Raw genomic sequence first — 56,315 nt, 5'->3', positions numbered from 1 at the left:
CGACGAGTTCCGGCGCGACCGCCCAGTGCAGGAACGTCAGGTCTTCCCAGCGCTGCCGCAGGATCCCGCGCCGGAACGCCTGCTCGGGCGCGGCGTCGACCGGCTCGATGTGCACGTACCCCATCCTGCCCCGCCGGGGCGGGCGACGTCACCCCGGCAGCGTCCGGTCTGCCGCCTTGGGCGTCGCCGGCGACGCGCGCCGACGCGCGGCCGGTCAACGACGAGCGGCGGCCTCCTCGCCCTCGCGCCCCCTGGGGAGGACCGGATCGGGCGTGCTCCAGGACCGCCACAGGCGGCTGTACCCGCCCCCGGCCGCCAGCAACTGCTCGTGCGTGCCGTGCTCGACGACGCGCCCGTGCTCCAGGACGACGACGCGGTCCGCGGTGGCCGCCTGGCTGAGGCGGTGGGCGACGATCAGCGTGGTACGGCCCTCGGTGGCCGCCGTGGCGGCGCGGTCGAGGTCGCGCGCGCCCGCGCTGCCGGCCTCCGCGGTGGCCTCGTCGAGGACCGCGACGGCGGGGTCGGCGAGGACGAGGCGAGCCAGGGCGAGCTGCTGGGCCTGGGCGGCGGTGACGTGCCGACCGCCCTCCCCCACGCACGTGTCGAGACCGTCGGGCAGGGTACGGAGCCAGTCGGCGACGCCCACGAGGTCGAGCGCGGCGGTGATCTCGGCGTCGGTGGCGTCCGGGTCGGCGAGGCGCAGGTCGTCGCCGAGCGTCCCGGCGAAGACGTGCACCTCCTGGCTGATCAGCGCGATCTCGCGTCGGACGCGGTGCTCGTCCAGGTGGGTCAGCGGCACGCCGCGCAAGCGGACCGAGCCGCTGGTGGGCGCGATGATTCCGGCGGCGACACCGGCGAGCGTGCTCTTGCCCGCGCCACTCGCGCCGACGAGGGCGACGCGTTCCCCCGGTGCGAGACGGAGGGCGACGTCCCGCAGCACGACGGGTCCGTCGTCGTAGCAGTGCCGGTCGACGACCACCTCCAGCGCCGCGGGTTCGAGCGCGCCCGTCCCGGGCCGTTCCGCACGGGCGGGCCCGGAGCCGTCGGGCGCGGCGGTGTCGGGCAGTGTGGTGACGCCGACGAGCCGGGCGAGGCTCGCCCCGGCCTGGAGCACGGAGTCGGACTGGAGCAGCAGCAGGCCGATCGGGTTGAAGAGGCGGTGGAAGTAGAGGGCGGCGGTGGTCGCCGCCCCCACGGTCGCCAGGTCGTCGCGGACCAGCAGGAAACCGGCGAGCAGTACGGCGGCGAGCCCCACGAACTCGGACCGGTTGATCCGCAGCCCGAACCGGGTGTGCAGGCCGAAGATCTCCAACGACAGGTCGCGGGCCGTGGCGGAGCGATCGGCGATCCGATCGACGTGTGCGTCCTCCATCCGGTACGCGCGCACGGTCGCGGCGCCGCGCAGCGCCCCCGCCATGGCCTGTGCCCGCTCGCCGGTCGCCACCCGCTCGCGCGCGTAGTACGGGACGGACCGCTTCAGGTACCAGTAGAGCGCCAACGCGTAGGCGGGGGCGGCGGCCAGCCCGGCGAGGCCGAGCCGCCAGTCGAGGGCGAAGAGCCCCGCCGCGGTCAGCACGATGGACAGCAGCGCGCCGAGGAAGGCGGGTCCGCTGGTGGCGATCACGTTCGTCACCACGGCCACGTCGTCGCCGGCGCGGGCCACCAGGTCCCCGGTGCCGGCGCGCTCCAGCGTGGCCGACGGCAGGTGCAGGGCGCGGTCGAGGACCCGCTCCCGCAGCCGCGCCAGCACGGTCTCGCCGAGGCGTGCGGTGAGCGCGGCGCCGATCGCGGTGAGGAGGCCGGCGAGCACCGCGGCGCCCGCGATCACCCCTGCCCAGGCCACGATGCGGGGCGTGTCGGCACCGGCGATGACGTCGTCGACGAGGCGGCCGAGCACCCAGGGGGCGACCAGCCCGGCCGCCGCCGCGGCGACCAGCAACGTGCCGGCGGCGGCGCTGAGCCCGGGCAGCCGGGCGAACTCGACCCGGAGGGCGGCCCAGGTCTGCCGCGCGGTGGCCGTGGGCAGCAGCCGCCTGGTCCGCAGGCCGGGCGTGCTCGACTCGTCGGTCATCGCAGGACCTCCTCCCGGTAGCGGGCGTCGCTGGCGAGCAGGTGCTCGTGCGGGCCCTCGGCGACGACCCGCCCGCGGTCGATCACGACGACCCGGTGCGTGCTGCGCAGCAGGACCGGGCTGTTGGTGATCAGCACCGTGCCGCGGGCCGCCGCCGCGCGGGCCGAGGTCAGCCCCTCGGCGAGCAGTGCCTCGGTCACCGCGTCGACCGCCGTGGTGGGGTTGTGCAGCACCAGCACCGGCGGGTCGGCGACGAGCGCCCTGGCCAGCCCGATCCGCTGCCGTTGCCCGCCGGAGAGGTTGGCGCCCCGCTCGGTGAGCAGCCGGTCGAGGCCGTGCGGGTGGGCGGCGAGCACGTCCTCGGCCGCCGCGGCGCGTACGGCGGCGCGCAGGACCGCCTCGTCGGCGTCGGCGCCAGCGGCGAGGTTGGCGCGCAGCGTCCCCTCGAACAACGCCACGTCGTGCTGCTCGACCAGGAGAATGCCGCGTACGGCGTCGACGTGCAGGTCCTCGGCGGGCACGCCGTCGACGTACAGCGTGCCCCGGTAGTCCTCCCGGGGCACCCGGCCGGACAGCAGCGTCACCAGCGCCTCGGCCTCGCTCGGCTCGTGGGCGAGCACACCCAGGACCTCACCGGCGCCGACCCGCAGGCACAGCCCGTCGAGTCCGGCGTACCCGACCGCGTCGAGGGTGAGCCGCGCCGGGTCCGGGGCGGGTGGCCCGGCGGTACCCGGCCGGGTGAGCGGCTCGGCGCCGAGCACCCGGGCGACCCGCCCGGCGCTGGCGCGGGCCATGGCGAACAGCTGCACGGACCAGCCCAGCGTCTGCACGGGCTCGGCGACGAACTGGGCCAGCCCGACGACGGCGACGAGTTCGCCGACGGTGAGCCGGCCCTGGATCGCGAGCCAGCCGGCGACCCCGGCGACCGCCGCGAGGAAGAGGCCGTTGACGGTGGTGGTGAGCCCGAGGTGCAGGCCCTTGGTGGTGGCGGCGCGCAGGGTGACGTCGAGGGCGTGGCGGCTGGCGGCCGCGTAGCGGCGGGCGGCGTGGTCCTGCGCGCCGATGCCGCGCAGCACGCGCAGGCCGGTGACGAGGTCGACGGCGAGCGAGGTCGTGGCGGCGAGGGCCTCCTGCTGCGCGGCGCTGCGCCGGCTGAGCAGCGGCGCCATCCGTTGTAGGGCGACGACCACCAGCGGCACGCCGACGAGCACGCCCAGCCCGAGGGGGACGTCGACGACGAGCAGCGCGACGGCGGAGACCGCGATGGCGGTGAGCGCGGCGGCGCAGAGCCCCGCGACCCGTACGACGAGCGCGGTCAACTCGGCGTCGGAGGCGGTGACGGACAGCAGCTCACCGTCGCGCATGCCGGAGCGGTTGCCGCGCGGGTCGAGGGCGCTGCGGGCGATCTCGACGCGCAGGAGGTGGGCCTCCTGCTCCAGGGCGGCGTAGCCGAGGCGGGCGCCGGTGCGGTAGGCGAAGGCGAGGACGGTGAACAGGACGGCGAGACCGGCGAGGGAGAGCAGCAGCGCCCGTACGTCCCCGGTGGCGACCGCCCGGTCGATGATCACGCCGATCGCGACCGGGACGAGGGCCTCGGTGGCCTGGTGGGTGCAGAGCAGTGCGGTGCCGGCCACCACGCGGCCGCGCTGGCGGCGCAGGGCGCGGCGCAGGACCGTCCCGCCGCTGATCTTCTCGGCTGCCATGTGCGTCAGGCCCCGACGGGCGCGACGGGGACGCCCGGCCGGCCGGCGGACGGGGCGCCGCAGCCGGCCGGCACGGTGACGTCGGCCCAGGTGGTGACGTCGGCCCAGGTGGGGTTCAGGGTCCGCACCCCGGGGTCGCACGCGACCCGGAGAAACGACGATGTGTGCACGAGCTGCGCCCTCCCAGCGATCGAGGGCCAGGTTAGCCTCACCTAATGGCTCCGGTGAACGGGGGCTCGGCGACCGTCAGGCGCGCCGGGGCCCGGGCTGGTCGTCACGTGGTGGCGGCCGATCGGCAGCATCAGCGGCTTCTGCGACGTCGGATCGACGATCACCTGGCTTTCGAGGCCGAACACCGCGCGGACGCACTCCTGCGTCAGGACCCGCGCCGGCTCTCCTGCGGCGTGCAGCCTGCCGGCGGCCAGCGCGATGAGGTGGTCCGCGTACCGGGCGGCGAGGTTGAGGTCGTGCAGCACCATGACGATGGTCGTGCCGCGCGTCAGGTTGAGGTCCGTGAGCAGGTCGAGGACCTCGACCTGGTGGCTGACGTCGAGGAACGTCGTCGGTTCGTCGAGCAGCAACAGGTCCGTCTGCTGGGCCAGGGCCATCGCGATCCAGACCCGTTGCCGCTGGCCGCCGGAGAGCTCGTCGACCGGGCGGTCGGCGAGGTCCGCCGTCTGCGTCGCGTCCAGGGCCGCCGCCACGGCGGCGTCGTCCTCCCGGCTCCAGCGCGAGAACACGCGCTGGTGCGGGTTGCGGCCACGACCGACGAGGTCGGCCACGGTGATCCCCTCGGGCGCCGTCGGCGACTGGGGAAGCAGGCCGAGGGTACGGGCCAGTTGCCTGGCCGGCAGCCGGTGCACCTGCTCACCGTCGAGCAGGACGTGGCCGGCGCGGGGCGCCAGCAGGCGCGACATCGACCGCAGCAGGGTCGACTTGCCGCACGCGTTCGCGCCGACGATCGCCGTGATCTTCCCGGGCGGCACGAGGAGGTCGAGCGAGTCGATGACGACGCGGTCGGCGTAGCCGAGCGTCAGGCTCTCGACCGCGAGCGTGTGGGTGGTGGTCACAGCGTGCCTCCCGCGCGGTTCGTACGGATGAGCAGGTAGATGAGGTAGGGGGCGCCGAGCACGCCGGTGACGACGCCCACGGGGAAGCGTGTGTCGAAGGCGAACTGACCGGCGAAGTCCGCGACGAGCACCAGCAGGGCGCCGACGAGGGCGGAGGGCAGCAGCAGCGAGCCGGCCGGGCCGACGATCCGGGCGGCGATCGGCCCGGAGAGGAAGGCGACGAATGCGATCGGCCCGGTCGCCGCCGTGGCGAAGGCGATGAGACCGACGGCCGCGACGATGACCAGGATCCGGGTGCGCTCCAGGCGTACGCCGAGCGCCGCCGCGGTGTCGTCGCCCAACTGCATCATGGAGAGGTTGCGGGCCTGACCCAGCAGCACCGGTGCCAGGACGGCCACAGCGACCGCCACCGGGACGGTCTCCGCCCAGGTGGCGCCGTTGAGGCTGCCGGTCAGCCAGCGCATCGCCTCCTGCAGGTCCCATTCGGCGGCCTGGGTCAGGACGTACGCGGTGATGCTGTCGAGCATCGCGGCGATGCCGATGCCGATCAGGACGAGGCGGGTTCCCGCGACGCCGTCCCTGAACGACAGCGTGTAGACGACCAGCGCCACCGCCAAGCCGACGACGATCGCGAAGGCGGACACCCCCGCCTCCCCGAGGTGCAGCGTCACGATCGCGAAGGCGGCCGCGGCGCTCGCTCCGGAACTGATGCCGATGATGTCGGGGCTGGCCAGCGGGTTGCGCAGCATCGTCTGGAAGGTGACGCCGCCGAGCCCGAAGCAGGCCCCGGCCAGGATCGCGAGGACCGCCCGGGGCAGGCGGAGCGTGCCCACCGTGAAGGAGGCCCCGGGGACGTCCTCGCCGGCGATCACCGCCAGCACGTCCGCCGGCGGGTAGAAGGTGCGCCCCACCATCAGCGAGACGGCGAACGCGGCGACGACGAGGGCAGCCAGCACGACGAGCACGCCGCGTCGCCGGAGCGTACGGCGGACCCGGCCGTGGGTGACCGCCTCGAGAGTCGTGGTGCTCACAGCTCGCGCACTTTCTGCCGGCGGACGATGTAGATGAAGAAGGGGGCGCCGATCAGCGCCGTCACGATGCCCACGTCGATCTCCGCCGGGCGCGCCACCACCCGGCCGACGACGTCCGCGGCGGTCAGCAACGACGCGCCGAGGAGCGCGGAGTACGGCAGCAGCCACCGGTGGTCGAGCCCGACCAGCAGGCGGCACACGTGCGGGACGACCAGGCCGACGAACCCGATGGGTCCGGCGACCGCCGTGGCGGCGCCGCAGAGCAGCACGGCACCGATCGCCGCGACGGCCCGCACGACGGCCACCCGTTCGCCGAGTCCCGCCGCGAGTTCGTCGCCGAGCGCGAGCGAGTTCAGGGCCCGGGCCGACAGGAGGCAGATCGCGAAACCCACGGCGAGGAACGGCAGTGCCTGCCGGATGCTGTCGTAGGTCGCACCGCCGACCCCGCCGATCTGCCACGAACGGAAGCCGCCGGCCACGTCGTTGCGGGGCAGCACGAAGGCGCTGATCAGCGACGCGAGCGCGGCGGACGTGGCGGCACCGGCGAGGGCGAGCTTGAGTGGCGTCGGGCCACCGCGCCCCAGGGAGCCGACGGCGTACACGAAGACGGCCGCGAGGCCGGCGCCGAGGATCGCCGCCCAGAGGTAGCCGGTCGCCGAGGAGAGGCCGAAGGTGACCATCGCGGTGACCACGGCGAGCGACGCCCCCATGTTCACGCCCAGGATGCCGGGGTCGGCCAGCGGGTTGCGGGTCACGCCCTGCATGACCGCCCCGGACAGGCCGAGGGCCGCGCCGACGACCACGGCGAGCAGGGTCCGCGGGATCCGCTTGGTGACGGCGGCCTGCTCCATGGTGCCGTCCGCGCCCTGCAACGCGGCGAGGATGTCGGACCATCCGACGGTGCGGGAGCCCAGCGCGACCGACGCCACCATGACCGCCAGCAGCACCGCGGCCGCGACGAGGAACCACAGCAGCCGTACCCGGGCCGGACGCCGCACCACGGCGACGTCCGGCAGGGCGCGCGAGTCGAGCGTGGTCATGACACCTTGTCGGCGGCCTTGGCGAGCATCGCGACGTAGTCGTTCAGCACGAACGGGATGGCCAGCGGGGTCGGGTTCGCCGCGGTGCCCAGCGGCGTGCTGCCGGAGAGCATCACGACCGAGCCGCGCTTGATGGCGGGGATCTTCGACAGCAGCGGGTCGGCCTGCGCGGCGGCGAGCAGCTTCTCGTCTCCGTAGGCGACGATGACGTCCACGTCGTCGAAGACCTGGATCTGCTCGGCACTCTGGTCGAGCGTGAACTTGTCGGTGCCGGCGGAGAGCCCGGCGATGCTTGCCGGCGCCTTCATCCCGAGGTCCGCGAAGAACTGGGCCCGGGTGTCGTGCGTCGTGTAGAAGCCGATCTTACTGAGGTCGGTCGGGTCGACGTGCGTCATGAACATCGCCGACTTCCCTGCCAGTTGCGGGTGCTTCCCGGCGGCGTCGGCCATCTGCTTCTCGATGTCGGCGATCAGCGCGTCGCCCTCCTTGGTCAGGCCGAGGGCCTGGCTCTCCAGCTTGATCGTGTCGCGCCACGCCGTGGCCCAGGGCGCCTTCGGGTACGCGACCACCGGGGCGATCTTGCTCAGGGTGTCGTAGTCCTGCTGGGTCAGACCCGAGTACGCGGCGAGGATGACGTCGGGCTTGGTGTCCGCGACCGCCTCGAAGTTGATGCCGTCGTTCTCGTCGAAGAGCACCGGGGCTGTCCCGCCCAGCGACTTGAGCTTTTCGGCGACCCACGGCAGGACGCCGTCGTTGTCGTCGTCGCCGAAGTTGGCCTTCGCCATTCCCACGGGAACGATGCCGAGGGCCAGCGGAACCTCGTGGTTCGCCCAGGCCACTGTCGCGACCCGCTTCGGCTTCTCCTTGATCGTCGTCGTGCCGAGCGCGTGCGTGATCGTGACGGGGAACGCCGCGGAGCTGCCGTCGGTCGAGGCGTCGTCGGCCTTCGACGAACCGCCGCACGCGGTGAGCGCCAACGTGGCGGCCAGGGCGACGACCCCGGTGAGGAAGCGGTTTGAGCGCATGAAAGTACACCTCAATGCTGGTAAGGGGAGGCTAACCTAACACACGCTCCAAGGCTGTCCTGATCTACGGCGGGGTCGCCATGAAGGGCCCCCGCATGCCGTTCCACCTGCGGTTACGGAGGCGGCACAGTCCGCGCCGCGCCGCGCCGCGCGACCGACCGGGGGCGGGATTTCGGCCAACCCAGGACAGGCTAACCTAACTTCAGAGTCAGGAGATGGCTCGCGATCCACGAAGGAGCGACGTCATGACCGTCGGCACCATTGCGGTCGAAGCCGGGGTGATCAGGCGCCCGATGCTCGCCGAGGTCGTCGCCAACCGGCCGCTCACACCTCACCTGCGGCGCATCACCCTGACCGGCGCCGAGCTCGATCGCTTCGGCTACGACGGGCCCGACCAGCTGGCACGGATCTTCCTCGCCCCCGCACCCGGCGCCGAACTGCACCTGCCGGGCTCGCCGCAGTGGTGGCCCGCCCTGCAGGCCATGCCGGCGGAGCAGCGACCGGTGGTCCGCAACTACACCGTCCGGCGCCTGGACGCCGGGCGGCGCGAGCTGGACATCGACTTCGTGCTGCACGGCGACGGCGGGCCGGCCTCCGCCTGGGCGCGCAGAGCCGCGCCCGGCGACCGGATCGGCGTGCTCAGTGACGGCGCCGCGTACGCCCCGCCCGCCGACACCGACTGGCAGCTGCTCGTCGGCGACGAGACGGCCATGCCGGCGATCACCGCGGCTGTCGAGGCGCTGCCGCCGGACGCGCGGGCGATCGCGCTGATCGAGGTGGGTTCCGCGGAACACGAGATCGGGGTGCGCACGCCGGCCGGGGTCACGCTGACCTGGCTGCACCGGGGCGGCACACCGGCGGGCGGCAGCGACGTGGTGATCCGCACGCTGCGGGACCTGGCGTTCCCGGCCGGCACGCCGTACGCCTTCGTCGCGGGCGAGTCCGCCATGGTCACGACCGTCCGTCGGCACCTGTGCACCGAACGCGGCATCGCCAAGGAGCGCGTCTACTTCGGCGGCTACTGGAAGCTCGCCCCGCACTGAGCGCCCGCCGGCCGGTGTGCCCGCCGGGGCACCCGGAGCCGCCGCGCGCGGGGCAGCCTCCTGCGTACGCGCCCGGGGCCCGCCCCACGGTCAGGGCGGGCCGGGGTCCGCTGGCCGCGACCGGGTTGACGCGTCGGTGCGGTGGTGCTCGCGCCGCGCGGGTCGCAGCAGGCCGCGGGCGACCAGTTCGACGGTGAGGACGACGGCGACGGCCTCGACCGCGAGGAGCCCGACGAGCACGACCAGCTGCGTCACCCCGGCGGCCAGGGGGCTCGCTCCACCGAGCAGCACCCCGACGAACGCGCCCGGCAGGGTCACCAGGCCCACCGTCCGGGTCTGGTCCAGTGCGGGGACCAGCGCCTGCCCGGCCGCCGGGCGGCACACCAGCAACACCGCCTCGCGTGGCAGCAGGCCCAGGGCCAGGGCGGCCTCCACCTCGCCGCGCCGGCCGGTCAGCTCGTCCAGTGCCCGACGGCCGGCCAGCGAGGTGGCGGTCATCGCCCCGCCGATCAGGATCCCCGCCACCGGAACGATCGCGATGCCCCGCAGCGGCACCAGGCCCGACAGCAGCAGCCCCAGCACCACCAGCATGCTTCCCGCGACGATCGGAGCGCCGGCCCACCACCCCCGCCTGCCGCCCGTGACGCGCCGGCCGGAGGTGGCCGCCGCCACGGCGCACATCAGGGCCACGAACGCGGCCGTGGCCCAGAGCGACGCCACGATGGCCGCGATCAGCAACGACACCGCACCCAACTGGACCGCGGCACGGACGGCGGCGACCATCACCTGCCGACCGTGGCCCAACTTCCCCACGGTCACGACGGCCGCCGCCACGAGGGTCAACACCACCAACGCGACGCCGAGCTTCGGGCCGACCACCAACATCGTCGAGGGCATGCGGTCAGTCTCCCGCCACCCCGACGGCCAGCGCGCACGACGCCGGGCCGCGTGCGCCGACCGCCCAGGGGATCAGTTCCAGAACATGTCCATGGCGCGCTCGACGTTGACGTAGCCGGCCCTGACGAAGGCGTCCGCCATGGGCAGGTCGCCCAGGTCGGTGGCCGCACGGAGGCGCGGGACGGCCTCGTCGGCCGGGATGCGGGTGCCCTCGGTGGCCGTACCGGGGGCGGTCACGCGTCCGCCCGACCGGTGCGGTCGTAGGTCAGGAAGAGCGCGCCGCTGCCGAGGACGACATGGTCCGTCAGCTCCCAGGTGCGCGGCTCGAAGACGGCGCCGCGGCCGAACAGCGGGATGCCGGCGCCGATGGTCAACGGGGCCAGCTTGACCACGAGGCGGTCGATCTCGGGATAGAGGGCGCCGGCCAGGGCGCCGCCGCCGATCACCCAGACATCCCGGCCGTCGTGCCGCTTGAGCTCGCGTACGGTGGCGACCGGGTCCGCGGACAGGACCTCGACGGCCGGGTCCGGGCTCTGCCCCATCGTGCGAGAGAACACCAGGTGGCGCAGGTGCGGGTAGGCGTCGGTGAGGCCGGCCTTCAGCCCCAGCTCGTAGGAGTGACGCCCCTCCAGGACGGTGTCGAACCGGGCGCCCTCGCCGGTGATGCCGAACGCCTCCCGGGCCGGGCCCGGCAGCGTCTCCGGATACTCGGCGACGAGGTGTTGCAGGTAGTCGTCCGGGATCGGCCAGAATCCGCCGGGGCCGGTGGGGTCCGCGCCGTCGGGGCCGGCGATGAAGCCGTCCAGGGTGACGGCGATGTAGTACACGAGCTTGCGCACGGTTGTTTCCTTCTGTTCGGGAAGCTCAGGCGGTGGACGACGGCGTACCGCCCGTGCCGGGTGGGCGTACGGCGCCGTTCTGATGATCACCATCATGCGCAGGCGCGGCCCGGGCTTCAACGCCCGGTTCGGCACGGCTGACGAGCCGGTGACCTAGGCGTTGGCGGGGTCCTCGCCGGCCGCAGGCCGGTAGCAGTCGCTCGCCAGGATCAGGGCGACGCGGTCCCGGCTCGCGGTGGTGGTGAGGCTGATCGTGATTCCGGTGTCGGGGTCACGCATCGACACGGCGCCCCGGGTGCCGTCGGCGAAGGTGCGGTCCTCGGTGATCTCGTAGCCCTGCTGCCGCCACATGTCGCGGATGCGCCCCAGCGTGGCGATCTGGTCGGCGGGCGGGACCGGGAGTCCGGCGAAGCCGCTCAACGTCCACCGTCCGTCGTCGGCGATCTCGCCCCGCTGGCCCTGGCAGGGCGAGGTGTTGGTCCGCCAGGCGTCGAGCGCGACGCCGGCGGTGGTGGCGACGGCCCGGGCGCGAGCCTCGGCCAGGGTGCTCACCTCGGCGGCGGCCTTGGTCTGCAACGAATCGTCCTTTCCTGACGACGAGCCGGGTTCCCCGCCCGCGCAGGCGGTGGCGGGCACCAGCACGGCCGCCACCGCCACGGCGCGCCACCGGGGCGGGCGGTGACGCGAGGTCATGGGGCCTTGCCGTGGTCGAGGGCGGCTGCCTCGTAGTCGCCCACGATGACGGCCGCCTGGGAGCGCAGCATCTGACTGTTCTGCGCCCAGTATCCGCTGTGGCCGGAGGTGTCGACGTGCAGGACGTTGCCGCCGAACTCCGGGTCGTGCGGGGCGGGGCCGTGGATGCCGACGAGACCGTCGACCAGCCATTCCCCGACGACGGGTACGCCGTCGAGCCAGCCGATCGTCTCCTCCGGTCGCGCGACGACGGTGTCGTCGGCGGCGGCACCGGCCCACACGTGTCTCGGGTCGATGTTGAACTCGCCGGCGTTCTCGACGCGCATGCCGGGACTGCCGACGGCGATCAGGTCGTCCGCGGCGAGGCCGTCGCCGGTGCTGGCCGCCTCGCCGAGGACGGTCGACCCGTAGCTGTGACCGATGGCGGTGAGGTGGGAGGGACTGTCGTCGTGGGAGGCGCGCAGTCCGTCGACGAAGCCGTCGAGCGCGCGGGCCCCGGCCTCGGACTTGGCCCCGAACACGGCGCTGACGATGTCGAGGTTCACCGACGGGGTGTCGTAGCCGAGCCAGGCCACGACGGAGACGTCGGCGCCGGCGGGGGCAAGCTCGACCGAGGCCTCCCGCAGGTCGTCGGCCCGCCCGATCAGGCCACGGATGTCGTCGAGTTCGGTGCCGACGCCGGGTACGAGGACCGCGGTGTGGGCGGCGGTGTCCGGGTTGCCGATCGCGACCGCCGCCTTCCCGTCGCCCGCCGGATCGAACGAGAGCAGGTAGAGCCGTTCGTGCGGAGCCGCGTTCTCCGCGCCTTCCAGCTTGTCCAGCAGCATGAGCGCGGCGGCGTGCCGCGGGTCGTCCCGGTCGCGGTGCCGGCCCACGTCGTCACCGACGAACGTACGCAGCGCCAGTTGGTTCGCCGCGTCGCGGTCCGTGGCGGGCAGCCCGTCGAGTGCGCCGATCCGCTCCGGGTAGGCGGTGAGGTAGACCTGCCGCTCGTCGTCGGACAGGCCGCTCCACCAGGCGTGCACGTCGGCGGGGCTGCTGCCCGGCGCCGGGATGCTCTCCTCGCTGAGCTGAAGCGCCACGGCGGCGGCGAGGGCGCCGTCGTTGGCCCGGTCGTACTCCCAGGCGAACTGCCCCGGCGCGCCGGCCTTCAGCTGGGTCAGGGCGCGGGCGATCCGGCTGTCGGCCTCGGTGGCCTCGGTGACGATGCGCGTGATGAGCTCGGTGTGGATCGCGGCGTTCCGGACATGCCGACGGTGGATCGTCTCCGCGTCCGGGTCGTGCCTGTCCCCTGCCGCCATCGCCGGCGCGGACACCCGCCCGGCCTCGTCCACGGTCAGTCCGAGGGATCGGGCGGCGCCGACGGCCGACTCCAACCGCCGCTGCAGGTCGCCGAACTCCTCCGCCGCTTCCCGCAACACGCTCGCGGCGGTCCGCGTCTGCAGGCTCGCGACCTCGAACTCGTCGTCGAGCTCGCTGAGCCGGCCCATCGCGGCGCTGGCGGCCGGTCCCTGCCAGCCCGAGGAGCGCAGCGGCCCGGTCAGCTCGGCCCCACACCGCGCCTCCAGCTCCGCGCAGGCCCGCGACAGGTCCGTCCAGGCCTGCGCGACGTCCCGCAGCGGGGCGACGCGCGCCTCGCGCAGGTCCGCGTACGTCACCACCGTGCGGTCACCGCTCGGGGATGTCGAAACGGGCGGCGCTGGCCTCGTCGCTGTAGCGGTAGTCCATCGCGCAGCCCTGCAGAGCGTCGCCGACCTGGGACAGGTAGCGGTCCAACCCGGCCAGGTCGTCCGACCACGACCAGCGCAGCTGCTCCAGCGCCGCCCGGGTCTGCCAGCCGGGCAGCCCGGCGACCGCGGCCCGCGTCTCGTCTCCGACGTCGGACACACCGCGCCGCAGGTCGTCCCGCAGGTCGTCGCACATCCGCGACGCCTTCTCCAGCAACTCCGGCTCGACGTTAAGTTCGATCACTGACTGGCCTCCCGCGAAGATCGATGCGAGCCTACCTACCCGCCCCACGCGCCGCGCGGATCGGTCGACTCAGCCGGTGCCCAGCCCGGCGAGCACGTCGCTGGCGCGCAGCACCGTCCACGGGCGACCGGGCGTGCCGGTCACCGTCACCACCGTCGAGCCCGGCGCGACCGGGGCGGGCGCGGGAACCAGGCGGTCGAGGGCGTCGGGGTCGGCGGCGCCGGCCAGGACCGTGCGGCCGGCCAGGTCGGGCGGTACGCGGATCCCGCCGGTGTCCATCGACGCCGCCGCGCGGACGGCGGACACGTCGGCCGGCACCTCGATGTAGGTGCGGTCCGCGTGGCCGACCAGGATCCGGTCGGCGCGCCCGACCGCGTGCCACGCCAGCAGGTCGAGGACCGTGGTGTGGTGGCCGCCCAGGAAGTGCTCCCACTGGTCGGCGGCCGCCCGGGCGAGCTGGTCACCGTGGCGGTCGACGCTGTGGCCGTAGCCACGGCCGGTCAGGGTCAGGTCGGTCCAGAGCAACCGCCGGGAACGCAGGTCCACGACCATCGGCAGCAGCATCCGGGCGTTGCCGCGCAGGTCGAACCGCTGCGCGACGCGGGCCCCGTCGAACTGCTCGCCCCTGTTGAGGGGCAGCATGACGCCGGCGAGCGCCTCCGTGAGGGCCTCGAACGGCACGGCGTTGTAACTGAGGACGGTCGGCACCGCGTACTGCACGCCGCGCTCGGCGAGACGGGCCAGGTGGAGGTCGAGGAACTCGGTGGCCCCGAGCGGAGCCGGGGCGGAGGTGAGGTCGCCGGAGTGGATCGCGCCGTCGCCGGCGAAACGCAACCGGGTGAAGTCGCAGTGGCCCACCCGCTGCCAGTCCCGGTCGAAGAACACGCAGGACAGGTCGAGGTCGACCCGCGTGGCGCCCGGGTCCTCCCAGTGCAGGAAGAACCGCAACACCTGCGCGCCGGGCAGGGCCCGCACACTGCCCCGGGGCCACCCCGCCAGCTGCGCCGAGGCGGCCCGCTCCCGCGTCGGCGCGGGCACCTCGGCCAGGGCGGCGTCGAGGACGGCCACGTCGAACCGGCCGAGCCGGGCGGCGCGGGCGGTCAACTCGGCGTCGACCAGTTCGCGTACCGCGGTGATCGCCGGCACCGGCACCGGCGGGCGGCGCTCGGGCTCCGTCCAGGTGGTCACGACGCTGCCGCGGGGATGGAACACCCGCCGGGGCATACCGGGACCGGGACGGCCACCGACGATCCCGGACTCCTCGACGGTGTCGGGCTCCTCGACGGTGCCGCCTCCGGGCGGCGCCTCGGCGGGAGGGGATGCCTCGCCGCCCGGCCGGAGCGCCCCCCGCAGGAAGGCGGGGCCGGCACCGCGCACGCCCCGCGCGACGGCGCGCAGGACGTCGCCCAGGCCGACGGTGAGCACCGGGGCGGCACCCGCCTGCTCGGAGCGGCGGGACCGCGCCGCCGCCCGCGCCCGCGCGGTCGCCGCCAGCTCGACGGCCGTCGCCCGTACCGTCTTGTCGCGGCCGGTCAGTTGAGCCGCCGCCGCGGCGAGCACGCCGGGTGCCACCCGGGCCACGGTCCGGCGCATGGCTGCCTCGACGGCCGCGTACGCCGCCAGATCGTCGCCGGCGACCCGCAGCAGGTGGTCGAGCCGGCGCCACAGCTCGCCCGGACGTTCGGTGAGCAGGCGGGCGGCCTCCGCCGCGTCGTCGCCGGTCAGGGCCTCCTCCACCAGGGACGCGTGGGTCTTGACGCGGACCGTGACCGTGCCGTCGGGGTGCCCGGTCGGCACGAGCCGCCGGGGGTCGCGGGCGCAGGCCGCCACGATGGCCGCGCCGAGGACACCGGCGCGGGCCGCGCGGGTGCCGCGCAACGCGGCGAAGGCGACGGCCGCCGCCGGGTGCGCGGCCACGTTCTCGTACGGGTGCAGCCGCTCGCCCAGGCGCTTCCAGACGGCCGGATGCCGCCGCAGATCCTCCGCCGCGCCCCCGGCTCCGCAGGCGTCGAGATGAGCGAGAGCCGCACGCCGCAGCGGCCGGGGCAGGGCCCGCACCCGGGTGACCGGCACGACGACGGCGGGCTCGTGGACCGGACGCCAGGCCACGCCCGGAGCCGCGGACTCGTCGTCGCGCCGCGGCAGGACCAGCCCCGGGTCCCCACCCGAGTACGCCCACAGGGTTCGCGCCACGTCCGTCGCGGTCGACCACCGCCGCCGGGCCGCGGCGACCACGTCGCGGTAGCCGGGGGTGCCCGTCGCGGCGTGCAGCGCCCGGGCGACGACCAGCGCGAGGGTCTCCCGCGCGGGCACCACCTCGGGCAACCAGTCGAGGCGGCCCGGCGCGGTGGCGTCCACCAGCACCCCGAGGTCGGCCCGGTCGGACTCGCTCAGCGCGGCGGGCCGGGCGACCAGCTCGTCCCGGAGCCGGACCGCGGCGCCGACCGGGTCGGTCTCGAGCCCGGCGAGGCGCATCGGCAGCGGCGGCGCGGCCGGGACGGGGTGCTCGCCGGCGTCCCCGGCCGACGCACCGGCTCGTCGCGGCGGGCGGCGCACCGGGGCAGACGGCGCGACGATGGGGAGGTAGGTGTCGCCCGCCGCCAGCCGGCGGCCGCAGACCGGGCACGCGGTGACCTGCTCCGGCGGGAAGCACGCCGGGCAGACGGGATGGCCGCACGGGTCCAGCGGCGCGCCACCGTCCTCGCGGCCGCACAGCACGCAGGGCGCGCCAGGCATGGCGAACAGATGGGTCAGCAGCCGCCGTACGTAGACCGCCTCGACGTCGCGCGGGGTGTCGGGGAACGAACGGTGGAGCGGCAGCATCGGGCGGTCCGCGCCGACCATCTCGTCGATGGTCGCCAGCAGCCAGTCGGCCCACCGGACCCGCACCGCCGCCGGCAGCCGGGTCGCCGCCGTGCGCAGGTCGTCCCGGAGCAGCCAGCCACGACCGGCCAGATCGGCCTCGAGCGCGGCCACCCAGGCGACACCGTCCGCAGGGGCGGCGCCCGTGCCCACCCCCGCGACCCGGCCGGCGCGTCGCAGCAGCACCCCAGCCAGCGGATCCATGCTCGCGCCTCCCCGTGCGAAGCGGTGGGCGGAGAGTCGCGACGCTAGTTGCCAGGACAGGGTGAGAAGGAAGCACCGCGGGGAGCCGCCCACCGCGGGGAGGATCATACGGCGCGGCCACGGCCGACCTCACCCCGATTCCCGGCCGGCACACGCCCGGCTGGCTCGCCAGGGACAACGCTCGCAGGACGGTTCGGATTACCCTCGCCGGTATGAGCCGACGCACCGATCCGGTTCGGCGTCCCCTGTGGCGCGATCGCAACTTCGGCGCCTACTGGGCTGCGCAGTCGCTCTCCGCCGCCGGCGACTCGTTCGCCTACATCGCGGTGCCGCTGCTCGTGCTCCACGCGACCGGGTCGGTCGCCCAGATGGGCCTGCTCACGGCCGCGGCCGGTGCCGCGGCCGTCGGCGCGGGGATCTTCGGCGGCGTCCTGGTCGACCGGTACGACAGGCGCAAATTGATGATCACCGCCGACCTGGTCCGGCTGGTGCTCTACGGCCTCATCCCCCTGGCCTGGCTCGGTGGCCCGCAGGTCTGGCTGCTCTTCGTCGTGCTGCCGATCTGCGAGGCCGCGGGCATGGTGTTCCAGGTCGCCGCGGTGACGGCGGTGCGCAACCTCGTCGACCGGCCCCGGATCACCGAGGCCAACGGTCGCCTACAGGCGACGTACGCGGCGGCGGCCGTGCTCGGGCCGCTGCTCGCCGGCGTGGTGTCGGCCCGCTTCGGCGCCACGGCGGCCATCGCCATCAACGCGGCCAGCTTCGCCCTGTCGGCCTTCGGCCTCTGGCTGGTGCGGCTGCGGCGGTCCGACGAGGGTGCGACGGCCGGCGGCGCGGCGGGGCGCGAGGGCCGGCTGGCCGAGTTCCTCGCCGGTGCGCGGTTCCTCTGGCGGCAGCCCGTGCTCCGCTCGCTGACCATCCTGCTGTCGGTCTTCATCTTCCTGACGTACGGCTTCACCGACGTCCTCGTCTACCACGTCAAGCACGACCTCGGCGGCTCCGACGGCACGGTCGGCACGGTGCTGGGGTTGGCGGCCCTGGGCACGGTCGTCGGGGCGCTGCTGGTGGCGCCGCTGCGCCGCAGGCGTGGCTTCGGCATCACCTGGATCGGCGCGCACGCGGTGTGCGGCCTCGCCATCGTGGGCATCGGCGTCGTCGGGAGCGTACGGGGCGTCACCGTGCTGACCGCGGTCTACCTGTGCGGCGTCAGCGTGGGCGGGATCTGCTCGATGTCGCTGCGCCAGGAGATCACGCCGGACCACCTGCTCGGGCGGGTCACCTCGGCGTTCTGGAGCACGCACTACGCGCTCGGCCCGGCCGGCGCCGCCGTGCTGACCTGGGCGGCGGGCCGCTACGGCGTCACCGCGGTCACCGTCGTCGCGGGAGCGGGGTGCCTCCTGGTCGCGGTCGGCGGGCTGCTCACCCCGATCCGCCGCGCCGGCTCGGAGCCGATGGCCCGCCCGTCGGCGACCCCGCGGCCCGCGACCAGCCAGGCGTCGTGACCCCTGGGACGTACCACCCGCACGCCGGCACCCCGCCCCGCAGGTGCCGCCACCCTCGCCGGGGTCAACGGTAGCCCTGCCCGGAGCCGCCGAGCCGGCGCGCCGAGGGTGCCGCCGGGCCCACCGGCCGGCCGACGCGGGCCACGTGCAGCAGGCGCTCCGGCACCACGCCCAGCAGCGAGCCGAGGGCGTCGCGGGTCGCGGCGGTGTCGATCAGCTGGCTCAGCGGGTGCGCCGCCAGCCCGGCCGCGTGCAGGGTCAGCCACACGCGCGCGAGCACCCGACCGAATTCGACATGTGTCGCGTCGTCCGTCCCGGGCGGTCCGATCAGGACGATCACGGCGCCACCGCGTGCGAGCGGGTTGCCGGACGCCGCCGCGAGGAGCCGGGGCAGGCCCAGCGGGCGCAGGAACGGGTACGCCGCCAGCGCCGCCCGCAACGCGGTCGCCTCGCGCCCGGACAGACCCAGGCACCGGTCGGTGAGCCCGTCGGCGTGGTAGTCCGGGTGCGCCGGCGTGAGCCGCAGCCACGACCGCAGCTCGGCGACCACCGCGGGTTCCGCGTACGTCTGCCGGTCGGCGGTCCTCAGCAGGCGGGCCAGCCGGCCGGCGTCCGGTACGGCCCGGACCGTCCCGCCCGACGCCCGCGCGACGGCGTCGGCGGCGGCCAGCACCTCGGCGTCCGGGCCGGCCGAGAACCGGCCCCGGTGGGTGCGGCGGGTGAGCACCTGCGCCGCGTCGAACGGGGTGTCGTAGCGGTGCGGGGACGCCCGCAGCCAGCCTGCCCGACGGTCGGCGGCACAGTGGTCGGCGACGAAGCGCAGCCGGAGCCCGGCGTCGGCCGCGACGACCAGACAGGTCTCGACGAAGGCGCCCAGGGACAGCCGCAGGTCCCGGCCGGACGGATCGGCCGCCGGCAGGGTGTGCGCCGGCTCCCAGCCGACCCGGACCGCCCCGGGCTGATGGTCGAGGCGCCACGGCTGGGTGTTGTGCGCGCTCGGCGCCCGCCAGCAGAGCGGCGCCAGGGCGCGGAACGCCGCGAGGTCCATCTCTACAGCGCCTTCTCGTAGAAGGTGTACCCGTGCAGGGGCCGGCCGCCCGACGCCCGGTACTGCGCGGCCGAGGCCGGGTTGTCCCGGCCGACGTAGGTGCTGCGCAGCGTGGTGTACCCGCCGGCGTGCAGGTTGCGGCGCAGCGCGGCGGAGAGCAGCCGCTGGTATCCGCGCCCCTGGTACTCGGGCAGCACGCCCTTGACGATCAGCACCGCCTCCCGCCGGTACCGGCGGCGGACCGCCAGCAGCCGGAGCTGGTGGAGCAGGCTGAGGTCGCCCCGGACCCGGACGACGAACTCGCTGATGTCCGGCACGCAGAGCACGAACGCCACGGGCCGCCCGGCCCTGGTCAGGTAGAGCAGCAGCGACTCGTCCAGCAGGTACGCGAGCCCGTCGGTCTGCCGGCGCAGCTGCGCGGCGGAGATCTCGGTGTAGTAGCCGAGCTGGGCGAAGGACGCGTTGAGCATCCCGCGCAGCAGTTCGAGCTGCTCGGCGAGGCGCCGGACGTCGCCCCGGTGCACCCGCAGCTCCGCGCCGTCGGGGTCGGTGCCGGGCTGGTCGGTGCCAGGTTCGTCGGCGCCAGGCTCGTCGTCGCCGGCGGGGACCGGGCAGATCCAGGTGTCCGACTCGAACCGCCGCCGGAACCCGTACGACTCGTAGGCGGTCACGTACCGGGGCGGGTTCCAGGCGCTGTCGATGAAGCCCCGGTCGGCGTACCCGGAGGTGATGACGCCGCCCGCCTGGTTGGGCAGCAACGCCACCGGCCCGAAGAGCGCGTCCCGGTCGCCGGCGGCGCGGGCGGCCGCGACGATCGCCTCGAACAGCGGTCGCGCCGCCGCCTCGGTGAACTCGGTGAGCCCGAAGAGCTGACACCGCCGGCCGAGCTTGGCGTCGAGGGCGGCGTCGGTGTGCAGGGTGGTGCGCCCGACGACCGCACCGGTTCCGCCGTCGCGCAGCACGTACATCGGCACGCCGTCGCGCCACCACCGTCGCACCTGCTGGCGCGAGGGCGGCACGAAGCGCGGCTCACCGGCGTACACCCGGTCGGTGAGCGCCAGGAACTCGCGCAGGCCGCGCCGGTCGACGACCCGCTCCAGGCCGCGCGGGGCGGTCATCGCCGCACCGCCGGCCCCACCGTCTCCGAGCCCAGCGGAGTGAACGTCTCGATGTGCCCCAACTCGGCGGACTCGGCCCGCCACAGGCCGTTGGAGTAGCCGTCGGGTTCGGCGGTGAAGAGCCGGATGAAGCCCGCGGTGGCGTTGCGGTCGCCGTCGGTGAGCCAGACCATCAGCTTGCGGTGGTGGCGGGAGCGGGCGAAGCGCATCAGTGCCTCGCGGTCGGTGAAGAACGCGACGGTGCCGAGGGTGAACGGGAACTCCCAGTACACCCGGTGCCAGCGGTATCCGGACATGCGGCGCATGTCGCGGACCATCCGGCGCCAGGCCGGAAAGAGCCGCAGGATCGCCAGCGGCCCGCGGTAGCGGGTGGCGCCGAAGAACATGGCGCCGGCCTGGGCCCGCGCGGGGGCGCGGGAGAAGTCACGGGTACGCATCGCTCAGCCCTTCAGGTAGACGTTCTTGATCTTCTGCTGTCCGGCGAACGGGCCGGCGCCCGGTTCGTGCAGCTCGATGCGGAGATCACCGGCCGTCGGGTCCTCGGTCAGCGACTGCGCGAAGTCGCGGGAGACGGCCGCCAGGTGTCCGCGTACCCCGCTGCGGCAGGCGGCGGCGAGAGCCTCGCGGTCCGACCCGGACAGTGGGCGGCGCAGTTCCAGGTGGACCACGGGCCGGGTCTCCAGCGCGGCGTCCTCGGCCAGCGACAGGCAGAACCGGCTGATCTCGGCGGCGTACGGGTTGTCGGCGTAGAGGCCGTACTCCACGTCCTGGGGATAGAGGTTGGCGCCCAGGTACGACACCGTCGAGTCGCGCCGGCCGAACAGCAGCAGCACCGGCAGGGTCATCCGCTCGCTGGCCAGCGCCGCGCGGCACTCGGCCCAGCGCCGCGGGTCGCCGCGGACCAGGTCGAGGATCCGTCGATACCCGACGAGCAGCGCCTCGTCGCCGACGTTGTACCGCAGCCGTGGTTGCAGGACGTCGGGGCCGATGATCGTGCAGAGCAGTTCCCGGCGCTCGTTGGTCTCCAGGTAGGTGGCCAGCGGGTTGTACTGGAACGCCATCGGCAACCGCTGCTCGTCGGCGCCGAGCAGTGCCGCCCGCAGCTCGGGGTCGTCACGCAGGCGCCGCCGCAGCCACACGGTGAACCGGGTCTCCGCGCCGATGCCGATGGTCAGGTCCGAAGCGCCGTACGCCGACCGGACCCGCAGGAACCGCTCCTCCAGGTAGGCGCGCAACGCCTCCGTCATCGCCTCTCCCCCGCAGCTGGCGAAGATGCGGTGGCGCGACCAGTCGAAGCCCTCGGCGTCGAGCCGGTCGCGCAGGTGCTTGAGGAACGGCGGGTACGCGGTCACCAGGTAGTCGAAGTCCGGGCCGAACTCGCGAAGCGTGTCGACGATCTTGCCGAGGTCCGGGCCGGTGTTCTTGACCACCGCGATCCGGGCCATCGCGGCGCCGGTCGTCGTCCCGGTCGCCCACGCGCCCATCGAGTAGGCGTTGATGACGAACGGACGACGCATCGGGAAGACCAGGCTGGTGTAGCCGACGATGTCGCGGTGCACCGCGCGCAGCTCGCGCTCGCCCCGGGGCCAGTTGAAGGGCCGGCCCGACGAGCCGGCCGACTCGTCGACCACCACGCCCCGCTCCGGCAGTCGTCCGCCCCGGCAGCGCCGGGCCGCGTCGAAGGGGACGACGTAGCTCACCTTGTCGGTCTCCGGGAAGTCCCGCAGCCGGCGGCGGGACCCGGCCGGCCGGGCGCGCAGGAAGGCGCGGTACGCCGGGACGTCCAGCGCGGCGAGCGCGCAACCGGCGCGCGCGTTCGCCGCCGCGAGCACGTCCAGTGCCCGGTGGTGCCGCCGGGCCGACCACCGCCACGAGGCGGGATGGCTGCCGGCGAGCCGCACCGCCGCCCCGATCAACCGACCGGAGATCGTCAGACGTACCCGGCGCCAGCGCTCGCCGGCCGTCAGACGTGGTGCCGTGAGAAAGGACGGATCAGCGTATCGATGCAGCGTCTCGGCCATGTCAGAATCCTCGGCGCCGCCGACCGAGGATGCCTGAGCTGTCGCACCGGTCGGCGCTGAGTACCCGCACCCAGCTCGATCCGGGCGCCGGCCCCTACCCGAGGTGGGTGCAGTGGGCGACCGTGGCGTCGTCCGGGACCGGCGCATCGGGGCCACCGCGGGCGCGGTCCTCGGCCTGCCGGACGCGGCGGATGATCTCGGCCGGGCCGTGCGCGCCGAGCAGGTCCGCCACGCCGGACCAGTCGGTCAGGCCGTACGGGCTGACGATGCGGCTCGCGCCGTTGCTGAGCAGCGCGACGCCGTTGAGGTCGTCGAGGGGCCGGCTGCCGGTCACCGCCTCCTCCGCCGCGCGCGGATCGTCCTTGGCGATCCAGTAGCCGCCCGGCTGGTTCCGACGCGCCCGCAGCGCCTCCACGCAGGAGTCCCGGATGCGGTCGTACTCCCGGGTTCCCCTGGGGACGCCGTCCAGAGGCGCGGAGCAGATCCGCCTGGCGGTGACCTCGCGCTCGTCGGTGCGGACCTGCGGGCCGCCGCGGACCTGGTCGAGGACGAGGAAGGAGTCCGCGAGCAGGAGATGGTCCAGGCGACCCCGGTGCGCGCGGACGATCACCACGGTCGCCTGCGGGCTGCCGGGGTTCGTGAGGTCGCAGGTGTCGCGGTGCTCGGCGGCTGTCTCGTCGATCGCGCTGGCGAGGATCGCCACGAGGTCCCGCCCGTCGTCGCGCGACAGCCGGCCGAGCAGCGCGCCGCCGAGGCGGTGCGTGTACCAGGCGACACCGTGGGAGCAGATCGACTCCGTGCCCGGGATGCCGGCGCCGTCCAGCAGCACGGCGGCGCCGGGGACCGCGCCGACGAAGTCCTCGTTCGGCCTGCCGGCCCTACCGGCGCTGGTCGCCATGCTGACGTGCACTCGCGGGCTCCTCCCGGTCGCCCGGCCCGCCGCCGCGCCGCTGAGCGTCGCCGGTCAGGGACGGGAAGGGGAGCCGGTCACGGGGCCAGTCGCTGCGAGATCCAGTCGGCCGCCTGCTCGACCGCCCGCCGGGACTCGTCGGTGTGGTCCAGCATGTCGAACCCGTGCTGCCCGCCCGGTACGTCGATCACGTCCACCCGTACGCCGGCGTCGCCCGCCGCGTCGAGGAACGCCGCGACCGTCTCGGCCATCTCCTCCCCTTCCCGGCCGACCCGGGTGATCAGCAGCGGCGGTACGGGCCCACCCGCCGCGCCGATCGCCGCGCCCGGCGCGAAGCGCGGGTCGACGCCCCAACCTGGCAGCGGCGCGAGGACGGGGTACGTCAGTGCCACCGCCCGCAGCCAGGAAGGCCGGTCCCGCAGCCAGTCCGTGCTCAGCAGTCCCCCGCCGGAGAAGAACCACAGGGCGATCCGCCCGCCGTCGACGCGCGGGTCGGCGCGGACCCGCTCCACGGCCGAGGCGACGTCGAGGGCGGCGGTCGGGCAGTCGGTGACGGGGCCCTGCGGACCGACGACGACGCGCATCCGGTGCTCGACGGTGACGGCCAGGAGACCGAGGTCGGCGAGAAGGCAGCCGTAGCCGCGGAAGACCGGCCAGTCGCGGGGACCCTGGTGCGGGCCGGGTGGCAGCGGTCCACCGTGGACGAGGACCACGGCGGGGTGCGGACCGCCGCCCTCCGGCACGTACCAGTCGAGATTCGCCTCCCGCTCGGGCTGGCGTGCCGTCGGCGTCAGCACGAAGGGGCGAAGGAAGCTCGGCGTCTCGTCCATGATCGCAGTCTGGCACGGCTCGGCCACTCTGTGGTGCCCCTGCCGAGCGTCGCACCGTCGACCGCCCGCTGGCGCCCATGCGCCGGGGCGGTCCCCGCGAGGCGTACGGCGGCCGTTGCCGTCCGGCTCAGGCCCCGGTGCCGGGCGGCGGCAGCGGCAGCTCGACGGCGTCCACCGTCGCGACCCGCACGGCCGAATGCGCCGGCGGCAGCTTGTCGGCTCGCGGCGAACGACTGTGCACCCGGCCCCGGCCGGTCGGATCCGGCCGCCCGCTCACCTCGCAGGCCACCATCAGGATCGGCGCGGGCGGCGCGGTGAACCGGCCGGCGCCCCAGCGCACCCAGAGCGGGAGACGCCCCGCGTCGGCCTCGGCGAGCAACTTCTCCCAGGTACGGCGGCGCGTACCGTGATCGACCTCGACGACGACCGGCGGCCCGTCCGGGCGGGCACAGGCCACGTCGAGCACCGACTGCTGAGCGGACATCGGCGGCGGCAGCGGCAACACGCTGGACGCCCGCCGGTAGACCCGCCAGCCCCGCTCCCCCGCCCAGTCGACCACCGCGTCGATCAGCCGGGCGGTGACCTGGTCCGTGGTCAGGTCGGTGAAGGTGACCGCGTCGAGCCGGTCGGCCAGCGACGCCGCCAGCCGCTCCCCGTCCTCGCCGACCACCACCGCCGCAGGGTAACCGGCGCGCCCGGGCGTGGCCGCAACCGGGGCGACCCCTCCGTCGCCTACCGGGTTCTGCCTGCGGCAGATCCGGCCACCGAGGCAGACCCGTGGGCAGCCCTTCCGGCGCGGGTGGTGCTACAAGGGAGCGATGGAGCTGACCAAGTACGGCCACGCCTGCGTCCGACTGGAGAAGGCGGGGCGTGCGCTCGTCATCGACCCCGGCGCGATGACGCCCGAGCCCGAGGCGTTGGCGGACGTGGAGGCGGTGCTCATCACCCACGAACACTTCGATCACTTCGAGCCCGACCGGCTGCACGCGGCCGTCGCGGTCGATCCCGCTCTGGCCGTCTACACCTGTCCGGGTGTCGCCCGGCACCTGACGGGCCTGGAGGATCGGGTCCACGTGGTCCGCGAGGGCGACGTGCTGCACGTGGCGGGCTTCCGGGTACGGGTGGTCGGGGAGAAACACCACCGCAGCCACCCCGACGTCCCGCCCGTGGACAACGTCGGCTTCCTGATCGACGAGGAGGTCTTCCATCCCGGTGACGCGCTGACCGTCGTGGAGGTGCCCACGCTGCTCGTGCCCGGCCAGGCGCCGTGGATGACCGTCCCCGACCTGATCGAGCACCTACGCCGGACGGCACCCCGGCGCGCCTACGCCATCCACGACGGCCTCCTCAACGACTGGGGCCTGCGGGTGCTCGACGGCGTACTGCGGAGCGAGGCCGACCGCCTGGGCGCCGACATCCGCCGCCTGCGACCCGGGGAGCGTGTCCACCTCGTCGGTTGACCGTACGCTCGTCGGCCGAGCCGGGTCGTCCGTCCTCATGCGGTGGCGAAGCGGACGACCTGGGCGACCTCCCGCATCCGCAGCCCTTCGTAGAGCCGGCGTGGCACCGGGTATCCGCCGTCGCCGCGCGGGCCGACCACCGCCTGGGTGGCGCCGAGGTCACGTGCCGCCCGCAGGATCTCGGCGCACACGGCGCGCCCCAGTCCACGCCCGGCGTGGTGCGGCCCGGTCCCGACCGGCTCGAACAAGACCGACCCCGACTCCGCGTCGAGCCATCCCAGACCGAAGGCGGCCAGCGATCCGTCAGCTGCCACGGCGACCATGTCCAGCTCCCCGCGGTAGACCGGAGTGGCCGTCACCGCCAGGTGTCTGTCGATCGAGTAGCTCGAGCTGCCCTCATCGCCGGTCACCGGAAGGCCGAGCATGCGCCTGATGCGTGCCGGGTCCCAGCAGCGACGGTGCACCTCGACCCGAGCCGCCAGCTCGTCGGGACGGACGGCGCGAATCGAGTAGCCGTCGGGGGCGGTGTGCGCCTCGAGGTCGGACAGGTCCGCGAGACTGCGCCACAGCTGCGCGAACCACGGCCCACCGGACTCGACGAAACCCCGCGCCGACAGCGCGTCGATGAGCTCGGTCTGCTGTAGGGGCACCTCCAGGCTGACGCGGGGAGCGACCTGTCGTAGCTCGTCGAGCGCGTCCACCAGTTGGCGGGGGGGCATGGTCCGCGGCGACAGGTGGAGCGACGCGTTCGCCGGCTCCTCGGCCGACGCCGGTAGCCAGATGTCGGCGAAACCCAGCAGGGGGCGGCACCAGGCGAGGGTGCGGTCAGGGGCCGCGCTGCCGTCCCCGTGGGCGTGGGACCAGGCGACGTTGCCGACGTGCAGCCGCTGCTGCGGGGTCCAGGTTCGCCGGACGCAGGCCAGGCGCGCGGCGAGATCGGCAGTGTCCACCGGCAAAGTCCGCCAGAGACGCCCCGTCCGGTCAACACGATTACTGCCGGCCACCCCGTCGCGGTCCGTCCGGGCCGGGCGCCGCGGGCGAGCCTGGAAACCCCTCCTACCGCGCCGCGACGGCCACCGGTGCGCTGAGGCGGCCCTCGTTGCCGCTGCGGTCCAGGCCGGAGACGCAGTAGGACAGCGGACGGTCGGCCGGGGCGGTGCGGTCGACCCAGCCGGTGCCCCGGGCGATGCCGACGAGCCGGGCCGTGTCGCCGTCGACGCGGTAGACGGCGAAGCTCGCGGCGCCGTCCCCACGCCAGGTCAGCGTCACCCCGCCAACGCCCGCACGCCGCGCCCCGGTGACCGTGGGGGCGGCCGGCGGCGTCGCCGGCAGCTGTGCCATCACGGGCACCAGCGCCGGCCCGGCGTAGTGGGCCGCGCGGTACCGGCTGACCGCGCCGAGCTTGTCGGCGCGCACCTGCCTGGCGCTGAAGTGCACGCTTCCGCTCGCGCCGTGCCGGCGGTTGAGGGCGAGCTGGCGGTCCAGTTCGGCCGGGTCGCGCCAGGCGCCGCGCTCGCCCACCCGGTAGTCGGCCTGGCCGATGTAGAGCTGCACCCGGGTGCCCCGCACCGTGGCCGCCCACCACGGCAGCAGCTTGGCGTAGTCGGCCTTGTCGAAACCGATGTGCCAGTACAGCTGCGGCACGACGTAGTCCAGCCACTGCCGCCGTACCCAGAGTCGGGTGTCGGCGTAGATGTCGTCGTAGCTCTGCAACCCCGCGGTCGCCGAGCCGGCCGGGTCGGTGCGCTCGTTGCGCCAGATGCCGAACGGGCTGATACCGAACTTGACCCAGGGCTTGATCGCCTTGATCCGCTCGCTCATCTCGCGGACCAGCGTGTTCACGTTGTCCCGGCGCCAGGCGTGCTTGTCGGCGAACCCCCGGCCGTAACGGGCGAACGTCGCGTCGTCCGGGAAGTCCTGCCCGGCCTCCGGGTACGGGTAGAAGAAGTCGTCGAAGTGCACCCCGTCGACGTCGTACCGCTGGACCGCCTCCAGCATCGAGTCCTCGACGAACGTTCGCGCCTCGGGGATGCCGGGGTTGAAGTAGAGGCGGCTGCCGGGCCGGTCGGCGCTGGGGTAGGTCACCACCCAGTCGCGGTGCCGCCGCAGCGGGTGCGTCGGCGCGAGCCGGTCCAGCCTCGGGCCGGGCCCGCCCACCGTGGCCGGCTGCCCGCCCCGGTACGGGTTGAACCAGGCGTGGAACTCCAGGTTGCGGGCGTGCGCCTCGGCGACCATGAACTCCATCGGGTCCCAGCCCGGGTCGCGGCCGTCGCGGCGCCCGGTCAGCCACTCCGACCACGGCGCGTACGCCGACGGCCAGAGTGCGTCCCCGCTCGGCCGCACGTGCACGAAGACCGCGTTGTGGTGGTGCCGCACCGCCAGGTCCAGCCAGCCCCGGAACTCGGCCCGCGCCGCCTCGGGCGACAGCCCCCGCCGGCTCGGCCAGTCGATGTTGTTGACCGTCGTGATCCACATGCCCCGCAGCTCGCGGGGCGCCTCGGCCGGTCGACCGGCGCAGGCGGGGGTGCGATCCGCCGGGGCGGCCCCGAAGGGGGTCACGGCGCCCCGCTCCGACAGGCCGGGTCCACCGGCGACCCCGTCCCGCAGCGACCAGGCGCCGAGGGCGACCGCCACGGCGAGCGCGGCGACCACCGCGACGAATGCCTGGGTACGACGGCGGCGGGCGGGCGAGTCGGCGGCGCGCATCGCTTCAGTCTGCACAGTCGAACCTCCGGGCGCACCAGGCCGACCGCTACTTAACGGTCGGATAAGGCTGGCCGCCGACCCGGAGGACTGCGACGCGTCCGGCAGCGGGAGCGCTCCCCGGAGAGCGGCCACCAGAGCGGATCTGCCGTGACCGACCCGGTGATCTTCAGGCGCCACGGGACGCGGGACACCTGTGGCTACTGTCGGTCGGTTTTGTCAGCGGTGCTGCGGTCGGTGTCCCGGGAGACGAACGGGGTGCGCATGCGGGTCATCGCGTCCGCGCTCACGTCCACCGCCTGCCCGTGTTCGCGGTCGGTGTCCCGGTCGCTCCCTGAAGCGAAGGGATTCAGGACGGGCGGCGTCATATCTGCCAAAACGGACTCCAAGATGTCACAGGGCAGCGCACAACAGATCAGCTGGCAGCTGCAAGCCGGGAAGAAGGCGGGTGGTTGGGGCGCGTCATCGGCCGCCACATACCCGCCTTCGACAGCCTACCGCTTTCACGCCCTTTGCAGACGGTGAGGTGCGACCGGGGCAATCGCCCATCGCGCCGAACCGGGACCGGCGGTCATGATCTGCGCCGAGCTGACCGCAGAGATCGAGCTGACCGCAGAGATGGGGACGCGGCAGGTTCGCGGAGACCGTCTACGCTGAGCCGGCGCAGGTGTTGCCGTGTCTGGGCGTCGGGGTCAGCCGGCGTCCACCGCCGACCGGCCCGGAGCCGAGGTACTTGGCGCCCGCGTAGAAGTCGACCGTGCCGGACGGTGCGCGGTTGCTGATGGTCACCGGGTCCACCTCGGCGGTCGCGGTGACGTGGGTGCGGTGCGGGTTGCCAGCCGAGGTGGTGTCGACCTCCAGGCTGGTGGTGGTACGGAACGCCACGGCGCGGAGATAGTCGTCGAGCATCTGCCGCCAGACATCCCAGACATGGACACCGTTGATGTTGTGCTCGGTGACGTCGACGCCGGCCGGACGCCAGTTCTCGGTTCGAGCGAGCGAGTTCGGGGCGATGCCGATCAGCCAGTCCTGGAGTCCGGTGCCGACGTGGATGCCACCGGTCACGGTCTTCATCCGGTTGATCTGCTCCTGCGTCGGCGTCACCGCACCGCCGGCCGCGCCCCAGACGACGTGGTAGCCGACCAGGTCGGCGTTGTCGTAGAGGAGCGTGATAGCGCAGGCGCCCTCGGCGGACAGCCCGCCGCGCGTGCCTCAACGAGATGTTCACCGCGCTGACCGGCGTGATCGCCGAGGTGCTCGCCGGACGGACCGAGCATGGCCTGATGCCGAAATGTTCCCAGCCGGTGGCGCTCGACCTGCACGACCGGGTCGCGAACTGCGTTGCGGCCGGCGACGCCCGAGGCGCCGAGGCCGCGATGCGTGAGCTACTCGGTGATGCCCGACACGCGTCCGGGAGCGGATCGAACAGGTGACACCGACGGTGTGGGACGAGCCCACGGCGCACCAGCGCCGTTGCACCACCACTTGGCTCTGCCCGCATAATGCCATGATGACTGGCGAACGCGTCATGTTGGACGGCTCGCGGCCTATCCGGGAACGCGTCCAGCACCTCCACGACGCCTGGGCCCGGGACGGACGAGGTCGCGCCTTCCTGGTCACCGGCACGGCGTTCTTCGCGGTCTACTGCTGGAGCTTGAACTACAAGATCGGCGACTCGACGGCTCCGGCCCACGATGCCGAACTGGCCGAGTTCGTCGCCGCCTCGTACGAACTCAATGGCGGGTCCGTCGGCTGGAACGCCATGCTCAACAGCCGCGAGATCTGTTCCACCTGCCATGACCGGTACCGACTGGAGAACCTCGGGATCTGCACCGGCTGCATGCGATACACCTGCTACGGCTGCGGCGAGCATGAATGCTGCGCCGGCGAGTTGCTTTGATCGCGAGGCTGCCGGTCGAGCGACGCACTCTCACCGGCTGTTCGTCAACTGGCGCTACGACCGCAGGCCGGCCAGATGAGGGCAACGAGACAGCCCTGCCGACACCACGTTGGCTGGCAGCAACACCGCCGCCGATCCACTCCCCCACCTTCGCCCAGGAGCCGTTGCGACCCTCGCCCGATCCCGAGACCGGGCGCAGCCGGTGGTCAACGCCGGCCTGTTGCGATGGCGGGCCGTCGGTGTTGTGCTCGGCGCAACCCGAGCTTGGCACGAACTTCAGTACCAGTAGTAGCTCCAGTTTCCCTGGCAGTCGGACTCGAATGATTCCCGGCTCTCGAGAGCAATATCTACCGGGATGATGCTGGTCGACCCGAACTCGTCCTCTTCGGCGATGAGAGCGCGAAGTTGTCGTTCCCACTCATGCCATCGCGGTGTCTGCTGCAGTTGCGCGATCTGAGCCGCAGTGTGGACGAACACGGAGACGCGGTGAAGATCCGCGTTCACCGCGACGGTCCAGACGCTGTCTCCCCAGTCGTCGCGGGACTGGTCCCACCGCTCCTGCGGTATCGCTGCCATGACGCGTGCCGTGGCCTCCTCATCGAAGTACCCCAGCCCGCCCATGACCGGACCAGTTACGAACTCGACGCCGGCAAGTGCTGCGATGCGCCGGGCCCGCGAACTTGGAAGTTTCCCGATCCGCAACGCCCGTGCCGTGAACTGCCGCCACCGCCACGGACCGAAGTCGGCGACGATCTGATCGAGGACCGCGTCCGCCGGCAGGCGGCGATCATGGTCGGGTGCCGCGCCGCGTACCCAGGCGGTGATGGTCGGAACCCCCACGCCCGGGACTCCGTGGCCGGCCACAAAGTTCATGGACCCGCAGGTAAGGGCAATGAGGGGCTGACCGAGCCGAGCCTCAAGCGCCTCAAGTGCCGGGCGAAGTTCCGCGTCAACGGTCGCCCGCCCTCGAAGGACATCGGCGACTTCCTCGAACTCGTCGTCTTCCTCCGCGCTCACACCAGCATCCTGCCGCACCGGCAGAGCGGGCCCAGCGCAAGCTCCGGCGCCCCCGCCAGGCCCACGACAGGAGGCGGTGACGGGATCGGGTGCCGACGAGAGCGAGTGCACCGCAAGACCCTTTGAAGACACCGCCTAAGCCCCAACCCGATCCGTTCCAGGCTGCTTCGCCCGGTGCATACACTCGGCGGATGAGCTCACCTGGATACCCCGCCCCGGCCCGACCGCCGGTGGTCCGCCCGCTCTGGTCGCTTGCCGGTCCGGCGTTTGGTGCAATGGTCGCCGCCGGACTGCTCACCGCGCCGATCGGCCCGCTGGGTGGCGCGATCGGGCGTGATCTTGGGCTTTCCACCGCAGCCATGGCAGCGACTGTGGTTGCGCCGGGCGTGGTGGCGACGGCGGCCTTGGTCGTGCCCGGATATCTGCTCGGGCGGCGGTGGCCCACTGCAGCCGGGGTGCCGGCGCTTGTGCTCCTGGTCGTTGGGTGCATGGTGAGTGCGCTCGCGTCGGGGGCGGCGCTGATGACGGTTGGGCGGGTGATTGTCGGGCTGGGTGCCGGAACCGTAGTTGGTGTCGCCCTCGCCCTGTCCGGTCAGCTGGGCCGTTGGCGTTCCCGGGCGCGACTGGTGCTCGGCGTCGCGCTCGGTGCTGCACTCCTGTTCGGACCTGTCGCGAGCGGCGTGGTGGCGCAAGCGCTGAGTTGGCGGCCGGTGTTCCTGTTCGACGTGCTGGTGGTCGTGCTCGCGTTGGCCGGCACCATAGCGGGCGGCATCGCAATGCGGGTCGTGCGTCTGTCCCGGCCGAGCCCGCCGGCCGCGCCTGCCCGGGCGACGCGGCTTCCCGACGAGACCCGGTTCGGCGGCCAGCACGCTGACAATCCGTCAACTTGACCTGAACAACTTAGAGGCGTCTGAATTGCGAATTTCGTGAGTGATGCTGCCTTCAATCGTCTCGCCCGGCTGGGATGGTTTCGTCGGTGACGCGTTTGGTGAAGTTGTCGATCATGGCGATGCGGCTCATGCTGGCGGAGTTGTCGGGTAGGGCTTCGTAGTCGCGGGCCAGGCGTCGGTGGTGCATGATCCAGCCGATGTGCATTCGACGACCCGGCTCATTTGGGCGTCGGATGCGCTGCGGGGCCACCCACGACCTCAGCGCCGCCCGCGTTCACTGCATCATCGACGCGCTGAGCAGCGCCGACGTGATGAACTTCGTCGACAAGGGCTACCAGGGAGCCGGCGGGAGCCCGCAGGTCCACCTGACGGTCGCCCCGATGTACCCGCGCAAGATGCAGCAGCTCGCCGTTCACTTCGCTGGTCCGTCTGCCGGAGCTGAGGCATGCCTGATGGCTGGGGTTCGACACTATTGCTCACCGCATCGAGCACACCCACACCTGCGGTTCTCAGGTTGGCCGCGGGGTGCAGTTCGATCGACCTGCACCCCGCCACCCCGGCCAGGCGGTGCCGCGCCGCCACGCATGGAACCCGTCGGCATTGCCGGCCGGCGGCCGGCTCAGAGCCCCGTCAGCGGAGAAAGAGGGTTCCTTGCCATCCTGGGCCGTGTGCTGCCGTCGTCGGGAACATCAATCCGCTAGCGAAGCGGCCTGCATTGATGTTCGTGATGAGCCTGCCCTCACCGTTGATCGAGACCAGGTCGGCGCGACCGTCCCCGCTCAGGTCGGTCGGGTTGGGCAGCATGTTGGCGTTCCAACCCTGACCCACAGAAACTCGGGGTCCCAGGCTGGCACGTCCGTTCGTCATGCCCTGATTGCGGAAGGCGGCAAGCGTCCCGTCCACCAGTACACCGAGCACATCCGCAGGTCCGTCGCCGTCGAGGTCGACGACGTGCACGGCCAGGTAACCGGCCCAGCCCTCACCGATCCGTTGACCGGTGGCGAACATTCCGCCGGTGAAGCTACCGGTGTTCAGGTGGTGCCACAGCGATCCATCGGACTTGATGGACACCAGGTCGGCTCTTCCATCACCCGTGAGATCACCGACGATGGGACGCTCGGCGGTGCTCCACCCCTGGCCGACCTGGACGGCCAGACCCCAGGTGACAGCACCGTTGTTCATGCCGGTGTTACGGAACGCCTTGAGCGTGCCGTCCGGGAACACTCCCAGCAGGTCAGCGCGCCCGTCGTCATCGAGGTCAGTCAGGTGCACCGCCAGCATCCCCTGCCAGCCGCTGCCGACCTGGACACCTGCCGCGAACATGCCACCCGTGAAGGACCCGGTGTTTCTGAACTGCACGAGGGCCCCGGTGCTGGTCACTGTCAGCAGGTCCGCGAGCCGGTCACCGTCGAGATCACCGACGATAGGCAGCTGCGTGGCCGACCAACCCTGCCCGACCGTCTGGGTAGCGCCCAGCTCCGGCCAGTTCATTGTGGTACGCAGGTTCTCGTACGCGTTCAGCGTGCCGTTTGCCCTGACTGCCAGCACATCGGAGCGCCCGTCTCCGCTCAGATCCACGCTGTCGACGCCCCGGCGCAGCGCAAAGGTCACCAGCGGGTGGAGCACGCCGTGCGCCACCGACTCGGGATGGGCGGCGATGGCGGGAAGGAGGTTACGAATCTCCTGGCGAAGGTTGTTCGCCACGGTGGTCTGTCCGGCGCGCTCGGCGGTCAGGAGATCCACGGCGCGAGTCGCCACGTCCACGAGGCGCACCGTCTGCTGCAACCATGGTCCCGCCTCGGTCGTCAGGCTGGTGTTCATGGTCTGCAGGGCCGTACTGGCCGTCTTGAGGCCAGAGAGCCTCTGTTTGAGTGCGGCGGCGGCGTTGTCCACCCCGCTTCCGGTACGGAGGGCGTTGCGGAAGTTCCTGATGGCATCGGCCAGCGCCACCGAGTCGGTGTGGTCGATGACGGACGAACGGTTGATCTCGGCGAAGGTTCGCAGCTGGCTGGCCATCGATCCACCCAGGGTGTTGATGGCGCGGGACCAGGAGTCCTCTGGCCGGTAGTGGCCCGGATTCCAGGCGAAGTCGGCGGCAGTGAGCAGGGGCAGCTGGGAGGGGCCCTGCTGGGTCATCTCGTTGAACAGGATTCCCGGAGCAGCGGAAAGCGCAGCCTCGCGCCCGACCAGCGGGCCCATCTGGAGTCGGTCCCAGACCTGGTCGTTGACCGGGAAGTTGTCCCAGATGGCGAGGCGGTGCCTGGGGAACGCCAACTGTGCGTCGTCGAGGTTCTTCCGGGTGATACTCGGCGACAGCACCTCGGGACCGGTCCAGTACACGCCCACGGCGGTGTCGAGCCGAGTGTCGAACTCGGTCCGGTAGCTGCTCACCGCCATCCCGGCGTACTCGCTGCTGACCGTGTACAGCTGGCCCATGTCGGCGTGGGCTCGGACGAACTTCGTCTGGACGAAATTCGTGACGTCGGCCTGTGCCCGGGCCCACGCCGTTTCCCCGGTTCCGTACGTCTGGCCGTCGCTGACGCAGGAGAACGGCCGCGTCGGGAAGACGTCGTCCCAGGCGATGACGAAGTGCCTGACCCCGATCTGGTACATCTGGTCGAGCCGGGAGAGGAGGGTGTTGCGCTCCGTGGCGGAGGAGTGGCAGATGCCGCTAGCCTGGTCCAGCGGCATCTCGGGTGAGATCCGGTAGACGAACGCGACATGCAGGCTGTTGGCCTTGGTGACGACTTCTCGCAGGTCGCCAAGTTCCGCGTTCGTGTACGGGGTGCGCCAGTTGTTGCTTCCGCTACCCCCCGTGCGCGGGTCAGCCGCGGGCCCGTAGAAGAAGCGGTTCATCTTGTTCCGAGCGAGGACCTCCACCTGTTCCAGCCGGTCAGCCTTCGTCCACCGGGCCACCCCTGCGGGTGGGGGGTTGGCCGAGTCCATCCCACCGCGGAATGTGAAGGCTGGCCAGTCCTTGATCGTGACCCGCGCGATCTCCGCGCCAGAAGAGTCCGACGTCAGGAGCTGTTTCAGGGTCTGTGCGGCGTAGAAGGTGCCCACCTTCTGGCCGCCGGAGAGCACGATTCGCTGCCTGCCGGCAGAGTCCGTACCGGTGGCCAGCAGATAGCCCTGATCCGGCAAGGTGCTCGGCGCTGTGACACCGATTGCATTCAGGGCCGCCGCGCTGGCGGGCGTCTCCTGCTCTCCCCCGACGTAGACGGTTGTTCCGGCGCCCGGATCGGTGCCGGTGATGGTGACGCTCGTGTTGTGCGCGGTGAAAGCAGCCACCACGGCGTCAACGGCCGGCTGGTCCGCAGCCGTGCCACGAACAACTGTCAAAGCGGCCGGCAGGTCAAGTGCGGTTCCGGTAACGGACAATTCCCGTGGCTTGGGACTGAGAGATGGGGTGGCTGCAGCGCCACTGGCCGTGGGCGGTGAGCCGATCAGCGTGACCGCAACGAGGAGCGAGGCGAACGCGTAGGCGGCCACTGGGTTTGAAAAGCGCCAGCGTCCCTGACGGTAGCTGCTTCGCATGGGCGTACTCCTGGGCACTTGAGAATCATGACTGGAGCCGATGGCACCTAGCGACTCAAGGAGATACTGGGCTAGACCAGGTGGCCTCGTCAATGGATGCGGTCAGCCAAGCAGCCATGATCTTGAATCAGCCTGGATCCGCGGGTCCGCTGGGTGGCGGACCCCGCACGCAGCGGGCGCCCCGGGGCCCTGCGGGTGCCGAAAACCTCGTCCGCGCTGGTCAGATGGCGTTTTGCGTATTCGTGCAGGAGTCCGCCGAGTCGAAGCGTGTCCCTGGCGGCGGGGCCCAAGCCGGTCGCGGCGACCAGGTACAACATCGCCACGGTCCAGAGCAGGAAGGCGGCGCCGGTCGCCCATACCGCCGCGAGAAGCGCGCCGACCGTCGCCCCAACGATCTGTCCACGGCGATCATGATGTCTCATCGATGCACGAAGCCACCGGGCCGAGAGGCAGCGGCACGCTCATCGCCCCACACCGCACGTGCTGTTCGCGGGGATGTGCCGTCCACCACCGCCCGGGCCCAGTGGACCTCGGGTCGCCGGGCGCCGGGGCGGGTCGTACGCGATGATGTCGCCGCCGCCCTGGCCGACGCGGTCCGCTTCCTCGCAAGCGACGCCGGCAGATGCATCACGGGCCAGACCATCGACGCCACCGGCGGAACCCACCTGTGAGTCTCGGCGAAGCGGCTGACGATCTCCGCGAGCCGACGGCACGCGAAGGTGGGTCGGCACTGGGCCGACCGCCGACACCGCGGTCCTCCCCCGACCGGGCTACCGGGCGTCAGGTGTTGACCGGACGCGGGCGACCAGGCGCACGTGGGTGACCAGCCAGTCCAACGGCTCGCCGGCCGGGGTGCTGAGGGCGGCCACCGGGACGAGACGGTTGGTGACGATCCAGTCGTTGCGGGACGTTCCGCTCGCGGGGGGGCGATCTCGAAGCCGACGTCGGTGGGCAACGATTTCCAGTCGGCGTACTCCATGCCGCAAGATCGCGACCTGAATCACCGACTTCTACAACCGGCGCCGCCGGCACTCCGTCTGCGACCGGCGATCACCCATCGACTGAGAACGGTCAGAGACCCGCGCACCGGAGGCCTGGGCCGCATAACGACGCACTCCACGATTCCAGGGGATTGACACCCGTGGGCGAGGCCAGGGAAAGTATTTGCTTAGGCACTGATCACCGCTGTGAGCCCATGCAGTTAGCGAAGCTTGAGTAGGAGGTGCACACAGCTGCCAATTGCGGAATCGCGAACCGATCAGGTGTCGGTAGTTTGCGACTGTTCATGAACAGGACAGGCAATGCGCGCTCCTGGTCGACCCCGGCAAGGGTCCAGGAGGGCGCAGTTCCTGTTACGCCAACACCTAGAGGATGACAAGGAGCAGGTGGTCAGAGTTGTGCGCAGAACAACGAGCAATTCGGAACTGATTTTTGGCTCTAACAGCATCACGTCTCGCCAGGTTATCGAAATGCTCTCGTCGCCGGACATGGCAAGCAGGTGTCGCAAGCTTGGAATCTTCCGATCATATCCGGTCATTGGCGATGAATACTGCGTCATGGCAAGGGAGTTTGTCGCCGCGCATGGCGAGTTGATGACGCGACTCCTCTCTGGCGAAGCCGTCGAGGAGGAGGTGATCCACGTACTCATTCGAAACTATCTCAACTATCCGTCACAAGTGTCGGCCAAGACCTTTTTTGAGATAACGGCCGCCCGCGACCGCGCCCTCAACGCCACTATGATGCGACACCTCTCAGCTCTGCCCCCTCGAGATTCGATCAATATTCTCGGCTATGGAGCTGACTCGTGTGCGGATGAACGCCGGATCGCCGAGAGACTCATCAGGCGGGGGATCTGCAAGGAGGCCACCATTTTTCGCTACAATCCTTTCAGCAGCCTCCAGCATCCCGACATCAATGATCTGCAATCAACCGAGTTGGAAGGGATGGGCGGCACGAAATTCGATGTAATTCTAGCCTTCTGGACACTGCACCACGTCTTTCCTGAATATCGGTGGTCCGAGATAGGCGCTTTCCTGAGACGTGTCGCCCCCGAAGGAACTGTGGTGATACTGGAGGAAGGGGATCTTCAGTCGCCCCCCTCCGCGTCGCCAGCCGAGCGCGCATATCACTTCATGGTCCTTTGCCAAGACATCATCGTCAATCGCGCCCTTCGGCCAGAATGGCTCGGCACTCCAGAGAACTTCTATGCGAAATATTTGAGCAGCCAAGACATGCAGTTGATGGAGGCCTATTTTGCTCGCCCCTTCCAGCGCCATGACCCTTCCATCAACCGTGGAGGCGTCATTGACGAGACGATACTATTCTACGACTGCCCGTAGCCGCGATGGACGTCGATGCCAAGGGCGATAGTACTGTTCTGATGACGCACCTCGGTAGAACGGCTGCCGAGCAGGCGCAGCTTGGCGCTGCGCCACTTCCACCCGTAGGATCTGCGCCCTGCTCGGCGTGCCAATCGCTAACCTGGACCTGTTCGCAGCCACCACTCAGACGCTGGATTCACCACGGCCGAAAATGAGGACATGATGGTGGCCGCTCTGCTGTCGTGCCTCGACCAGTTCATGTAGTACACCAACGTCACTTGATCTTTCGGCTGGCTTGGTGACTGAGTCTGCGCTGGTAGTGGGACCGTCGGACTCGGGCTTGGGATGTTCGATCGTGGGCCGATACCGGGCCCGGACGCGGGTGGTGGACGGTCGGCACCGGCGGCGGGTGCGGCAGGCCCAGCACGAGGCCGGTCAGATGCAGGCCGCGCTCCGCAGGGCCGGTGCGCTCGTTCCGCTGGCCACCGGCGAGGATCTCCGAAGGTGCGCCTCTGCTCGTCGCTTCGCGCTTGCTAGGTTCCGCACATGATCGACACTGCTGCGGCGGTCGAGTGGGTGATCGCGCACGGCGACGAGTCCGACAGGCACCGACTGGCGACGGTGCTGACAGGGGTGTGGCCGGCGCCGCTGGATGTGGCGGACGCCCTGTTCGCCGACCAGTCTCCCGAGGGTGGTTTCCCGGCGCCCTGGTCACCCGGCGCCCCCTCGGTGGCGGCGACGTGCGAACGGCTTGACCGGATCATCGAGTTGGACCTGCGGTACAGCTCATGGGTGGATCGTTGCGCCGACTGGCTCGCCGCGCTGGTCGCGCCGGACGGCGCGGTGCGCTCCGCCGTGGACACCGGGCACCTGCCGTCGCGGGACCCGCTCTACCTGACCGCCAAGGTCGGCTGGTGCCTGGCGGTCCTGGACCGGCCCGAGGCGGCCAGACCGGCCGCCCGGGCGGTGCGCGACGCCGTCGAGGCCTCAGGGGTCTGGCCGTCGTGCCTCACCACCACCTGGCTCGCCGCCGCCCTGCTGTGGGCGGCGGGGCTGCGCGAGGAGGCAGACCGAGGGCTGGACATCCTGGCGCGACGGCTGCTCGACGCCCCGCCGGCCGACATCGCCCGCGCCGGATGCGCGCTACGGGCGACGTTGCTGCCTCCGGAGCATCCAGTGTTCCGCGTCGTGGTCCGGCGGCTCACCGCCACCCAGCGCCCGGACGGCTCGTGGCCGGTCGACGGCGCCCTTACCGAGCAGGTCGCAGTCGCCATCACCGCGATAGGCGCCGTCGCCGGCCTGGTCTGAAACGCCTCCACCGCAAGGGCGAAAGACCGGGTCAGGAGCAGGGGAGGTCGGCGCAGCCACCCGTGAATCAGCCGCACGGTCGTGGGCACCCCGATCACACGGGGACCACGCAAGCACCGCACGGTGGCCGCGGGGTCAGCGCTGGCGGCGGTTCCAGGGGCCGGTGACGGCGTACGTGATGCCCGGGTTGTAGACGTTGAAGAACATGGTCCGGCCGTCGGCGGAGAACGTCGCGCCGGCCAACTCGCCGAACTCCGGGTCACCGGCGGTGCCGACGTCGACCCGGTTACGTGCGAAGACGAACACCTCCCCGGCGGCAGTCGTACCAAGGATGTGCTGGTCCCCGATCCCGTCCTCGCACATCATGAGGCCGCCGTACGGCGACATACAGATGTTGTCCGGGGCGTCGAACTCCGGGTTCTCCGGTGCCGGGGTGGAGCGGGTGAAGATGGTCTCCAGGCGCAACGTGTTGGCTCGCGGGTCGTACCGCCAGACCTGACCGTCGTGGTCGCGGGCCGAGCCCTGCGCGCGCCGGGCGAACGACGAGACGAAGTAGGCGCAGCCGTCGTTCTCCCCCCACCAGGCGCCCTCGATCTTGTACCCACCGGTGATCGGCTTGCCGTAGTCCTGGGCACGGACCGACTCCGTCGTCGCCAGCGGGTCAGGCACGTCAAGCCACTCGACGCCGGAGAAGGACGTGCCCGCCGTCGTCACCACCGACAGGTCCGGCAGATCCGGGACGTGCAGGGCCTGCAGCACGCCGCCTGCCCGCAGGCTCCCGTGACCGCCGAGCGGCCGGTTCGGCAGGAAACGGTAGAAGCTGCCCAGCGGCGCCACGAACGCGTCCTCGGTCTCGTAGACGATGCCGGTCTGCGGGTCGACCGCGACCGCCTCGTGCTGGAACCGACCCATCGCGGTCAGCGGTGTCGGATCGATGTTGCGAGCATCGTCGTACGGGTCAACCTCGAAGATGAACCCGTGGTCCTTCGCGTACCCGCGGGCACCCGCCTTGTCTTCGGTCTCCTCACAGGTCAGCCACGTGCGCCACGGCGTCCGGCCGCCGGAACAGTTGATGGCCGTGCCGCCAAGGCTGACGTGCTCGGAGACGGCACGGTTCGACGCGTCGACGGCGAGGGTGCTGGTCCCGCCCCCGGCGGCCGGGTCGTACGTGCGTTCCGGCGGAGCCACAACCGTGATCCTCGCGGTCGGGGAGCACTCATGGTTACGGACCAGGCGGGTGCCGCGCGCCTTGTCGGCGAAGGAACCCATACCGTCGAACCGGCTCGGCACGATGCCACCGTCGGGCCGGACGGTGCCTTCGCGCGACAGCACCGTGTAGCGAAAGCCCACCGGCAGGTCGAGCATGCCGGCCGGGTCAGGCACGAGCGGACCGTACCCGGCCTCCGGGCCGGACACCCCCAGCGCGGGTGCCGCGGTGAACAGGGCGTCGGCCGAACCGGCCACGGCCACGGCGAGACCGACTCCGGCCGAGCGGGACAGGAACTGGCGGCGAGACAAAGACACGGACAAGCCTCCTGGACATCACGGACCGTCGCGTCCGGCCGACATCGACCCGAATCGCTCGATCCACTACGTCACATCCCGACCCACCCGTCAAGTAGATGACGGTTAGACAGTGGGACCGGGCAGGATGACATCGGCAGTCACCCCGAGGCAGTGGCATCGACAGTGGACTCGATCGAGCGCGGCGTGCTGCTCGCGCCGGAGATGCGCACCCGGATGTTCCGGTCGCAGGCCACTGGCGACGGTGACGCTCGCTCGGCCGTCCCCGGGCTCCACGCCGCGCCCGGTGAGCACGTACAATTGCGAACCTCCGTCGCTGGCTACCGTCGTCAACGATGACGCTTGAGCAACCACCACTTCTGGCCAACAAATGGCCACGCTTGGCGGCGGAGCTTGCGACCGCGCTTCACGAGGCGGACGAGGGCGACCTGGTCGACCAGGTCGACAGTCTCCGAGTGCTCCAGGAGCATGTTCGTCGAGGTCCTCGACCGTCCGCCGGTCAACTGACTGGGAGAACTCGGTCCGGTCCGCCCGCCACAGCAGCACCGCGGCGACGGGTTCCCTCCACTTCGGGCCGTACCCATCCTGCGCCAGCACCGCAGCAATGCGGGTCAACGGCCCGATGCTTCGTTGACGCCGTACCGCACCATGACGTGCAAGTCCTCGGCGAGTAGATCCCTTGCGAGGCCACGATCCACGAATGCTGCCAACGATCGGCCGATCTCGTCTCCCGCCACATCAGATAGGTCCTCATCGTGTGCGGCACGCCGCAACGCGTCCAACGCGCGCGGGTCGTCCCAGTTATATCTACCCGGGAAAAACGGCCTACGGCAGCTTTCCTGCGGCCACCGTCACGGTCCCGGAGCAGCCCGGGCCGCCGGGGCTCCCCGCCGGACACGGCGGCACGGTGGCCCCCGCTCATGTGCCCTCTTCGGAGGACCCCGTGGTCCGCCCCGGTCAGGCAACGTCCCTACGTTGGGGCAGGACGATGGCCAGTAGCGCGGCGGCAAGCGCGTAGGCGATCAGCAGCCCGGCCCCGGCCGGCGGGGAGAGGAGCTGCGGTGCGGCCCCGGCCGCGCCCTGGGCCGCCTGGGTGAGCGCGGTGAAATTGGTCAGCGCGGCGGTGGCGCCGCCAGGCAGGAACGGGTAAGCCGTGTTCACCTCGGGAATGAAGAGCAGCAGGTTTTCCCCCATGTAGAGGTACGCGCCCAGGCCGGCCAACGCGATCACCTGGTTGCGGACCAGTGCGCCGATGCCCACGCCCAGTACCGTGTAGGCGGCCATCGCCACGACCAGGCGCAGCAGCAAACCGACGACGACATCGAGTGTTGCGCCGGCGGGGATGTCCCGGACAGCCATCCCGGCGTAGAGCGCGATGCCGGCCGTGGTCGTGGTGATCAGCCCATAGGCCACTCCGGCGACGAGGTAGACGAGGAGTTTCGCGGCCAGCACGCTCCAGCGTCGAGGTGCGAACAGGAACGCGGTCGATATGGTGCGGTGCCGGTACTCGGAGGTGACCGCCGTTGCGCCGAACAGCGCAGGGACGATCACTCCGAGCCCGGCGAGGCCGAGTACCGCCCGGATGCCGGCCTCAGTGTCCATCCCGGGCAGTGGCGGGTTGACGTTCTCCGGGCCGATTACGGTGAGCAGCCCGACCAGGCCGCCTCCGAAGACGACCGCGGCGACCACCGCCCAAATCCAGAGGCGGGTGGCGACCAGCCGACGGAACTCGGCTCGGACGAGGTGGCTCATCTGGTGGTCCTCTTTTCCCCGGTCAACTGCAGAAATGCCTGTTCCAGGTCGGTGCGGTACGGAGTCAGTCCGTACACCCGCAGGCCCGCGCCCGCCGCGGTGTCAGCCACCCGTTCGGCGTTGAGGCCATGGACTCGGAGGGTGCCCGGACCGGTGTTCTCGATCTGGGGCGGGCGACCGTCGGTCGTCCCGACGTCGCCCAATAGCACGGCGAGGAGGTCAGCGTCCGGAGACTGGACCACGACGGCGGGAACGGTTACCGCAGCGAGTTCGTCGAGGGTGCCTTCGGCCATCAGGCGCCCACTGTCGAGCACAACCACGCGATCCACCATCTGCTCCACCTCGCTGAGCACATGACTGGAGACCAGGACGGTGCGCCCCTCGTTGGCGAACTGGCGCAGGAACCGGCGTAGCCAGGCGATCCCCCCGGGATCGAGCCCGTTGGTCGGCTCGTCCAGGAGTAGCACGGGAGCATCGCCGAGCAGGGCCGTGGCGAGGGCGAGCCGCTGGCGCATACCCGTGGAGAACTCGCCGGTCCTCCGGCCCGCGAATCCGGACATGCCCAGGGCCTCGATGACCTCGTCCGCGCGCCGTACCGGCAGCCCGGCCATGTCGCAGTAGATCCGCAGGTGGTCCCGGGCGCTGATTCCTGGGTGACAGCTCGATGCGTCCAGAGCCGCGCCGACGGTACGAGCCGGCTGCGGCAGATCGACGTAGTGTCGGCCACCGATGAGGGCGTCGCCAGAGGTGGGCCGGATCAATCCCAGGATCATCCGCAGGGTGGTCGACTTCCCGGCGCCGTTCGGTCCGAGGAAACCAGTCACCCGCCCAGGCTCCACGGTGAAGCTCAGGTCGGTGACGGCCGGGACGGCACCGAACCGCTTGGTGAGGTTGCGCACCTGCACCCTTACGCCGTCGGACGTCTTCGTGATGCCGGTGAGCGGCTCGTCGTGGTCATCGGGAATCAGTTTCCGGATCGCGGGCATGAGGCATCGCCATTCGTGGTGGGTCGGCAGGGGCCGGTGTGGCCACCGGCCGGGGAAGGACGGACGAACCGGTCAGGACTTCCGGGTGGCCTCTTCGATGAGCCGGACCGTCGCGCGGGGGTCGCTGACCTGGATGACGAGGCGGTTGTAGCGTTCGTCGGTCAGTTCGATGACGACGGCCTGGGCCGGGTCGCGAACGTCCCAGAACACCCGCTCGCCGTCGAGGTGGAAGGTGCCCGCGACGATGACCCCGGGAAGGTGCGCTCCCGGCGCTCGCAGCCCCTTCGACTCCTTGACGATTCCCGGGTCGGCGGTCGCGCCCCTGACCTTGACCAGCGGAATCGTGAGTCGGCTCTTCAATGCCCAGAGCTTGTCGAGGCCTTCGATCTCCACGACGAGGGCCTCGCCGTCGATGTGCACACGTGCCATGTCTCTCTCCTCAGATCTCGTGCCGGCTGAGCTGGTCGGCCACAGCGCCGCCGGCTTCGGTGGTGTGCGTTCCGGACGCGCCGGCCCTGGCTCGCAGGCGCAGACCCAGCACAGCGGCGGTCAGCTCGGTGGCCGGCGCCGCGACGCGAGCGGTCTCGTCAGCGCCCTGATACGTGGCGATCAGAACCCGGCCGAGGGCCTCGTCGAACTCCTGCAAGCAACTGGCGACAATTTCGGCGACCTCGGCGTCGATGGGCGCGCGTTCAACCGCGGCCCTCAGGAGCAGGTCGAAGCCGGGTTGCGCCGCGTCGGCGGCAAGTGCGCGATGCAGGGCCTCGGTGATGTCGTGGGCCGCCGAGACGGCCAGGACGAGTGGTCGCACCTGGTGCTCCACGTGCCAGCGCAGCGCCCTTGTGTAGAGCCCACGCTTGCTGCCGAAAGTCTTGTACAGGCTGTTGCGATGGACGCCGAGTTTGGCCACCAGGTCATCGACGGACGTGCCGTCGTAGCCCTGGTCGGCAAACACCTCCACAGCCGCCTGAACAGCCTGTTCCTCGTCGAACCCGCGTGGTCTTCCCATGTCAACCACGGTAGCGGGTTTAGGAACGACCAGTCAAGAACAGTCGTTCCTAAATTCCGTCGAGAGATGTCCGGTGACTAACCGCAAGCGGTAGGTGACCGTGGGCAACCCGCGCCCGCGTCCCGAACGACCGTCGCCCCAACGATGCGGCTACTCGAAGCAGCCCGGGTCTCCGGCCCCGTAGCGCAGGATCTCGGGCTCAGGTTGCGACAGGTCGACCACGGTGGTCGGTTCCTTTCCACAGTCGCCAGCGTCGATCACCGCGTCGAGGAGATGGTCCAGCCGTTCCTTGATCTCCCACCCCTGGGTCATCGGCTCGTCCTCGCCAGGCAGCATCAGGGTGCTCGACACCAACGGCTCGCCGAGCTCGGCCAGCAGCGCCTGGACGACCGTGTGCCTGGGGACCCGTACGCCCACGGTGCGCTTCCTGGGGTGCAGCAGCCGGCGCGGCACCTCGCGGGTCGCCGGCAGGATAAAGGTGTAGCTGCCCGGGGTGCACGCCTTCACCATCCGGAAAACCGAGTTGCTGACCTGCACGAACTGGCCGAGTTGGGCGAAGTCACGGCACACCAAAGTGAAGTGATGCCGTTCGTCCAGCCGACGGATCTCCCGGATCCGATCCAGACCGGACCGGTTGCCCGGCTGACAACCGAACGCGAAGCACGAGTCCGTCGGGTAGGCGATCAAGCCGCCGCTGCGGATCAGGTCGACGACCTGCCGGAGGACCCGGGGCTGCGGGTTGTCCGGGTGCACGTCGTAGTACCTCGCCATACGCCCGAGACTAGGTGTTGCCCGGACGACGCGCCTCCCCCAGTTCTGGTACGGCCACCTCGACGCGGTCGCCGCAGTTCGCACGGTCAGGGGGTCGACGGCGGCGTCGTGGCGGTCAGCACGGTCGCCGCCGCGGCGAGGCCGAGGAGGCAGGTCAGGGCCGCGACGCCGGCCATCCGGCCCGCCCCCGGGGTGACGACCGTCGGACCCGGTGGCATCGACTTCCCGCGCGCCGTCGTGGCCGGTCGCCGCCCAGTAGGGCGGCGCGGTGGGACGCACCTGGCGAGGGCGAGCGCGCCCACGCACAGCGCCGGTGCCGCCACGGCCGGATAGGCCCAGCCGCCGAGCAGCGGGGTGAGCAGTCGCGCACCGACGGCACCGGCCACCAGGAACGCCGCCGCCGTGCGCCGCCAGGCCAGCATGGTCCGCTCCAGTTGCAGGCCGGGGTCGCCGTCCAGGCGAGGGGGTGTCCCGGGTGGACCCGCCGACGCCGGGCGGTCCCCGTCGCGGGGTGCGGCGGCACGGCTCACCGGACGAGGCCGACCAGGATCAGGCCGGCTGCCAGGACCAGGCCCAGGCCGAGCGGCATCGCCAGCGCGGGTGGCGGCAGGCTCCGACCGAGGCGCAGCGCCGCCTCCGTACGCAGCCAGCCGATCCACGCCTGCACCGGGGCCGCGGCGCCGAGCACGATCAGCACGACGGCTGCGGCGCGGCGCAGCCCGGGCGCGATGGGCAGGGCCAGCGCCTCCAGGGCGATCCCGGCCGCGAAGAGCGCCAGCGACGTACGGATCCAGGCCAGGAAGGTGCGCTCGTTGGCGAGGCTGAACCGGGGGTCGGGATCGACGCCCCGGTCGAAGACCCGGCCGGGCCACCGGCGTCGCCCGGGCGTCCGCGAGGAGGTCTCGTCGTCCGTGTCGACTACCACAGGGCGGTCACTCCCTTTCCGACGGCGATGACGCTGCCGATCAAGGCCAGCCCGATGACCGATCCTCGGGCCCGCTCCTCCGGCAGCCAGCGGGACAGCACCTGACCTCCGGCGATGCCGACGGTCATCGCCACGGCGCAGGCCAGCAGCAGGGGCCAGGACAGCGCTGGCGTGCCCTTGGCGGCCAGCGACAGCACGTTGGTGACCAGGCCGACGACCTGCACGGTCGGCACGAAGCTGCGCTGGCCCCAGTCGGTGCTCACCGCGTAGACGGCCAGGGGCGGCCCGCCGGTGCCCGCGGTGGTGTTGAAGAACCCCGAGGTGAAGCCCGACAGCACCGGCCCGCCACGGCTACGGAGGAACCGCAGCGGGTTGCCCCGGGCGACCCAGGCGACGGAGATCGCCGTGATCGAGCCGACGCCGATGAGCAGCAGCGGACCGGGCAGGGACGCCACCACCCAGGCGCCGAGGGGGACGGCGACCACGACGCCGACGATCATCTCCACGGCCAACCTGCGGTGCAGGGCCCGGAAGGTCGAGGCCAGGACGACGAGGTTGATCGCGGCGGAGAGCAGGTTCGCCAGCACGACACCGGTGAACGGGCCGAGGATGATGACCAGGAACGGCGCCGCGACCAGCGCGAAGCCGAGCCCGGTGACCCGCTGCATGGCCGCCCCGAGGGCGACCGCCACCACCGCGAGGGCGGCGCCGAGGAGGGCCACCGTCAGCGGGACACGGCGTCGTCAACCACGTCGCAGAGGCGGCGCAGCCGATCCACGGAGATGGTCCGCAGGTCGTCGGCCATCGTCGGGCTGCCGACGACCGACGCCCAGATCGCCCGGCCCGCCAGGAAGCCCGACGCCCCGGCCTGGCAGGCGAGGCGGACGGCGTCGGGGAAGAGTTCGGCGGGTACGCCCGACGACAGCACCACCCAGGGCCCGGCGATGGACTCGCTCAGCCGGGAGCAGCCGGCGACGATCTCCGCCGGGGTGCCCTGCCCGGCGGTGGGGACCTCGGCCTTGTAGAGGTCGGCGCCGAGCGAGCCGAGTTCCCTGGCGGCGGCGAGGATGCCGGCGTCGTGGTCGAAGGCGCCGCCCTGGCGGGGAGCGCGGGACACCGGCTCGATGATGCTGACGAGTCCGTTGTCGCGGCACCGCCGCACGAAGTCCGTCACCAGGGCGATCCGGGGGGCGGGGTCCTCGTCGGGGCGCCAGAGCACGAGCAGCTTGAGCGCCTTGGCGCCCTGGGCGCGTACGGCGGCGGGGTCGACGTCGTCGTCGATGGCGACGTCGGCGACGAACTCGGTGGCGCTGGCGGTGAAGCGGTCGGCGGCGGCGATCAGGGCGCACTCGGCGGCGACGGCCTCCTCGGCGATGACGGCGTCCCAGCCGAACTGCTTGTCGACGAGGATCGCCGAGGCGTGGGGGCTCAGCGCGCGGGCCGCCGCGACCTTGAAGGCGGTGATCTGCTCGTCGGTCACCGGCTGGCTCTGGTGGGCGGCGAACATCGCCCGCAGGGCCTCCCGCTGGTCGACGGCGAGCATGGCGTAGCCGCCGGAGGGGCGGGCCAGAACGGTGGGCGACACGGTGGCGACGGTCATGGGGTACCTCCCGGGATTACCAAAGGACGTTGGCAACGTACCATCGGATGGTAGAAAAATAACATCCCTCGGTTGCTCTAAACTCTCCACCGAGCCCCGTGGGGTGACATCCGGCAGGAGGGCCCGGCGTGAGCGTGCAGACGTCCCGTTACGAGAGCGCCCCCCGGCGCCGCACGCAGATCATGGCCGCGCTGCGGCGGGCGGGCTTCCTCTCCGTGGCGGAGCTCAGCGCCCAGCTCGGCGTCTCGCAGATGACCGTCCGCCGCGACCTGCGCCAGCTCGCCGAGTCCCACGAGGTGACCCTCGTGCACGGCGGTGTCAGCCTGCCGCCCGGCGGTGTGGCCGGCCCCGGCTTCGCCTCCCGGGCGCAGACCCACACGCAGGCCAAACTCGCGATCGGGGCGGCCGCCGCCGCCCTGGTGCAGCCCGGCGACACCATCGGCATCGACAGCGGGACCACGGCCGCCGAGGTGGCCCACGCCCTGCCCGCCGAGTTCGAGGGATGCGTGGTCACCCACTCGGTGCCGGTGCTGGGGCACATGCTGTCGCGTCCGCGCGCCCGCGTCATCGGGATCGGCGGCGAGCTGCTGCACGACAACCAGGCGCTGGTCGGCTTCGCGGCCCTGGACCTGACCCGCCGCCTGCGGATCCGGATGCTCTTCCTCGGCGCCGGCGCCGTCGACGAGCGCGGGGTCTACGTGCGCTCGGAGATCGAGCTCAGCGCCAAGCACGCCCTGATGGAGATCGCCGACGAGATCGTCCTGGTGGTCGACGCGAGCAAGCTGACCGCCACCGCCCCGGTGCAGGTCTGCGGGCTCGACCGGATCGACAGCGTGGTCGTCGACGCGCCCCTGCCCGAGCCGGTCGCGACGACGGTGCGGCGCAACGGCATCCGCGTCATCACCGCCTGACTTTTCCGGCCCACTCCGCCACCGGCCGCCGGTCCGGCGGGCGGCACCGGGTGTCACGACGCCCTGCGGCGGGCCCTGCCGTCCCGGTAGCCCAGCGGCATGCCCGGCCGTCCAGCTAGCCCAGCGGCGGGCCCTGCCGTCCGCGTAGCCCTGCGGCGGGCCCGGCGGTCCGGGTAGCCCACCAGCACCACCGCGGCGACACGTCCCGTTGCGGGGCGCGTCGTCCTTTTTCGCCCGCCACCGCCGGTCACCGGGACGACCCAGTTTGTTTCCAGCCCTTGACGGGCGGATGAACGCCGGCTAGAACTGCATGCAGTTCTTCACAAGTGTGAGAGAGGCCTCATGGGACTCAGCGGAGATCTGCAGCACGCCCCGGACGTGGTCGACCAGGCCGCCCCCGCGGCCGGAAAGGCCGGCCCCTCGGTGGGCGCCGTGCGGCTGCCCGACGTCCCCGTCGCCGACGTGCGGTGCCGGGTGTTCCGCGCCCGGCCCGCCGAGCAGATCGCGATGTCCTTCGCCCCCCTGACCCACCGGGTGATGGTGCTGGTCGAGGTCGAGCTGGCCGACGGTTCGATCGGCGTCGGCGAGAGCTGGGCCAACTACCCGTCCTGGGCCTGGCGCGAGCGCATCGCCACGATCAGGGAGGGCGTGACGCCACTGCTGCTCGGCACGCGGCCGGCCGACCCCGCCGACGCGCAGCGGGCGCTGATGGCGAAGCTGGGTCCGCTGGGCCGCCAGTGGGGTGCGCCCGGCCCGATCCACCAGGCGGTGAGCGCGGTCGACATCGCGCTGTGGGACCTGGCCGCCCGGCACGCGGGGCGGAGCCTGGCGTCGCTGCTCACCACGCACCCCCGCACCGAACTGCCCGTCTACGGCTCCAGCCTCGGCCCCGCCGGGGTCGCCGAGACCGCGGCGCACTGCGGGGCGCTCGGGCTGACCGCCGTGAAGGTCAAGGTCGGCTTCGGCCGGGACCGGGACCTGGACAACGTCCGCACCACGCGGCGCGTCCTCGGCGACGGGGCGCAGATCTTCGCCGACGCCAACCAGGCGTGGTCGTTGCCCGAGGCGCTGCGGATGCTGCCGGCGCTGGCCGACCTGGGTGTCGCCTGGGTCGAGGAGCCGCTCGCCGGCGACCGGCCGGAGGAACTCGACGAACTCGGCACCCGCACCGGCATGCCCCTGGCCACCGGCGAGAACCTCTACGGCGCCGCGGCCTTCACCCCGTACCTGCGGGGCAGCGGGGTCACCATCGTGCAACCGGACCTCACCAAGGTCGGTGGGATCAGCGAGTACCTGACGGTGCTCCGGGCCGCCGAGGCCGCCGGCAAGACCGTCAACCCGCATCTGTACAACGGCGCGATCGCGACCGCCGCGACCGTGCAGGTGGCCGCCAGCAGCCCGGCGACGTCCCTCGTCGAGTGGGACGTCCGGTCCAACCCGCTGCGCCGGGCCGCCGACGAGTTCCTGACCGCCCACGGCACGGTCACCGTGCCCAACCGCCCCGGTCTCGGTATCGACCTCGATCCGGACCAGCTCGAGCCGTACGAGGAGCAGCTGTCGTGACCGATTCCCCGATCGTCGACGAGGTCCTGGCAACCCGGAGCGCGGTGCGCATCGGCGGCCGGGCGCTCCCGGGCGCCGTCACGGGGGCGCCCACCCTGCCCGTCGTCGACCCGTCCACCGGGACGGCCTTCGCCGAGGTCAGCACCGGCGGCTCGGCCGACGCCGCCCGCGCGCTCGCCGCCGCCACCGCCGCGCTGCCGGCCTGGGCGGCCACCCCGGTGGCGGAGCGCGCCGCGGCCCTGCGGGCCATCGCCGACGACATCGAGGCCCTGGCGACCCGCCCGGACTGGGCCGGGCTGATCACCCGGGAGACCGGCAAGCGGCTCGCCGAGTCCACCGCCGAGCTGGGGCTGACCGTGACCTACTTCCGGGTCATGGCCGACCTCGTCGAGCGGCAGGAGGAGCAACGGCTGACGGTGGTGCCGCAGCACGAGCACCGGGTCGCCGCCCGGCCGGTCGGGGTCGCGGCCGTACTCACCCCGTGGAACTTCCCGGTCTCCATCCCCGCCCGGAAGATCGCACCGGCACTCGCCGCGGGCTGCCCGGTGCTGTTCAAGCCCTCGGAGCTGGCTCCGCTGTCGTCGATGGTGCTCGCCGCGGTGTGCGAGCGGCACCTGCCCGACGGGGCGCTCGGCACCGTCCTCGGCACCCCGGCCGACGTCGTCTCCCCGTGGCTCGCGGCGCCGGCGGTGCGGGCGGTCTCGTTCACCGGTTCGACCCGGGTCGGTCGCCTGGTGGCCACCGAGGCGGCGCCGCGGTTCCTGCGTACGGTGATGGAGTTGGGCGGCTGCGCGCCGTTCGTCGTCCTCCCGGACGCCGACCCGCAGGCCGCGGCGCAGACCCTGATGGTCGCCAAGTACCGCAACAACGGCCAGTCCTGCATCGCGGCCAACCAGATCCTGGTCGCCCGGGAGGTGGCCGGGGAGTTCGTCGAGGCGTTCGTCGAGGCCACCCGCGCCCTGCGCGTCGGCGATCCCCGGGACCCCGGCACCGACATCGGCCCGCTCGCCCCGGCGGGCGACCCGGCGCGCATGGCCGCTCTGGTCGACGAGGCCGTCGCCCGGGGCGCCCGTGCCGTCGCGCCGCACGGCGCGGCGCCGTCCGCCGGGCACTACGCCGCCCCGACGGTGCTGCTCGACGCGCCCGTGGACAGCCGCGCCATGACCGGTGAGATCTTCGGACCGGTCGCGCCGGTGCACGTCTACGACGACCTCGACGCGGCGTTGGCGGTGCACCACGCCACGGGCTACGGGCTCGCCGGCTACGTGTGCGGCACCGACCTGGACGCCGCGCGGGCGGTCGCCGACCGGCTGCGCGCCGGCATCGTCGGGATCAACACGGGCACGCCGAACACGCCGTGGGTGCCGTTCGGCGGGCTCGGTGACTCGGGCGTCGGCTACGAGGGCGGCCGGCCGGGCCTGGAGGCGTTCCAGACCCACCTCAGTGTCGCCTCCCGCCCGGTGGGGGCCTGAGCGTCATGCGCCTGCTCATCGGCCAGACCGGCGCGCCGACCGCCGTCGTCAACGCGAGCCTGCGCGGCTTCCTGGAGGGCGCCGAGGGACACGAGGTCCTCGCCCTGCGCGGGGGCCCCGACGGTCTCGTCGACGGCCGGCTCACCCCGGTCACCCTCGCCGACGTCCCGCCCGCCTGGACCCACCGCGGCGGGTCCTGGCTCGGCGCCGGTCGCCGGGCGGTCACCGGCGACGACCTCGACGCGGCGGTCGCGACGCTCGCCGAGCACCGCGTCGAGGGGGTCGCGCTGATCGGCGGCAACGGCACGATGGCGCTGCTGCGGGCCCTCACCGAACGCGCCGAGCAGGCCGGGTTGCCCCTGTGCACCGCGGGCATCCCCAAGACCGTCGACAACGACCTGGTCGGCGTCGACCACTGCCCGGGATTCGGCTCCGCCGCGCGCTACCTGACCCGGGTCGTGCCCGACCTCGCCCGCGACCACGCGGCCATGCGGGCGATCGAGCCGGTACGCATCGTGGAGACCCTGGGCCGGTCGGTGGGCTGGCTGGCGCTGGCCGCGACGTGGCACCGGGAGGACCCGGCACACGCACCGCACCTCGTCCTGCTGCCGGAGGTGCCGTTCGACCGGGCGGACTTCCTGCGCCAGGTCGACGACGCCCTGCACGCGCACGGCCGCGCGTTCGTGGTGACCAGCGAGGGCGCCGCCCGCGAGCTGACCGACGAGCCCTTCGAGGCGGCCAACCACACCAGGATCCTGCTGGGCGGGGTGTCCCGCCGGCTCGCCGCGCTGGTCACCGCCGAACTCGGGGTCGCCGCCCGCGGCGAGGTCCTCGGCATGGTGCAGCGCTCGGCCGGCGCCCTGGCCGGCGACGTCGACCGCCGGGAGGCGACCGAGGCCGGACGGCACGCCGCGCGGCTGCTCGCGGACGGGCGCAGCGGACTCATGGTCGGCCTGCACCGCGTCGGCACCGACCCCTACGCCGCCGGGTACGACCCGGTGCCACTGGCCCAGGTGGCCGGCCACACCCGACCGGTACCCGCGCCGTGGCGCACGACCGACCCCGCCGACCTCGGCGACTTCCACGACTGGCTCACCCCTCTCATCGCCTGAGTGACCCCTCCATCGAAAGGCAGGCACATGCGGCACAGGTACCTGAGCGCGGCGCTCGCCCTGGCCCTGGTCGGCGGACTCACCGCCGGCTGCGGCTCGGACTCCGCCGGCTCCGCCAACGAGATCAACCTGATCATGTCGAACCACCCCTGGCAGCGGGCGATCGAGCCGTTGATCGACGACTTCGAGAAGGAGTCGGGCGTCACGGTGAAGGTCCAGACGTTCGCCGAGCAGCAGATGCGCGACAAGGTGCAGCTCAACCTCCAGTCGCGCAGTGCCTCGATGGACGTGTTCATGACGCTGCCCTCCCGTGAGGGCCCCCAGTTCGCCAAGTCCAACTACTACGAGCCGCTGGACGACCACGTCGGCAAGGCGGGGGCGGACTACGACGTCGACGACTTCCCGGCCGCCGTACGGGCCGGCATGACCGTGGACGACAAGCTGATCGCCGCGCCGATCAACGTCGAGGGCGTGGTGCTGTACTACCGCACCGACCTGTTCGACAAGTACGGCGTCACGCCGCCGAAGACGCTCGACGAGCTGACCACCGCCGCCGAGACGATCAAGCAGAAGTCCGGCGGCAGCGTCACCCCGATCGCGTTGCGCGGGCAGTCCGCGGCGCTGCCGTTTACCTTCGGCCCGTTCCTGCACTCGCAGGGCGTGAGCTGGACCAAGCCCGACGGCACGCCCAACTTCGACGACCCCAAGGCGATCGAGGCGATCGACCGCTACGCCACCCTGGCCCGCGAGTACGGCCCGCCCGGCGTCGTGAACAACACCTTCACCCAGTCCTCGGCCCTGTTCGCCGCCGGCAACGCCGCCATGGAGCTGGAGTCGAGCAACGAGGTCAGCAGCATCGTCGACCCCAAGACCTCCAAGATCGCGGACAAGATCGGCGTCCTCGACTTCCCGGCCGGCGCCGCCGGTTCCAAGACCACCGTGCTGTCCTGGGGCCTGTCGGTCTCCTCGTTCTCGAAGAACAAGGACGCGGCGTGGAAGTTCGTGCAGTGGGCCACCAGCGCGAAGACGCAGCTGGAGCTCACCAAGTCCGGCATCGCCCCGCCGCGCACCTCGGTCAGCCAGGACCCCGCCTACACCGCCACGCTCAACACCGAGACGCTCAAGCAGTGGAACGCGGCGCTGACGAAGGCGCAGACCGACGGTGACACCGAGGTCGGGCCGGTGGGTGTCGCGGCCCCCGAGATGCGCAAGGTCATCGGCGACGCGGTGGGCACCGTGATCCTCGGCCGGGCGAGCGCCGCGGACGCGGCCAAGCAGATCCAGGACGGCCTCACCCCGCTGCTGGCGAAGAACAGCGAGTAGGAGCCTCATGAGCACCGACACGACGACGAAACGCCCGACCGGCCCCCGCCCCGCCAGCACGGCGGGGCGGGGGGCGGGGCGCCGGCCGAGAAGGACGGTGCATCCGACCGCCCGGGGGATCTGGCCCTTCGTGGTGCCGGCCGCCGTGGTCACCGCCCTGCTGGTCCTGCTGCCGATCGCGTACACCGTCTGGTTGTCGGTGACCGACCGGCAGTCCGACGGCACGAACACGGGCTTCCTCGGGTTCGACAACTACGCCCAGATGTTCGCCAACCCGGCGTTCTACAACTCCCTGAAGGTCACGCTCTTCCTCTTCGTGGTGTGCCTCGCCGTGGAGACCGTGCTGGGACTCGCGCTCGGCTACGTGATGAGCCTGGACGTGCCCGGCCGGCGCGTCTTCCAGGGCATGATGCTCATCCCGGCGATCACCGCGTCGGTGGCGGTCGGCCTGCTCTGGCTGCTGATCATGGATCCGTCGCTGGGGGCGGCCAACGAACTGCTGGCCGTCATCGGGATCGACCCCGTGGTCTGGCTCGGTGACCCGTCCATCGCGCCCTGGTCCATCGCGCTCGTGGACATCTGGCAGTGGACGCCGTTCATGGCGCTGATCATCTCCGCCGGCATCCGGTCGTTGCCGGAGGAGCCGTTCGAGGCGGCGGCCATCGACGGGGCGAGCGGCTGGCGTACCGCGTGGAACATCGGTCTGCCCCTGCTGCGGCCGGTGCTCATCGTCGCGATGCTGCTGCGCACCGTCGACCTGGTCCGCTTCTTCGACACCATCTACATCATGACCCAGGGCGGGCCGGTCGACTCGACGAACACCCTCAACGTGTACGGCTACAACGAGGCGTTCATCAACCAGGCGCCCAGCTACGCCGCCGCCCTGCAGATCGCCCTGCTGGTGCTCGTCGTACTGATCGCCACCGTCTTCACCCTGGTCCGAAGGAGGGCCGCGAAATGAGCGCGGGCAAGCGGCTGGTCGGCGTCTACACCGCGTACTTCCTGTTCGCCGTGGTCTTCTTCGGCCCGGTGCTGTTCATGCTCTGGTCGTCGCTGCGGCGCAACGTCGACATCACCGGCTCCCTGTTCGACGTGGCCTCGCCGCTGACGCTGGAGAACTTCACCAACCTGTTCGAGCGGTTCGAGTTCGGCCGCTACATCGTCAACAGCTTCATCGTGGCCGGCGGCTCCACCCTGCTCGGCCTGGTGCTTGGCGCACCGGCCGCGTACGTGATCGTCCGGCGGCAACTGAACACGTTGGGCTTCGTGACGTTGCTCGCCCGGATGGCACCCGGTGTGCTGTTCGTGCTGCCGCTGTTCGTGCTCTCCATCCGGATCGACGCCCCGTCGAACACGGGGCTCAACTACGCCCTGCTCATCGTGGCGCATTTGATCGTCACGCTGCCGCTGTGCATCTGGCTGCTGATCCCGTTCTTCGAGGAGATCCCGATCAGCATCGAGGAGTCGACGCTCATCGACGGCGCCTCCACCTGGCAGCGGTTCCGCATGGTGGTGCTGCCGCTCGCCATGCCCGGCGTCTCGGTGGCACTCACGCTCAGCTTCGTCTTCTCCTGGAACTACTTCCTGTTCGCCCTGGCGCTCGCCAACGACCAGACGCTGCCGCTGACGGTCATCGCCTTCAACTTCATCGGCCAGGGATCGAACGACTTCGGCGGTCTGATGGCCGCCAGCACGCTCATCTCAGCGCCGGCCCTACTGCTGACGATCTTCGCGCAGCGGTGGCTGGTGCGTGGAATCACCGGAGGTGCCGTCAAGTGACGACCACCAGTGTCCGTGCCCGCTTCCTGGGCGACGGACGGATCGACTTCGAGCGGGCCACGCTCGGCCCGGTCGCGAACGGGCAGGTACGCGTACGCGTCGACGTCTGCGCCCTCTGCGGCTCGGACAAGCGGCTGCTGCGGTCGGGCTCACCCGTGGTGCCGGGGCACGAGATCGCCGGCACCGTGGTCGACGTCGGCGCGGACGTCACCGTGCCCGTCGGGACCCGCGGCATCGTCTACATCCCGGTCTTCTGCGGTACGTGCCGGCGCTGCGCCGCCGGCCGCACCAACCAGTGCCTGCACCTGCGGGAGCTGATCGGCTGGCAGCGCGACGGCGGGTTCGCCGAGCACGTCGACGTGCCGGCCCGCTGCCTGCTGCCGGTGCCCGACGACGTGCCGCTGGACACGGCGGTGCTCGGTCTGGACACCGTGGGCACCGCCGCGCACGCCCTACGCCTGTGGCAGCGCACCCAGCCCGACGGCGTCGACCGGGCGCTGGTCATCGGCGCCGGCCCGTTGGGCCTCGGGGTCGTCGCCGTGGCGGGCGCCTTCGGCGTCGGCGAGGTGGACGC

The 56,315-nt window shown here is 72.2% G+C and carries 53 protein-coding genes and 2 pseudogenes (2 of these 55 cut by a window edge); 17 read left to right on the top strand and 38 right to left on the bottom strand.

Annotated elements, in window-relative coordinates:
• The 8 genes from ACLQ20_RS13475 to ACLQ20_RS13440 form a co-directional block, all read right to left on the bottom strand.
• On the bottom strand, positions 1-115 hold the 5' portion of the coding sequence (locus tag ACLQ20_RS13475; protein WP_358120117.1) for a YqjF family protein. It extends 653 nt beyond the left edge of the window; 115 of the gene's 768 nt are visible here — the first part of the coding sequence; its start codon is at positions 113-115; its stop codon lies off the left edge, out of view.
• A 99-nt stretch (positions 116-214) separates the two neighbouring features.
• On the bottom strand, positions 215-2,071 hold the full coding sequence (locus tag ACLQ20_RS13470) for an ABC transporter ATP-binding protein (RefSeq protein ID WP_151455834.1): 1,857 nt from the start codon (positions 2,069-2,071) through the stop codon (positions 215-217).
• Positions 2,068-3,774, bottom strand: a complete 1,707-nt coding sequence (locus ACLQ20_RS13465; protein ID WP_358120121.1) for an ABC transporter ATP-binding protein — start codon at positions 3,772-3,774, stop codon at positions 2,068-2,070. The genes ACLQ20_RS13470 and ACLQ20_RS13465 overlap by 4 nt, the downstream gene beginning before the upstream one ends.
• A gap of 5 nt (positions 3,775-3,779) precedes the next feature.
• Positions 3,780-3,902, bottom strand: coding sequence for a hypothetical protein (locus ACLQ20_RS13460; RefSeq protein WP_358120124.1), 123 nt, complete (start codon positions 3,900-3,902; stop codon positions 3,780-3,782).
• 84 nt (positions 3,903-3,986) lie between these two features.
• The gene (locus ACLQ20_RS13455; RefSeq protein WP_151455832.1) at positions 3,987-4,844 is read right to left on the bottom strand and encodes an ABC transporter ATP-binding protein; all 858 of its coding nucleotides are present in this window, start codon (positions 4,842-4,844) and stop codon (positions 3,987-3,989) included.
• Positions 4,841-5,875, bottom strand: coding sequence for a FecCD family ABC transporter permease (locus tag ACLQ20_RS13450; RefSeq protein WP_151455831.1), 1,035 nt, complete (start codon positions 5,873-5,875; stop codon positions 4,841-4,843). The genes ACLQ20_RS13455 and ACLQ20_RS13450 overlap by 4 nt, the downstream gene beginning before the upstream one ends.
• Positions 5,872-6,915 (bottom strand): FecCD family ABC transporter permease, encoded by a 1,044-nt coding sequence (locus ACLQ20_RS13445; RefSeq protein ID WP_151455830.1) that lies wholly within the window; start codon positions 6,913-6,915, stop codon positions 5,872-5,874. Before ACLQ20_RS13445 ends, ACLQ20_RS13450 begins: the two co-directional genes overlap by 4 nt.
• A complete protein-coding gene (locus tag ACLQ20_RS13440; RefSeq protein WP_425855738.1) occupies positions 6,912-7,940 on the bottom strand; it encodes an iron-siderophore ABC transporter substrate-binding protein in 1,029 nt (342 codons plus the stop codon). Before ACLQ20_RS13440 ends, ACLQ20_RS13445 begins: the two co-directional genes overlap by 4 nt.
• Before the next feature lie 245 nt (positions 7,941-8,185).
• Between ACLQ20_RS13440 and ACLQ20_RS13435 the strand changes: the two genes are divergently transcribed.
• Positions 8,186-8,983 (top strand): siderophore-interacting protein, encoded by a 798-nt coding sequence (locus tag ACLQ20_RS13435; protein WP_327028506.1) that lies wholly within the window; start codon positions 8,186-8,188, stop codon positions 8,981-8,983.
• A 90-nt stretch (positions 8,984-9,073) separates the two neighbouring features.
• On the opposite strand, the gene ACLQ20_RS13430 is transcribed toward ACLQ20_RS13435, so the two are convergent.
• The 7 genes from ACLQ20_RS13430 to ACLQ20_RS13400 form a co-directional block, all read right to left on the bottom strand.
• Entirely contained in the window at positions 9,074-9,880 is an 807-nt protein-coding gene (locus ACLQ20_RS13430) for an ABC transporter permease (protein WP_358120134.1), read from the bottom strand.
• 72 nt (positions 9,881-9,952) lie between these two features.
• Entirely contained in the window at positions 9,953-10,117 is a 165-nt protein-coding gene (locus ACLQ20_RS13425; protein ID WP_192581235.1) for a hypothetical protein, read from the bottom strand.
• Positions 10,114-10,719, bottom strand: a complete 606-nt coding sequence (locus ACLQ20_RS13420; protein ID WP_151452615.1) for a dihydrofolate reductase family protein — start codon at positions 10,717-10,719, stop codon at positions 10,114-10,116. The genes ACLQ20_RS13425 and ACLQ20_RS13420 overlap by 4 nt, the downstream gene beginning before the upstream one ends.
• Positions 10,720-10,872: 153 nt before the next feature.
• Positions 10,873-11,412, bottom strand: coding sequence for a hypothetical protein (locus ACLQ20_RS13415; protein WP_151452616.1), 540 nt, complete (start codon positions 11,410-11,412; stop codon positions 10,873-10,875).
• A complete protein-coding gene (locus ACLQ20_RS13410; protein WP_425855734.1) occupies positions 11,409-13,073 on the bottom strand; it encodes an alpha/beta hydrolase in 1,665 nt (554 codons plus the stop codon). The genes ACLQ20_RS13415 and ACLQ20_RS13410 overlap by 4 nt, the downstream gene beginning before the upstream one ends.
• Before the next feature lie 7 nt (positions 13,074-13,080).
• Positions 13,081-13,383 (bottom strand): hypothetical protein, encoded by a 303-nt coding sequence (locus ACLQ20_RS13405; protein ID WP_151452618.1) that lies wholly within the window; start codon positions 13,381-13,383, stop codon positions 13,081-13,083.
• A gap of 69 nt (positions 13,384-13,452) precedes the next feature.
• Positions 13,453-16,449, bottom strand: a complete 2,997-nt coding sequence (locus tag ACLQ20_RS13400; RefSeq protein ID WP_425855733.1) for an MXAN_6230/SCO0854 family RING domain-containing protein — start codon at positions 16,447-16,449, stop codon at positions 13,453-13,455.
• A 212-nt stretch (positions 16,450-16,661) separates the two neighbouring features.
• On the opposite strand from ACLQ20_RS13400, the gene ACLQ20_RS13395 reads away from it, so the two are divergent.
• Complete coding sequence (locus tag ACLQ20_RS13395; RefSeq protein ID WP_425855731.1) at positions 16,662-17,951, top strand: MFS transporter; 1,290 nt, start codon at positions 16,662-16,664, stop codon at positions 17,949-17,951.
• A gap of 64 nt (positions 17,952-18,015) precedes the next feature.
• Here ACLQ20_RS13395 and ACLQ20_RS13390 read toward each other — a convergent pair whose 3' ends face one another.
• From ACLQ20_RS13390 to ACLQ20_RS13360, 7 genes are all read right to left on the bottom strand, one after another.
• Positions 18,016-18,999 carry a nitroreductase gene (locus tag ACLQ20_RS13390; protein WP_425855730.1) on the bottom strand — a complete coding sequence of 328 codons (984 nt, stop codon included), beginning with the start codon at positions 18,997-18,999 and terminating at the stop codon, positions 18,016-18,018.
• A gap of 2 nt (positions 19,000-19,001) precedes the next feature.
• Entirely contained in the window at positions 19,002-20,117 is a 1,116-nt protein-coding gene (locus tag ACLQ20_RS13385) for a hypothetical protein (protein WP_425855727.1), read from the bottom strand.
• A complete protein-coding gene (locus ACLQ20_RS13380) occupies positions 20,114-20,554 on the bottom strand; it encodes a DUF4188 domain-containing protein (RefSeq protein WP_425855725.1) in 441 nt (146 codons plus the stop codon). The genes ACLQ20_RS13385 and ACLQ20_RS13380 overlap by 4 nt, the downstream gene beginning before the upstream one ends.
• Before the next feature lie 3 nt (positions 20,555-20,557).
• Positions 20,558-22,138: a phenylacetate--CoA ligase family protein gene (locus ACLQ20_RS13375; protein ID WP_425855724.1), complete on the bottom strand. Its 1,581-nt coding sequence runs from the start codon at positions 22,136-22,138 to the stop codon at positions 20,558-20,560.
• A 94-nt stretch (positions 22,139-22,232) separates the two neighbouring features.
• Positions 22,233-23,048, bottom strand: coding sequence for a hypothetical protein (locus tag ACLQ20_RS13370; protein ID WP_425855723.1), 816 nt, complete (start codon positions 23,046-23,048; stop codon positions 22,233-22,235).
• A gap of 77 nt (positions 23,049-23,125) precedes the next feature.
• Positions 23,126-23,878 carry an alpha/beta hydrolase gene (locus ACLQ20_RS13365; protein ID WP_151452624.1) on the bottom strand — a complete coding sequence of 251 codons (753 nt, stop codon included), beginning with the start codon at positions 23,876-23,878 and terminating at the stop codon, positions 23,126-23,128.
• 127 nt (positions 23,879-24,005) lie between these two features.
• A complete protein-coding gene (locus tag ACLQ20_RS13360; RefSeq protein WP_358120161.1) occupies positions 24,006-24,551 on the bottom strand; it encodes a hypothetical protein in 546 nt (181 codons plus the stop codon).
• Between the two features lie 145 nt (positions 24,552-24,696).
• On the opposite strand from ACLQ20_RS13360, the gene ACLQ20_RS13355 reads away from it, so the two are divergent.
• Positions 24,697-25,338 (top strand): MBL fold metallo-hydrolase, encoded by a 642-nt coding sequence (locus ACLQ20_RS13355; protein ID WP_358120164.1) that lies wholly within the window; start codon positions 24,697-24,699, stop codon positions 25,336-25,338.
• Positions 25,339-25,373: 35 nt separating this feature from the next.
• Here ACLQ20_RS13355 and ACLQ20_RS13350 read toward each other — a convergent pair whose 3' ends face one another.
• The 3 genes from ACLQ20_RS13350 to ACLQ20_RS13340 form a co-directional block, all read right to left on the bottom strand.
• Positions 25,374-26,288 carry a GNAT family N-acetyltransferase gene (locus tag ACLQ20_RS13350; RefSeq protein WP_425855722.1) on the bottom strand — a complete coding sequence of 305 codons (915 nt, stop codon included), beginning with the start codon at positions 26,286-26,288 and terminating at the stop codon, positions 25,374-25,376.
• Positions 26,289-26,394: 106 nt separating this feature from the next.
• The gene (locus ACLQ20_RS13345; RefSeq protein ID WP_425855928.1) at positions 26,395-28,044 is read right to left on the bottom strand and encodes a glycoside hydrolase family 10 protein; all 1,650 of its coding nucleotides are present in this window, start codon (positions 28,042-28,044) and stop codon (positions 26,395-26,397) included.
• A gap of 645 nt (positions 28,045-28,689) precedes the next feature.
• Positions 28,690-29,145, bottom strand: coding sequence for a hypothetical protein (locus ACLQ20_RS13340; RefSeq protein ID WP_151452628.1), 456 nt, complete (start codon positions 29,143-29,145; stop codon positions 28,690-28,692).
• Positions 29,146-29,261: 116 nt separating this feature from the next.
• On the opposite strand from ACLQ20_RS13340, the gene ACLQ20_RS13335 reads away from it, so the two are divergent.
• Both ACLQ20_RS13335 and ACLQ20_RS13330 read left to right on the top strand, forming a co-directional pair.
• Entirely contained in the window at positions 29,262-29,474 is a 213-nt protein-coding gene (locus ACLQ20_RS13335) for a hypothetical protein (RefSeq protein ID WP_151452629.1), read from the top strand.
• Between the two features lie 77 nt (positions 29,475-29,551).
• Entirely contained in the window at positions 29,552-29,941 is a 390-nt protein-coding gene (locus ACLQ20_RS13330; protein WP_151452630.1) for a hypothetical protein, read from the top strand.
• A 276-nt stretch (positions 29,942-30,217) separates the two neighbouring features.
• Here the strand turns inward: ACLQ20_RS13330 and ACLQ20_RS13325 are convergent, their stop codons facing one another.
• Entirely contained in the window at positions 30,218-30,958 is a 741-nt protein-coding gene (locus ACLQ20_RS13325) for a hypothetical protein (protein ID WP_425855721.1), read from the bottom strand.
• Between the two features lie 191 nt (positions 30,959-31,149).
• Here ACLQ20_RS13325 and ACLQ20_RS13320 point away from each other — a divergent pair, with 191 nt between their 5' ends.
• Entirely contained in the window at positions 31,150-31,848 is a 699-nt protein-coding gene (locus ACLQ20_RS13320; protein WP_151452632.1) for an MFS transporter, read from the top strand.
• Between the two features lie 52 nt (positions 31,849-31,900).
• Here ACLQ20_RS13320 and ACLQ20_RS13315 read toward each other — a convergent pair.
• Positions 31,901-32,047 (bottom strand): annotated as a pseudogene (locus ACLQ20_RS13315) (IS5 family transposase); the annotation flags it as partial.
• Positions 32,048-32,062: 15 nt separating this feature from the next.
• Between ACLQ20_RS13315 and ACLQ20_RS13310 the strand changes: the two are divergent.
• Positions 32,063-32,201 (top strand): annotated as a pseudogene (locus ACLQ20_RS13310) (IS5/IS1182 family transposase); the annotation flags it as partial.
• A 277-nt stretch (positions 32,202-32,478) separates the two neighbouring features.
• Here the strand turns inward: ACLQ20_RS13310 and ACLQ20_RS13305 are convergent.
• Positions 32,479-35,385, bottom strand: a complete 2,907-nt coding sequence (locus ACLQ20_RS13305) for a beta-N-acetylglucosaminidase domain-containing protein (RefSeq protein WP_327028519.1) — start codon at positions 35,383-35,385, stop codon at positions 32,479-32,481.
• 1,385 nt (positions 35,386-36,770) lie between these two features.
• Between ACLQ20_RS13305 and ACLQ20_RS13300 the strand changes: the two genes are divergently transcribed.
• Positions 36,771-37,724, top strand: a complete 954-nt coding sequence (locus ACLQ20_RS13300; RefSeq protein WP_327028521.1) for a hypothetical protein — start codon at positions 36,771-36,773, stop codon at positions 37,722-37,724.
• A gap of 528 nt (positions 37,725-38,252) precedes the next feature.
• Positions 38,253-39,014, top strand: a complete 762-nt coding sequence (locus ACLQ20_RS13295; RefSeq protein WP_425855719.1) for a hypothetical protein — start codon at positions 38,253-38,255, stop codon at positions 39,012-39,014.
• Between the two features lie 135 nt (positions 39,015-39,149).
• Here the strand turns inward: ACLQ20_RS13295 and ACLQ20_RS13290 are convergent, their stop codons facing one another.
• The 10 genes from ACLQ20_RS13290 to ACLQ20_RS13245 all read right to left on the bottom strand — a co-directional run bounded on the left by ACLQ20_RS13290 (position 39,150) and on the right by ACLQ20_RS13245 (position 47,581).
• On the bottom strand, positions 39,150-40,538 hold the full coding sequence (locus ACLQ20_RS13290) for an alkaline phosphatase PhoX (RefSeq protein ID WP_425855717.1): 1,389 nt from the start codon (positions 40,536-40,538) through the stop codon (positions 39,150-39,152).
• Positions 40,539-41,495: 957 nt separating this feature from the next.
• Positions 41,496-42,290 carry an ABC transporter permease gene (locus ACLQ20_RS13285; protein ID WP_327028522.1) on the bottom strand — a complete coding sequence of 265 codons (795 nt, stop codon included), beginning with the start codon at positions 42,288-42,290 and terminating at the stop codon, positions 41,496-41,498.
• On the bottom strand, positions 42,287-43,276 hold the full coding sequence (locus tag ACLQ20_RS13280; RefSeq protein WP_327028523.1) for an ABC transporter ATP-binding protein: 990 nt from the start codon (positions 43,274-43,276) through the stop codon (positions 42,287-42,289). The genes ACLQ20_RS13285 and ACLQ20_RS13280 overlap by 4 nt, the downstream gene beginning before the upstream one ends.
• A 72-nt stretch (positions 43,277-43,348) precedes the next feature.
• The gene (locus tag ACLQ20_RS13275; RefSeq protein ID WP_425855715.1) at positions 43,349-43,705 is read right to left on the bottom strand and encodes a hypothetical protein; all 357 of its coding nucleotides are present in this window, start codon (positions 43,703-43,705) and stop codon (positions 43,349-43,351) included.
• Between the two features lie 10 nt (positions 43,706-43,715).
• Positions 43,716-44,285: a helix-turn-helix domain-containing protein gene (locus ACLQ20_RS13270; RefSeq protein ID WP_327028525.1), complete on the bottom strand. Its 570-nt coding sequence runs from the start codon at positions 44,283-44,285 to the stop codon at positions 43,716-43,718.
• Between the two features lie 150 nt (positions 44,286-44,435).
• Positions 44,436-45,056, bottom strand: a complete 621-nt coding sequence (locus ACLQ20_RS13265) for an L-threonylcarbamoyladenylate synthase (RefSeq protein WP_151452641.1) — start codon at positions 45,054-45,056, stop codon at positions 44,436-44,438.
• A gap of 86 nt (positions 45,057-45,142) precedes the next feature.
• The gene (locus ACLQ20_RS13260; protein WP_151452642.1) at positions 45,143-45,586 is read right to left on the bottom strand and encodes a DUF202 domain-containing protein; all 444 of its coding nucleotides are present in this window, start codon (positions 45,584-45,586) and stop codon (positions 45,143-45,145) included.
• Complete coding sequence (locus ACLQ20_RS13255) at positions 45,583-45,981, bottom strand: YidH family protein (RefSeq protein ID WP_151452643.1); 399 nt, start codon at positions 45,979-45,981, stop codon at positions 45,583-45,585. Before ACLQ20_RS13255 ends, ACLQ20_RS13260 begins: the two co-directional genes overlap by 4 nt.
• Complete coding sequence (locus ACLQ20_RS13250; RefSeq protein WP_151452644.1) at positions 45,975-46,703, bottom strand: sulfite exporter TauE/SafE family protein; 729 nt, start codon at positions 46,701-46,703, stop codon at positions 45,975-45,977. Before ACLQ20_RS13250 ends, ACLQ20_RS13255 begins: the two co-directional genes overlap by 7 nt.
• Before the next feature lie 2 nt (positions 46,704-46,705).
• Positions 46,706-47,581: an aldolase gene (locus tag ACLQ20_RS13245; RefSeq protein ID WP_151452645.1), complete on the bottom strand. Its 876-nt coding sequence runs from the start codon at positions 47,579-47,581 to the stop codon at positions 46,706-46,708.
• A 128-nt stretch (positions 47,582-47,709) separates the two neighbouring features.
• Between ACLQ20_RS13245 and ACLQ20_RS13240 the strand changes: the two genes are divergently transcribed.
• From ACLQ20_RS13240 to ACLQ20_RS13205, 8 genes are all read left to right on the top strand, one after another.
• Positions 47,710-48,492, top strand: a complete 783-nt coding sequence (locus ACLQ20_RS13240) for a DeoR/GlpR family DNA-binding transcription regulator (protein ID WP_151452646.1) — start codon at positions 47,710-47,712, stop codon at positions 48,490-48,492.
• A 342-nt stretch (positions 48,493-48,834) separates the two neighbouring features.
• Positions 48,835-50,055 (top strand): mandelate racemase/muconate lactonizing enzyme family protein, encoded by a 1,221-nt coding sequence (locus ACLQ20_RS13235; RefSeq protein ID WP_327028528.1) that lies wholly within the window; start codon positions 48,835-48,837, stop codon positions 50,053-50,055.
• A complete protein-coding gene (locus ACLQ20_RS13230; protein WP_327028529.1) occupies positions 50,052-51,527 on the top strand; it encodes an aldehyde dehydrogenase family protein in 1,476 nt (491 codons plus the stop codon). Before ACLQ20_RS13235 ends, ACLQ20_RS13230 begins: the two co-directional genes overlap by 4 nt.
• 5 nt (positions 51,528-51,532) lie before the next feature.
• Positions 51,533-52,639, top strand: a complete 1,107-nt coding sequence (locus tag ACLQ20_RS13225; protein WP_151452649.1) for a diphosphate--fructose-6-phosphate 1-phosphotransferase — start codon at positions 51,533-51,535, stop codon at positions 52,637-52,639.
• A 27-nt stretch (positions 52,640-52,666) separates the two neighbouring features.
• Positions 52,667-53,962, top strand: coding sequence for a sugar ABC transporter substrate-binding protein (locus tag ACLQ20_RS13220; protein WP_327028530.1), 1,296 nt, complete (start codon positions 52,667-52,669; stop codon positions 53,960-53,962).
• Between the two features lie 97 nt (positions 53,963-54,059).
• Positions 54,060-54,923 (top strand): carbohydrate ABC transporter permease, encoded by an 864-nt coding sequence (locus tag ACLQ20_RS13215; RefSeq protein ID WP_192581238.1) that lies wholly within the window; start codon positions 54,060-54,062, stop codon positions 54,921-54,923.
• Positions 54,920-55,741 carry a carbohydrate ABC transporter permease gene (locus tag ACLQ20_RS13210; RefSeq protein WP_151452652.1) on the top strand — a complete coding sequence of 274 codons (822 nt, stop codon included), beginning with the start codon at positions 54,920-54,922 and terminating at the stop codon, positions 55,739-55,741. The genes ACLQ20_RS13215 and ACLQ20_RS13210 overlap by 4 nt, the downstream gene beginning before the upstream one ends.
• Positions 55,738-56,315, top strand: partial view of an alcohol dehydrogenase catalytic domain-containing protein gene (locus ACLQ20_RS13205; RefSeq protein ID WP_192581239.1) — the 5' portion only. The gene runs 424 nt beyond the window's last position; 578 of the gene's 1,002 nt are visible here — the first part of the coding sequence; it begins with the start codon at positions 55,738-55,740; the stop codon falls past the right edge of the window. Before ACLQ20_RS13210 ends, ACLQ20_RS13205 begins: the two co-directional genes overlap by 4 nt.

The sequence above is a fragment of the Micromonospora sp. DT46 genome (assembly GCF_049841735.1).
Taxonomy (GTDB): domain Bacteria; phylum Actinomycetota; class Actinomycetes; order Mycobacteriales; family Micromonosporaceae; genus Micromonospora; species Micromonospora reichwaldensis.
Note: the sequence above shows the minus strand (reverse complement) of the source record. Positions and strands in the feature narration are given on the sequence as shown.

What these genes read in the sequence shown, in the direction of transcription:
- ACLQ20_RS13470 (WP_151455834.1), bottom strand. Translation starts at nt 2,071, where the DNA reads ATGACCGACGAGTCGAGCACGCCCGGCCTGCGGACCAGGCGGCTGCTG.
- ACLQ20_RS13465 (WP_358120121.1), bottom strand. Translation starts at nt 3,774, where the DNA reads ATGGCAGCCGAGAAGATCAGCGGCGGGACGGTCCTGCGCCGCGCCCTG.
- ACLQ20_RS13445 (WP_151455830.1), bottom strand. Translation starts at nt 6,915, where the DNA reads ATGACCACGCTCGACTCGCGCGCCCTGCCGGACGTCGCCGTGGTGCGG.
- ACLQ20_RS13440 (WP_425855738.1), bottom strand. Translation starts at nt 7,940, where the DNA reads ATGCGCTCAAACCGCTTCCTCACCGGGGTCGTCGCCCTGGCCGCCACG.
- ACLQ20_RS13435 (WP_327028506.1), top strand. Translation starts at nt 8,186, where the DNA reads ATGACCGTCGGCACCATTGCGGTCGAAGCCGGGGTGATCAGGCGCCCG.
- ACLQ20_RS13430 (WP_358120134.1), bottom strand. Translation starts at nt 9,880, where the DNA reads ATGCCCTCGACGATGTTGGTGGTCGGCCCGAAGCTCGGCGTCGCGTTG.
- ACLQ20_RS13415 (WP_151452616.1), bottom strand. Translation starts at nt 11,412, where the DNA reads ATGACCTCGCGTCACCGCCCGCCCCGGTGGCGCGCCGTGGCGGTGGCG.
- ACLQ20_RS13400 (WP_425855733.1), bottom strand. Translation starts at nt 16,449, where the DNA reads ATGGATCCGCTGGCTGGGGTGCTGCTGCGACGCGCCGGCCGGGTCGCG.
- ACLQ20_RS13395 (WP_425855731.1), top strand. Translation starts at nt 16,662, where the DNA reads ATGAGCCGACGCACCGATCCGGTTCGGCGTCCCCTGTGGCGCGATCGC.
- ACLQ20_RS13390 (WP_425855730.1), bottom strand. Translation starts at nt 18,999, where the DNA reads ATGGACCTCGCGGCGTTCCGCGCCCTGGCGCCGCTCTGCTGGCGGGCG.
- ACLQ20_RS13385 (WP_425855727.1), bottom strand. Translation starts at nt 20,117, where the DNA reads ATGACCGCCCCGCGCGGCCTGGAGCGGGTCGTCGACCGGCGCGGCCTG.
- ACLQ20_RS13380 (WP_425855725.1), bottom strand. Translation starts at nt 20,554, where the DNA reads ATGCGTACCCGTGACTTCTCCCGCGCCCCCGCGCGGGCCCAGGCCGGC.
- ACLQ20_RS13375 (WP_425855724.1), bottom strand. Translation starts at nt 22,138, where the DNA reads ATGGCCGAGACGCTGCATCGATACGCTGATCCGTCCTTTCTCACGGCA.
- ACLQ20_RS13365 (WP_151452624.1), bottom strand. Translation starts at nt 23,878, where the DNA reads ATGGACGAGACGCCGAGCTTCCTTCGCCCCTTCGTGCTGACGCCGACG.
- ACLQ20_RS13355 (WP_358120164.1), top strand. Translation starts at nt 24,697, where the DNA reads ATGGAGCTGACCAAGTACGGCCACGCCTGCGTCCGACTGGAGAAGGCG.
- ACLQ20_RS13345 (WP_425855928.1), bottom strand. Translation starts at nt 28,044, where the DNA reads ATGCGCGCCGCCGACTCGCCCGCCCGCCGCCGTCGTACCCAGGCATTC.
- ACLQ20_RS13335 (WP_151452629.1), top strand. Translation starts at nt 29,262, where the DNA reads ATGTTCACCGCGCTGACCGGCGTGATCGCCGAGGTGCTCGCCGGACGG.
- ACLQ20_RS13330 (WP_151452630.1), top strand. Translation starts at nt 29,552, where the DNA reads ATGACTGGCGAACGCGTCATGTTGGACGGCTCGCGGCCTATCCGGGAA.
- ACLQ20_RS13320 (WP_151452632.1), top strand. Translation starts at nt 31,150, where the DNA reads ATGAGCTCACCTGGATACCCCGCCCCGGCCCGACCGCCGGTGGTCCGC.
- ACLQ20_RS13305 (WP_327028519.1), bottom strand. Translation starts at nt 35,385, where the DNA reads ATGCGAAGCAGCTACCGTCAGGGACGCTGGCGCTTTTCAAACCCAGTG.
- ACLQ20_RS13295 (WP_425855719.1), top strand. Translation starts at nt 38,253, where the DNA reads ATGATCGACACTGCTGCGGCGGTCGAGTGGGTGATCGCGCACGGCGAC.
- ACLQ20_RS13285 (WP_327028522.1), bottom strand. Translation starts at nt 42,290, where the DNA reads ATGAGCCACCTCGTCCGAGCCGAGTTCCGTCGGCTGGTCGCCACCCGC.
- ACLQ20_RS13280 (WP_327028523.1), bottom strand. Translation starts at nt 43,276, where the DNA reads ATGCCCGCGATCCGGAAACTGATTCCCGATGACCACGACGAGCCGCTC.
- ACLQ20_RS13275 (WP_425855715.1), bottom strand. Translation starts at nt 43,705, where the DNA reads ATGGCACGTGTGCACATCGACGGCGAGGCCCTCGTCGTGGAGATCGAA.
- ACLQ20_RS13270 (WP_327028525.1), bottom strand. Translation starts at nt 44,285, where the DNA reads ATGGGAAGACCACGCGGGTTCGACGAGGAACAGGCTGTTCAGGCGGCT.
- ACLQ20_RS13265 (WP_151452641.1), bottom strand. Translation starts at nt 45,056, where the DNA reads ATGGCGAGGTACTACGACGTGCACCCGGACAACCCGCAGCCCCGGGTC.
- ACLQ20_RS13245 (WP_151452645.1), bottom strand. Translation starts at nt 47,581, where the DNA reads ATGACCGTCGCCACCGTGTCGCCCACCGTTCTGGCCCGCCCCTCCGGC.
- ACLQ20_RS13235 (WP_327028528.1), top strand. Translation starts at nt 48,835, where the DNA reads ATGGGACTCAGCGGAGATCTGCAGCACGCCCCGGACGTGGTCGACCAG.
- ACLQ20_RS13225 (WP_151452649.1), top strand. Translation starts at nt 51,533, where the DNA reads ATGCGCCTGCTCATCGGCCAGACCGGCGCGCCGACCGCCGTCGTCAAC.
- ACLQ20_RS13220 (WP_327028530.1), top strand. Translation starts at nt 52,667, where the DNA reads ATGCGGCACAGGTACCTGAGCGCGGCGCTCGCCCTGGCCCTGGTCGGC.
- ACLQ20_RS13210 (WP_151452652.1), top strand. Translation starts at nt 54,920, where the DNA reads ATGAGCGCGGGCAAGCGGCTGGTCGGCGTCTACACCGCGTACTTCCTG.